A 56,497-nucleotide genomic window follows, 5' to 3' on the forward strand; every position below is an offset into this window, starting at 1 on the left:
GTCGCCGGCTGGCTCTGCACGCGCTCCAGCGGCGTCTATTTCGCCATGATCAGCCTGGCGCTCGCGCAGATGATCTACTTCCTCGCGCTGCAATTGCCGCAGACGGGTGGCGAGGACGGCATCCAGAGCGTGCCGCGCGGCGCGCTGTTCGGCTTCATCGACCTCAGCAACCCGACGACGCTCTACCTCTTCGTGCTCGCGGTCTTCCTCGGCGGCTTCCTGTTCCTGTCTTGCCTCATCCGTTCGCCCTTCGGTCAGATCCTCAAGGCCATCCGCGAACACGAGCCGCGGGCGCAGTCGCTCGGCTACTCGACGGACCGCTACAAGCTCGCGACCTTCGTCATCTCGGCGGCGCTCTCGGGCCTTGCTGGCTCGACCAAGGTGATCGTCACGCAGATCGCCAGCCTGACCGACGTGCACTGGAGCATGTCCGGCGAGGTCATCCTGATGACCTTCCTCGGCGGCGTGGGCACGCTCTATGGCCCGGTGCTCGGCTCCTTCGTCGTCGTGGCCATGCAGAACTATCTCTCCGCCCTCGGCGCCTGGGTCACAGTCATCCAGGGCGCGGTGTTCGTGATCTGCATCCTGACGTTCCGCCGCGGCATCGTCGGCGAGCTGATCACCTTTGTCTCGGCCCGCCAGCGCGAGAAGGACCGGCGAGGGATCGCGATGCCCGCCGGCAGCAAGGTCGTAACGGGGACATGACGCCCCGATATCCGCCAACCTCCAACAAAGAAGGTCGTAAGCATGACTAGCCATAAGAAACACAGGGGAATTCGTTTCATGCTCGCCGCGCTCGCTGCCGGTGCGGCAATGCTCGCGACGCCGGCGCTCGCGGACGGCGTCAGCGACGATGTCGTCAAGATCGGCGTGCTCACCGACATGTCGGGCGTCTTCTCCGACATGAACGGCAACGGCTCGGTTGTCGCCGCGCAGCTCGCGATCGAGGATTTTGGGAGCATCGTCCTCGACAAGCCGATCCAGCTCATCAGCGCCGACCACCAGCACAAGGCCGACGTCGGCACCAGCATCGCACATCGCTGGATCGACAACGAGCAGGTGGACGTGCTCGCCGACCTGACCAACAGCGCCATCGCGCTCGCCGTCCAGGACATCGCGCGCGACGCGAACCGGATCGCCCTCTTCACCTCTCCGGGCACGACCGACCTCACCGGCGCGAAGTGCTCCGAGACCGGCTTCCACTGGGTCTACGATAACTATTCCAACGGCATCGGGCCGATCAAGGCGCAGATCGACCAGGGCATGAAGAAGTGGTACTTCCTGGTGTCGGACTTCGCCTTCGGCCACTCGCTGGAGGCCATCGGCAAGAAGACGGTCGAGGAGAACGGCGCGGAGCTGGTCGGCACCGTCCGCTTCCCGCTGAACGCCCCGGACATGAGCGCCTTCCTCCTGCCCGCGCAGGCCTCGGGCGCGGAAGCCATCCTGCTCACGGCCACCGGCCGCGACCTCACGACCGCGATCAAGCAGGCCAACGAGTTCGGCCTCATCGCCGGCGGCCAGTCGATCGTCGCGCCGGTCATGTTCCTCTCCGACATCCACGCGATGGGTCTGGAGCAGGCGAAGGGCATCTCCTTCATCGACGGCTTCTACTGGGATCGCAACGACGAGACGCGCGCCTTCTCGACGCGCTTCGGCGAGCGCCACAACGGCGCGATGCCGACTAGCCTGCAGGCCGGCGTCTACTCGGCGGTCACGCATTACCTGAAGGCCGTCCAGGCCGCCGGCACCGACGAAGCCAAGGCCGTGGCCGCGAAGATGCGCGAGCTGCCGGTCGACGACTTCTTCGCCCGCGGCGGTAAGGTGCGCGAGGACGGCCGCATGGTGCACGACATGTATCTCGTGAAGGTCAAGTCGCCGGAGGAATCGAATGGCCCCTGGGACTATGAGGAGATCATCGCCACCATCCCCGGCGACGACATCTTCCTGCCGCTGGCCGAAAGCACCTGCCCGCTCGTGAAGAAATAAGACCATGCCGGAGCCGGGACGATATTCGTCCCGGCTCCGGCAGCAGATTTTGCTATCTGCCGAAGTCTCGTGCCAATATCCGGACGATATAGGGAAACGCCAGACGGACGCGGGAAAGTAAGCGCTTAGACGATGAAGAATGAAAGCAATCTGAGAGAGCAGGTTTCCCGGCATGTGCGGGCGGAGATCGTCGCCGGCTACGCGCAGCCCGGAGCCATGTATTCGGTGCCGTCGCTGGCCGAGAACTTCGGCATCTCCACGACGCCAGTGCGCGAGGCCTTGCTGGAGCTTGCCCGCGAGGGCTTCCTCGAGCCGCATCGCAACCGCGGCTTCCGCGTGACCATGCCCTCGGTCGCCGAGACCCGCAATCTCTTCGAGATGCGCGAGGTTCTCGAGGTCCATGCCGCACGCATGGTCGCGGCCATGCCCCGGCGCGATCTCTCCGCCCTGCTGCCACTTGCCGACGACGTGACGGCGGCGGCGCGCAATCACAGCTACCGGGCGTTTCTCGCCACGGACCGGGAATTCCACCGCGCGCTTCTGGACATGGCCGGCAATCCGATCCTGACGCAGACCGTCATGACGCTGCGCGGCCGGATCCGCTATTTCGGCGACGCCTCGGCGGAAGGCGTCGAACGCCAGCGCGCCTCCGCGCGCGAGCACTACCAGATCATCGACCTCGTCACCGCCGGCGACCTGGATGGCATATCGGACCTGATGCGCGACCATGTCCGCGCCTGGGAGCCGCTGTTCATGAAGGCCGTCGCGCAATTCGAACAGCCGCGCAGCCTGCAGCCGGCACCGGCCGCGACGAGCGCGACCGCCGCGTCGGACGCCTCCTGAAAGAAACGTTTTACCCCGTGTCAGATATCACGCCCCTCTCGATCTCCGAACTTCGCGACAAGGTCGAGGGCATCCTGCGTACCGTGCGCGCCGGCAAGCCACTGCCGGAGATCGAGGTGCTCGACCGTCTGCACGCGGAAGCCGGGCGATAAGCGGAGAGCTCTCTTGGACACGATATTGGACGGCACCGCAGCGATTTCCGGAACAGCGCAGGGCGAACTGCTCGTCAGCGCGGTTGCGCTGAGCTTCTGGGGCGGCGTCGATTCCTGGACCGGCCGCGTGATCGATTCCCATCACGATCTCAACGGGCACCTGATGGAAGGCAAGATCGTCGCCATCCCGTCGGGTCGCGGCTCCTGCGCCAGCAGCGGCGTGATGATGGAGCTGCTGCTGAACGGGCACGGCCCGCTGGCGCTGCTGTTGCGGGAGCCGGACGACATCTTGGCCTTCGGGGCCATCGTGTCGGAGGAGGTGTTCGGAAAGTCGGTGCCGATTGTCGTTCTGGGCGAAGAGGGATATGCGCGCCTCTCCGGCCATTCCCACGCGCTGGTGGAGGACGGCCGCGTCCATCTCGGCGACGCGCCTTTCCAGTTGCCTCGGGCCGAATCCCGGGCGGCCCGGCCGGACGGCCTGCTGCTCAGCGCGCACGACCGGGACTGTCTCGACGGCAAGCATGGCAGGGCGGCCGAGGTCGCCATGCGGATCATCGTGCGCATGGCGGCACTCCAGGGGGCAGGGCGGCTCTTCGACGTCACCCGCGTCCATATCGACGGCTGCGTCTATACCGGCCCCGCCTCGCTGAAATTTGCCGAGCAGTTCCGCGACTGGGGCGGAAAGGTCGCGATCCCGACAACCTTGAACGCGATCTCGGTCGACGCACGCCGCTGGCGCCAGCAGGGCGTGCCCGTGGCCTTCGGCGAGGCGGCGGAGCGCCTCGGCCAGGCCTATGTGGCGATGGGAGCCGCGCCGACCTTCACCTGCGCCCCCTACCTGCTTGAAGGATCGCCCGGATACGGCGAGCAGATCGCCTGGGCGGAATCCAATGCCGTCGTCTATGCCAACAGCGTGTTTGGCGCGCGGACGATGAAATATCCCGACTATCTCGACGCCTGCATCGCGCTGACGGGCCGGGCGCCGCTCTCCGGCTGCCATACCGACGCGGGCCGCCGGCCGGGGCTGCATGTCGTGGCCCCGGAACTCGCCGGCGTCGACGACAGCTATTTCCCGCTGCTCGGCTATCACATCGGCAGGATCGCCGGCGGGCGCATTCCCCTGGTCTCGGGGCTCGCGTATCTGGCGCCGACCGCCGACAACCTGAAGGCGTTCAGTGCGGCCTTCGCCACGACCTCCGGCGCGCCGATGTTCCACATGGCCGGCGTCACGCCGGAGGCGGCGGCCCATGCAGCCGCCGAACTGGAGACCTGCCGGATCGCGGCCGAGGACCTCGCGCACACTTGGGACGAGCTGAACGCGACGCGGGAAACGCAGGTCGGGCTGGTCTCGCTCGGCAATCCCCATTTCTCGCTCGGCGAGTTCACAGCCCTTGCGGCGCTTTGCCGGGGCCGAAAGAAGGACCCTGCCGTCGAGATGATCATCACCTCCGGCCGCGCCGTCCACGCGCAGGCCGCGAGCGCCGGCGCGATCCGGGTGCTCGAGGATTTTGGCGCACGGTTCTCGACCGATACCTGCTGGTGCCTGATCGAGGAGCCGGTCATCCCCGTCGCGGCGCGCGTGATCATGACCAACTCGGCGAAATACGCCCATTACGGCCCTGGCCTGACGGGCCGGACCTTCCGGTTCGGCAGTTTGCCGGATTGCGTCGCCGCCGCCTGCGGCGAGGGCGCACGCAGGACCGCGCCGAATTGGCTACGGCGCTGTGCTTGAGTTCGAAAGACCGTTCGCGTGTATCTTTGACGAAGCTCCATAGCAGGACGGTTATTGCGCGGGAAAAGCCGAGGAGAGCCCAAGGCATGGTCCCGACTACCCCCGCCGCTAGAGCATGCTGTTTTCATACGGAAGCATAGCCTGAAATTCTGAGATAGTCGGCGCATTCGGCCGGTGGGAAGGCGTCGAGCAATTCACCGGCCTTGCGCCACGTCGCCTCGACAGTGCGGCGCACGGCTTGTCCCTTGTGGTTGCCGAGAGTGTCGAGGATCACGATGTCCCCCTTTGCGAGCGTGGGCACGAGGCCTTTCTGGACATAGAGGGTGAAGAGCTCGCCGTTGATCGGCCCGTCGATAATAGGCGCACAACTTTTCAAGGTTGCTTGATGCGGCTCGCCGCTGCTCCCGAACGCCTTGGCTGGTGCGCAGGGAGTAATTGACAGAATAATATCGTTCCGCTAAAAGTATGACGTTCTGCATGAAGAACAAATAAAATCACCAAGGGGATCTCAAAAATGGGACAATACCAGCCAACTCGGCGAGACGTTCTACGCCGCGCCACATCACTTTCCGTTCTGGCCGCGGCTTCGGCCGTAATGCCAAGTCTTGGACAGGCCCAGGAACTCCCGGCAGAAATAACCTCCTTCGAAATCATCAGCGTCCGTGACCCGCAGCATTCCGCCCAGCTGGCTCTCGCACTTGAGAGCGGCTTCTTCAAAGAGGAGGGGCTCGATGTCACGGCCAATTACACTGTCAACGGGCCGGATCTTCCAAGCCTTGCGGCGAGCGGTCAGGTAAAAGTCCTATGCTCCGCTATGGAGCATGTAGCTTCCCTCCGCCTTCGCGGGCTGGATTTCAAATGGATCATGAAGCTGTCCGATATCTCCAACACCCAGGGTGTCGTCATTGGTGAGGGGGCAGGAATTAACAAGCCACAGGACCTGTCCGGCAAGCGAGTGGGCATGTTCCGCGGCGCTTCGGTCGAACTGGCGATTGAAAATATGTGCAAGGCTCACGGGATTGATTTCAAGTCCTTGCAATTCATCAATATGGAGCCACCGGAGCAGGCCATCGCTTTGATGCGTAACGATATTGATGTGATGGCCTGCTGGGAGCCCTACGTCAGCAACGCCGCCAAGGTGGGGGGTCGGCTCTACTTCACTGGTGCCAAATCTTACATCGACAGCTCTGATGCTCCGACTGATGTCAATTGGCTTTACCTTGCAACGGGTCTGTCCGCGTCAAGCGACATGCGCGCGCAGGCACCGAACACGCTATTTCGTGTGATGCGCGCGATGATGCGTGCCAGCAAGCTGATTATCGAAGACCCGGCTGCCGCGGCTCCAGTTGTCGCCAAAGGTCTCGGCATTCCGCCTGAAGGATTGGACACAATCCTGCGCGCAAACGACTACAGACCTGATTTTGACGAACGACTTGCAGCCGGCTACCCCGATTATATCCGCTGGGCAGTGGAGCGGAAGTTCATGGATAGTTCCGTACCACTCGACGATATTCTGGAAAGGTCGTTTTTGACCAAGATTGCACCTCAGGCCGTTCGGATCTGAGGCTCCCATGGTCGGTCAGATTGTTGTCGAAAAGGTCGGGAAGACCTTTGGCGGGCGGCCGGGTTCTCCGGCCTTCACCGCCATCACAGGATTGAGCTGCGAAATCGCCGAGAACGAGTTCGTATGTTTGCTCGGTCCAAGCGGCTGCGGAAAGTCCACGCTCCTCGGATTCATTGCGGGCCACGATCGTCCGAGTTCCGGCCGCGTCACGTTCAATGGGCGCGATATCCGAGGACCGGGTCCGGAGCGGGGAATGGTGTTCCAGCAGTATGCGTTGTTTCCTTGGTACACCGTAAAAAAGAACGTGTCGCTTGGCCTGGAGGCCAAGCGACTTTCCAAGTCCCGGATCGACGAAACTACCGAGCGCGTGCTGAAGGCCGTTAATCTTTGGGAGCACCGGGATAGATTTCCGCGCGAGCTTTCCGGTGGGATGAAGCAGCGCGCAGCAATCGCCAGGACACTTGCGATAGAGCCTGAAGTCATTCTCATGGATGAGCCGTTCGGCGCGTTGGACGAGCAGACTCGGGAGCGCCTGCAAGACGAGCTCCTATCAATTTGGCAGGGAAATCGCCGGACCGTAGTCTTCGTTACGCACAGTGTCGAAGAAAGCGTGGTTCTCGCCGACCGCATTCTCGTAATGGGGCGCGGCGGAAGGATCGTAAGCGACATGGCGAATCCTGTTCCCAGGCCACGCGACCGACTGAGCAACGGTTTCATCGACTTCGAACGGCAAGTCCAACTGAAATTGCGCGAGGCCGAGCAATCTGGCGCATCTGTGCATCGAGGCTAGTTGCATGACAGACATCTTGAGCAATCCGACGGCCGAGAAAAAAGCCTTTCCCGTGCTGGAGTTGATATCGCCGAAGATCTTCACACTTCTTGGCGTGATGATCGCATGGCAAATGCTGTCTGTCGCAAACGACAGATGGCATTTCTACAACGCGACCCTGGTGCCGTCGCCACTTGGTATCCTTAGTGCAGCAATCGACTTGTGGCGGCAGGGTACACTTTGGCCCCATGTTGCCGCGTCTTGCATCAGGGTTATAGAAGGTATGGCGATCGCCATACCAATTGGCATTCTTCTGGCCTACGTCGTTGCGACCTACCGTTGGGCCGCAGTGATGTTCGACCCGATCATCGAACTTATCAGACCCATTCCCAGCCTGGCGCTTTTGCCTTTGTTCATCGTCTGGTTCGGTATTGGTGAGCTTACCAAGGTCGCATTCATCTCATATAGCGCGTTCTTCATCATCTACATCGCGACGCTCGAGGCCATCCGCGACGTTGACCCCATCCTTCTGCGAGCAGCCGGGAGCTTGGGTTTTTCACGGCAGCAGACTGCCTACCACATTACGTTCAAGGCGGTTTTTCCCCACGTCATGGTCGCAGTCCGCATAGCGCTGGCAACCTCATGGTTTGTCATCGTTGGCGCGGAGTTTCTCGCGGCTAACGAGGGCCTTGGATATCTGATCAACGTTTCGCGTGTGTGGTTTCAGATCAACACCATGATGGCGGGTGCTGCCCTGATCGGTCTTCTCGGCTTGGGCAGCAACTACCTGCTTCTCTCACTTGAGCGCCGGCTGTTTGCCTGGCGCGACCGAAAGCATTCGTAATTTGGAGGAATAATTCATGCCCAATTCTTATGAAGACTACATGCCGCCGATCGATGTCGGACCCGGTCCACGCCGCAATTTTGTGGGATACGGCAAGCGTGGACTTAAGGTTCATTGGCCGGAGGGAAAACGCGTTGCGCTCGCTCTGGTGGTTAACTACGAGACCGGCGCTGAATCATCCTGGGCATCGGGCGATCGGCGAAACGACAGGATCTTCGAATTCCCCTATAATCTGGAGCCGCAGTTCCGTGACCTTGCGACAGAGGCTGTTTCGGAGTACGGCGGCCGCGCCGGTGTCTGGCGCATCCAGCGCATGCTCGACGAATTGGGTATTAAGTGCACATTTTCGGCCTGCGCGGTCGCGCTGAAGCGCAATCCGGAGGTGGGGGCTTATATCCGCGAGGCAGGTCACGAAGGATCTTCGCACGGCTTCCGCTGGGAGGAAGTCTGGAAGATGGCGCGTGCCCATGAGCGCGCGCATATCGATGCAGCTATCGAGATCATTCGAGAAACATGCGGCGAACGTCCGATCGGTTGGCAGACGAGGCATAGCGGCTCGCTCAACACGCGCGAACTCCTCGTGGAGGAGGGGGGCTTCCTCTACGACTGTGATTCCACAGCGGACGACGTGCCGTTCTATACCGAGGTTCTCGGAAAGCAGCATCTCGTTCTGCCTTACTCAAGCACCTACAACGACCATCGCTTTATCATCGGGCAGGGTTATTCCAAACCACAGGATTTCTTCGACTACTGTAAAGACGGCATCGACTATCTGCGCCGTGAAGGTGAGACCCGTCCCAAGATGATGACGATCGGGATCCATGCGCACTGGATGGGGCAGGCAGCACGGTGTGCCGCGCTTCATCGCTTCTTGGAGTACTGCCTGGCCGCGGGCGATGTGTGGATTGCGCGCCGCCGTGACATTGCCGAGTGGTTTGCGGCCAACCATCAGTCCTTCGTCGCCGCCACTGAGAAAGAGCCATCCTGATGGGGAAGCCACGGAGCGGCCGGCGTTGTCTCGTGACAGGGCATACCGGCTATATTGGGCGCGCGCTGGTGCGCGCCCTTGAGGAAGGTGGCCACAATGTGGAGGGCCTCGCCGAGGCGGATGGAACATTTGTCGATCTCCTTGACCATCAGGCTGTGGCTCGCGTTGTAGAGCGTGTTCGACCACACACTCTCTTTCATATGGGCGGCGTATCCGGACCTATGTGCCATGCGGACGACCCCGTGCAGGTGCTCATGGTAAATGTTGTCGGGTCTGAAGCTCTCTTGAATGCAGCCGCCAAGTATGGCGTTTCGCGCATTGTAACGGCTGGCTCGGTGGCGGGATATGCCCGTCCGGGACCTTTCGGCCCTGAGCCGGACAACGTCTATGGGCTGACAAAGCGCGTCTTGGAACTGCAAACCCGTCTTTGGGCAAGACGTACCGGGCGCGAAGCGACCTGTGTGCGCATCGGATCGGTTTACGGTGTTGGTCGACAGACCGAAAATCCGATCCATAAGATGGTGAGCGATGCTCTGCGGACGAATGAAATTCGCTATGAGTCGTATCGGATGGAGCCTTGTATCGAGATCGGGACATGCGTCTCCTTGATTGCCGCCCTCGCCGATGTCGAGCACCTGCGGCCCCGCTACGACGCGGTGACTGAACGACCATGCTCCAGCGAGGTCGCCGGGATTGTTGCCAAGCTTACGGGCGCCAAGCATTCACCGCATATGGCCGAGAACGGCGTGCACCCGGAGTTTCCGGAGGACTTTGACTCAAGTGCGTTGTCGACCGATGCGGGGCAGATCCCGCACGCCACCCTGGAGAATGCAATTTTCAGGATTATTCGGTCCTATGACGCATATCCGGTAAAATGAGGAAATCGACATGTTGCTTGAAGATCGAACTGCGCTCATCACGGGAGCGGCAGGTGGGATAGGCGCGGCTATCGCTCAGCTGTTCGTCGAAAACGGCGCACGGGTGATGCTTGCCGACGCCGATTTTGAACAGCTCCAGGTTGTTGAAAAACGGCTGCTGGAGGCCGGCGGTGACGTCCACGCCCGACAGGTGGACGTCACTAGCGAGCGGGACGTCGAGGACCTGATCACAGCGGTCGAGCGCGCACTTGGTAGAGTTGATATCCTTGTCAATTCGGCGGGCGCGATATCGGAAGCTGGCGTGGAGGCAATGACACTTGACGAATGGCGACGCATAATGATGTGCAATCTGGACGCCGTTTTTCTCACCTGCCGCGCTGTACTTCCCGGCATGCGGCGACATGGTTGGGGCCGTATAGTGAATATAGCAAGTCAGATCGGCCAACGAGGTGCGCCCCGCTTCGCGCATTATGCGGCCTCAAAGGCTGGCGTTATTGCCTTTACGAAATCGCTGAGCCGCGAGGTTGCCCGTGAAGGCATATTGGTCAATGCGATCGCACCAGGGCCGGTTTTGACGGATTTCAACAAGGGCCTGGCCCCTGAAACGCTTGCGCGTACGGCGTCCATGCTTCCGCTCGGGCGCTCTGCCATCCCCTCGGAAATTGCCGGTTCCGCCCTTCTGCTGGCTTCAAGCCCACATGGTGATGTTTTTGTTGGACAAACACTCGGACCGAATTGCGGAGACGTAATGCTCTGAGTGAACCATGGGCGTCGAGCGCGAAGCTATTCGCGTTCGACCTCTTGGAACGGTCGGGGAAAATCCGGAGGAACGATGCTCCCGAACAGGCGGTGGATCTCTTCCACCGCCACAACGAGATGATGGGCGGCCGTGTCCTCAAGAGCGTTGAAGCTTGTAGTCCGTCCCACGCAGTCGAAGATGTAGCGGACCCGCCCATCGCGGCCAAACACGGGGAGGGCGAGCGCCATGATGCCTGGCGTGAATTCTCCAACGCTCCGCGAGTAGCCCCGGGTCCGTGTTGTCCTAAGCTCCATCCGCGCCTCATTGGCGCCAACCACGGTGTCGGCGGTGTATCGCTTAAGGGTCGCCGCAGCAAACCAGGCGTCGATCTCAAATTCTTTCTGCCAAGCGAGATATGCACGCATATGTGCAGGCGCATCGCGCGGTAATCGATATCCTGAGGGGTAGGAGATTTCTATGTCCTGCGTCGCGCTCACCTGGTCGAGAATGAGGAAGCTATGATCGGCTAAAGGCTCTGACAGGACGCAGGACAATCCAGTGTGTGCTGTGAACTGCTCCATTATCGGGCGCAGAGTGGCGTGATTAACCTGGCGGTCGAGGATGGAAGAGAGATCGCGGCTAACACCGATGTGCAACTCATAATTGCGCGCGTTCGTATCGAACCTAAGCCAGTCGAAGTACACGAGTGTTTTGAGAAGGCCGTGACAATGGCTCTTGCTGATCTCCAGGCGATCTGCGACCTCCGCAAGCGCCATCGGCCTGCGTGCCTCGTTGAGGAGCTTGATAATACGAACCGCTTTCTGAAGCGCGGGCACCAGAGGCACCTTGTCTTCAGCGTCATCCAAAGGCGCAACACCTGTTAATTTGTGCCGGCCGCTATCGGTTTCTTCCAGGGATTCGTAAGTGCTCATGTCGCAACAAATAGCGTAGTTCTCCACCCGCCTCAATGTAGATAACGGGAACCATTCGTTTATCCAGAGTTGTATGATCGACGCGCATCACTGGCTATCGCGTAATGGTGATTGTAAACGCTTGTCCTTCTTGGCCGCTCGGTTCCTGCGTTCGGCAGTGACTCGCTGCAAGCCAGCCTTGGTCAGGTTCACGTGGAAGCGATGCCGTCGGCGCTGATAGTGGCAGGTCACTTCAGCCGGTGCGTAGCCGAGCAGATTAGTGGACCTTCAACAGGAGAGATCAGCGTTGCGATCCACATCCGCATGCTTTGCCGATCCTTGACCGACATCGTGCTGCGCGGACTGGGGAGGCCGGTTGAGTCCGCCGGCGCCCTAACGTGATGAGCCTTTCGTAAATCCATAGGCCTCGAGTTCAAATCCTTTCATGAGCTTTACTGGCCGCGTGTTCATGACCCTTCCGATATCGTCGTGATTATTCCGCGGCGGCGAGGGGGCCGAAGGAGACGTCGGTCGTATAATTCTCGCGCAGGAACGCGATGAAATTGTCCTGGAATTGCCGCGTATGGGCGTGGGCCAGTTCGTCGGCTAGCTCGACATTCTTGGCGCGAATCGCGTCCAGCATCAGCTCGTGCTCGTCGGTCAGCAGATAGCCGTCGCCGGTGCGCTCCAGATATTCGAAATGCAGGTGCAGCATGCGCTGGCCCTGGTTCAAGAGCCGCTCGTAGAAGGAGGCGAGATAGGCGTTCTTGCCGGCATAGGCGACGGCCATATGGAACTGCTTGTTGGCCTCCGACATCTTCAGGTGCTGGTCGGTCTTCACCGCCGCCTCGAATTCCTTCTGGCGCCGGGCGATGATCTTCAGGTCCGCCTCCGTGCGCAGCGCGGCGGCAAGGCGCGTGTTCATGCGCTGGGCGACGTCGAGCGCCTCAACGTATTTCGGGAAGCTCGCCACCTCGATCGGGGCGACGATGGTGCTGCGGTTGGAAAGCGTGACCACCAGCTCCTCGCCGGCCAGCCGGATCAGCGCCTCGCGGATCGGCGAGCGCGACATGGCGAAGCGTTCGGCCAGCGTCGTCTCGTCGAGCAACTGGCCGGGCGGCAGGGCGAGCGCCAGGATCTCGTTGCGCAGCGTGTCGTACACGCTTTTCGAGCCCGTTCCGCGCACCCGTTTCGATTCAATTTCCTCAGACACTTACGTCCCTTTCCGCATTTCGGGGCCATTGGGCCAGAAAAACCGGCGCGCAGCAATCGTAAAATTTCCGCTTGACTTTGTCGACAGGCTGGCGACATAAATTGATCAGTCGACACGGAGCCGACAAAAAGACCATAAGAACGGCCGAAGCCGACGGGTGGAACCGCGCTATCCAGCGCTTGAAAAAATGGGGAATGCACATGCTTTCGACTGTGATGACGTCCGCTCTGCGGACGACGGCCGCGCTCGCCCTCGTGGCGGGGCTTTCGACGACGGCCGCCATGGCTCAGACCGCGGAAGGCTACTGGCAGGGCGTCCAGAAGAGCGGCACGCTGCGCTGCGGTGCCGCCGTCGCCCCGCCCTATGTGATGCGCGATCCGGCGAGCGGCGAATATTCCGGCTTCTACGCCGACCTCTGCCGCGAATTCGCCGAGGTGCTGCAGGTCAAGCCGGAATTCGTCGATACGACCTGGGACAATATCGTGGCGGGCCTCCAGGCCGGCAAATGGGATGTGTCGCTGGCGCTGAACCGCACGCCGGCCCGCGCCATGGCGGTGCAGTTCTCCATTCCCGCCATGGAGTACCAGATCTCGCTCGCCTACAACAAGGACAACCCGAAGATCCCGGCCGGCGCCGCCTCCGTCGCCGATATCGACAAGGCCGACGTCACGCTCGCCGTCATGTCCGGCACGGCGCAGGACAAGGCGATCTCGGCTGCGGTCAGGACCGCGACGATCCTGCGCCTTCCGACCAATGACGAAACGCGCCTTGCCGTCGTCTCCCGCCGGGCGGATATCCTGGTCGACGCCTCCGACACCAACCAGCTCTTCACCCAGTCGAACCCGGACTGGGCGGTCGCGCTCAACCCGACGCCGGCGCTCGCCAAGCAGGGCGTCTCCTTCGGCCTGCCACACCAGCTTTCCGCCGCCGATGTCGAGGTGGTCGACATCTTCCTGGAGGAGCGGGTGGCGACCGGCCATGTCGAGGAGCTGATCCGCAAGGCGGTCGACCAGGTCCTCGAGGCCGGCGACTGAGGCCGGGAACCGAACCATGCCGGAGCCGCCCCGCGGCGGCTCCGCTTCCTGTCTCACGGAGGAGAGTTTGCACGATGCCGGATAGCGCCCCGCTGGTTAGGATTGAAGGACTGCACAAGAGCTACGGCGGCGTCGTCAAGGTGCTGCAGGGCCTCGATATCGAGATGAAGGCGGGCGACCGCGTCGTCGTCATCGGCCCGTCCGGCGGTGGCAAGTCCACGCTGCTGCGCGTGCTGATGGGGCTGGAGAAGATCGACAGCGGCTCCGTCTCCTTCGCCGGTAAGTCCTATATCTCCGCCGACGGCGGCAGGACCGCCATCGACGCGAAGGTCCGGCGCTCGATCGGTATGGTCTTCCAGCACTATACGCTGTTCCCGCATCTGAGCGTGTTGGGCAACCTCGTCCTCGCGCCGATGAAGGTGCGGGGCGAGAAGAGGGCCGCGGCCGAGGAGCGGGCCATGGCGCTCCTCACGCGCTTCGGCCTCGCCCAGAAGGCGCGTTCCTACCCGGCCCAGCTTTCCGGCGGGCAGAAGCAGCGTGTCGCCATCGCCCGCGCGCTGATGCTCGATCCGAAACTCATGCTGTTCGACGAGGTAACCTCCGCGCTCGATCCCGAGCTGGTGGCCGAGGTCGAGCAGGTTATCCTACAGCTCGCCCAGCAGCAGATGCCCATGGTCATCGTCACCCACGACATGTGGTTCGCCCGCAACATCGCCTCCCGCGTCATCTTCTGCGCCGGCGGCGTCGTCGTCGAGGACGGCCCGCCCGAACAGGTGCTGGGCTCGCCGAAGGGGGAGCGCACGCGCGAATTCATCGAGCGGGTGTTCCACATCCGGCATTGAGGGGCGGGCCATGACCTACAGTTTCGACTTCGCATCCGTCTTCCGTAATCTCGGGCCTCTCTGGGACGGCCTCCTCGTCACGATCCAGCTCACCGTCGCGGCCAATGCCATCGGGCTGACGCTCGGCTTTGCGCTGGCGCTGCTCGTCATGAGCCGCTGGGCGGCGATCCGCCTGCCGGTCATGCTGTTCATCGAGTTCTTCCGCTGCACGCCGGCCATCATCCAGATCGTCTGGTTCTTCTATTGCGTGCCCATGTTGTTCAACGTCTTCCTCGGCTCGGTGACGATGGGCATCCTGGCGCTCGGCCTCAATCTTGCGGCCTTCAACGCCGAGGCCTACCGCGCCTCGATCCAGGCGGTGCCGCGCGAACAGCTCGATGCCGGCGTCGCGCTCGGCCTCGGCCCGTTCCAGCGCATCCTCCACATCGTCCTGCCGTCGGCCGTGCGCAACTCGGTCCCGGTGCTGCTGACCAACGGCATCGGCACCTTCCAGCAGAGCGCGCTCGTCGCCATCGTCGCCGTGCAGGACCTCATGTACCAGGGCAAGACGCTGGCCACGCAGACCTATCGCCCGATCGAGACCTTCACCGTCGTCGCGCTCGTCTATTTCGCCGTGTCGTTCCCCGTCTCGCAGGTCGTCGGCTATCTCGAACGCCGCCGCGAAGCGCTGGCGAGCTGAGGAGAGACCGATGACCCTCGATTTCGCCATCGTTGTCAAATACCAGGATGCGCTCCTCCTCGGCCTCTGGATGACGCTCAAGCTGACCCTGATCTGCATCCTTTTCGGCTGCGTCCTCGGCTTCCTGCTGGCGCTCGCCCGCACGTCGAGCAACGTCGTCCTCAGGGGCGTTTCCAGCGTCTATGTGGAGTTCTTCCGCGGCACGCCCGTGCTGGTGCAGCTCTTCTGGATCTTCTTCTGCCTGCCGCTGGTGCTCGGCATCGAACTGTCGAACCTCGCCTCCGGCGTCATCGCGCTGACGCTCTATATGGGCGCGATCTCCAGCGAGACCTTCCGCGCCGCGCTGAAGGCGGTCGGCCGCGAGCAGATGGATGCCTGCGTGGCGCTGGGGCTCTCGCCCTTCGCGCGCACCACAAGCGTCGTCCTTCCGCAAGCCGTGCTGCGCGCCGCACCGACGCTGCTCTCCAACTGCGTCAGCCTGTTCAAGGAAAGCGCGCTCGTCTCTGCCGTCGGCATGGCCGACCTGATGTTCGTCGGCCAGAACATCTCCAACAACACGGCCCGCCCCATCGAGGTGCTGACCGTCGTCGCCCTCATCTACTTCGCCATCGCCTTCCCGCTGACGCGCGCCGTCACGGTCATGGAAGGCTGTATCCTCAAGAAACTCGCTATCTAGGAGATCCCCATGAAACTGTCCGGTGTCATGCCCGCCCTCATCACCCCCTTCGACGCCGAAGGCCGGGTCGATTTCAAGGCGTTCGAGAAACTGCTCGTCCACCTGCGCGAGGCCGGGGTTACCGGCTGGGTGCCAAACGGCTCGACCGGAGAATATTTCAGCCAGTCGACCGAGGAGCGCCGCGACGTGCTGCAGTTCGTCAAGGACTTCGCCAGGCCCGGCGAAATCCTGATCGCCGGCACCAACGCGCCCGCCACGCGCGAGGTCATCGAGCAGACCGCGCTGGCAAAGGAGATCGGCTACGACACGGTCCTGCTCGCGCCGCCCTTCTACACCCGCCCGACCCAGGCCGAACTCATCAGGCATTACGAGACCGTGCTTGCCGCCGTCGACGTCGATCTCGTGCTCTACAGCTATCCCGCCAAGGACGGTTCGGACATCAGCTTCGACCTCATGGACCATTTCGCCGACAATCCGCGCGTCATCGGCATCAAGGAAAGCTCGGGCGTGCTGCAGCGCGCGATCGACATCGCCAGCCGCTATGAGGGCCGGATCCAGCTCGTTTCCGGCTCCGACGACATCGCGCTCGATTTCATGCTTTGGGGCGCGGAAAGCTGGATCTGCGGTCCGGTGAACTGCATGGCCAAGGCCTGCTGCGATCTCGACCGGGCTTACAGGTCCGGCGACCTCGGCAAGGCGCGCGAGATGATGAAGACGCTCTACCGGGCGATGAACATCCTCGAATCCGGCAAGTTCGTGCAGAAGATCAAGTATGGCTGCGAATTGCAGGGCCTGCCGGTCGGCGAATGCCGCGCGCCGCTCGGCCCCCTGACGGACGGGGAGAAGGCGGAGTTCCGCGCCGCCATGCAGCCGATCCTCAACTGGTAGGCCGGTCTTCGGATCGAACGGGAGGAAACGGCATGACCACTGTGGTTGTCGGCGCGGGCATCATCGGCACGGCGATCGCCTACGAGCTGCAAAAGCGCGGCCGGCAGGTCGTGCTCATCGAGCGGGACGCGGTGGGCCGCGGCGCGTCCTACGGCAACATGGCCTCGATCGCCGTGACCGAGTTCATGCCCGCCTCGCGCCCGTCGGTCTGGCGGCAGATCCCCGGCTGGATGCTCGATCCGGAAGGGCCGGTACGGGTTCGCCCGGCCTATATGCCCAAGCTCCTGCCCTGGTTCGCCCGCTTCGTCGCCGCCTCGCGGCCGGGAAAAATGCGCCGGCTGGAGGCCGAGGGCGCGGCTCTCTGCAAGCGCGTCTATGACGATCTCCTGCCCTTGCTGCGGGAAACGGGCCTCGAAGGCGAGTTGACGCAGGAGGGCTGCCTCTCGCTCTACAGCGACGAGGCGGAGTTCCGCGCCGACCGCGAGCATATCGAGATCCTGGAGCGCTTCGGTTTCCCGCACCGCCGCCTGACGGGAGAGGAGGCGCGGGAACTGGAGCCGGAACTGTCGGATAGCATCGGCCTTGCCGTACTCTTCCCGCAGAACCGCAGCCTGCGCGACCCGTTCCGCCTGGTAACCGCTCTTGCCGACCGCTTCGCCGCGCTCGGCGGCGAGATCCGCCGCGGCGCCGTCACCGGCTTCGACCGGTCGGACCGCAACACCGCCGTCCGGCTCGCCGGAGGCGATCCCATCCCTGCCGACGACGTGGTGATCGCGGCCGGCGCCTATAGCGGGCTGCTGTCGAAGATGCTCGGCGAGCCGATGCCGCTCGAGACCGAGCGCGGCTATCACACGCAGATCATGGCGCCCGGCATCTCCATGCGCCATTCGATCATCTGGCCCGCCCGCGCCTTCATGGTCACGCCGACGGCGGGCGGCATCCGCGTCGGGGGCACGGTGGAAATGGCCGGCCTCGATGCCGCGCCCGACTACCGCCGCGCGAAGATCACCGTGCGGCGGGCGCAGACGGCGCTGCCGAACCTGCGCTGCGAGGATTTTTCCGAATGGATGGGCCATCGCCCGGCCTTGCCGGATACCGTCCCGGTCATGTCGGCCTCGGCGAAGGTGCCGGGCGTCTTCTACGCCACCGGCCACGGCCATCTCGGCGTCACCTATGCCGCGACGACCGCCCGCCTGATGGGCGACCTCATCACCGGCGCGGCGCCGCCCCTTGATATGCGCCCCTACCGTATCGACCGCTTCTAGACGCAATTCCTGTGAGGACACCATGCAGAACACGCTTTTCATTGATGGAAAATGGGTCGCCCCGGCCGATGGTGCCATGCTTCCGGTGATCGATCCGGCGACGGAAGAGGTTTTCCACCACATCGCCGCCGCCGGCGCGGCCGAGGCGGAACTGGCCGTGAAGGCGGCGCGCGAGGCCTTCGATAACGGCCCCTGGCCGCGCCTTTCCGGCAGGGAGCGGGCAAAATACCTGCACGCCATGGCTGAAGGCATCCGCGACCGCCTGCCGGAACTGGCGCGGCTGGAGACCCGCGACAACGGCAAGCCGCTGCCCGAATCCGAATGGGACCTGGCGGATGCCGCCGGCTGCTTTGATTTCTACGCCGGTCTCGCCGAGGAACTGGACGGCGAGGTGGAGGCGGTGGAGCTTGCCGATGCGCGCTTCGTTTCCAAGGCCGTGCGCGAGCCGCTCGGCGTCGCCGTGGCCATCGTGCCGTGGAACTATCCGCTGCTGATGGCCTCCTGGAAGGTCGCGCCCGCCTTGGCGGCCGGCTGCACGATGATCCTGAAGCCCGCCGAGACCACCTCGCTGACGGCGCTGGAGCTTGGGCTCATCGCCGAGGCTGCTGGCCTGCCGAGGGGCGTGTTGAACGTTCTTTCCGGCAAGGGCTCGGTCGTCGGGCAGGCGCTGGTCGAGCACCCCGCGGTCGACAAGGTCGCCTTCACCGGCTCCGGCCCGGTCGGTTCGCGGATCATGGCGGCGGGTGCGAAGGACATCAAGCGCATCAGCCTGGAACTGGGCGGCAAGTCGCCCTTCGTCGTCTTCGCCGACAGCGATATCGAGAAAGCCGTCGAATGGATCATGTTCGGCATCTTCTGGAACCAGGGCCAGGTCTGCTCGGCCACCTCACGGGTGCTGGTCGAAGCCCCGCTCTATCCGAAGCTGCTGGCGCGGCTGGTCGAGGAAGCCGGGAAGATCAGGATGGGCAACGGCCTCGACGAGGGCACGCTGCTCGGCCCGCTCGTCAACCGGGGCCAGTACGAGGACGTGCTGCGCCATATCGACCGCGCCGTCGAGCAGGGGGCGACCGTCGCCTGCGGCGGCCGCCACGACGGCTTCGACACGGGCTTCTGGGTCGCCCCGACCATCCTCACCGACATGGCGCTCGACAGCGAGGCCTGGAGGGAGGAGATCTTCGGCCCGGTCGTCTGCATCCGCCCCTTCGAGACGGAGGAGGAGGCGATCCGCCTCGCCAACGACAGCCGCTTCGGCCTCGCCGCCGCCGTCATGTCGGCTGACGACGACCGCTGCGAGCGGGTCGCGGCCGCCTTCCGCGCCGGAATCGTCTGGATCAACTGCTCGCAGCCGACCTTCACCGAGGCGCCGTGGGGCGGCTACAAGCAGTCCGGCATCGGCCGGGAACTTGGCCGCTGGGGCCTCGACAACTATCTGGAGACCAAGCAGATCACCCGTCTCGTCAGCGAGGAGCCGTGGGGATGGTATCTGAAATGACCTTCGACAAGGCGCTCGATATCCTGCTCGTTCATTGCCAGGGCGAGAGCGGCAATGTCCTCGTCGCCGGTGCGCCCGACATTCCGGGCGCGACCGTCCTCGACAAGATGAACCATCTCAACGAAGTCGACCCCTCGCTGCGGCTCTTCCTGACGCGCGAGCCGCGCGCGCAGGTCGTGCACACGACGAACCTGCTCCTGCCGCCGACCCGGCCGGATGCCGATGCGGCCTTCATCGTGCTGCAGCCGGATCGCGCCCATCCGATGTCGGGCTCCAACTGCATCTGCGTCGTGACCGCGCTCCTGGAGAGCGGCCGCGTGGCGATGCGAGAGCCGGAAACCGTCGTGCGGCTCGATACGGCCGCCGGGCTGATCGTCGCCCGGGCGCTCTGCGAAGGCGGGCGCTGCCTGTCGGTCAGCCTCGACAACGTCCCGGCCTTCGTCCAGGCGCTGGACGTTGCGATCGAGACGCCGGAATGGGGCCGGATCACCGGCGACATCGCCTTCGGCGGCGTGTTCTACGCGCAGATCGATGTCGGGCAGGTGGGATTGCGCATCGTGCCGGAGGACGCCCGGGCGCTTGCCGAGGCGGGCACCGCGATCAAGGCGCTGCTGGCCGAGCAGGTCGCGGTCGCGCATCCGGAAATCCCCGGCCTCGACGGGATCGCCTATGTCATGTTCCGCGATTACCAGCCGGACGGCTCGGTCCTTACCTGCACGACGCTGAAGCCCGGCCGGGTGGATCGCTCGCCCTGCGGCACGGGCTCCTCGGCCAACCTCGCCATTGTTCATGCGCGAGGGCAGGCGAAGACTGGTGACATCCGCGTCTCCCGCCGCATCATCGGCGGCGAATTCACCGCCGAAATCCTGGGGGAGACGACGGTCGGCGGCCGTCCCGCCGTTCTGCCGCGCATCACCGGCCGGGGCTATGTCTTTGGCCGCCAGCAATTGCGGCTCGATCCGCAGGACCCGTTTACGCAGGGCTTTGCTCTATCGGACACCTGGGGTCCGCAGGTGGGGGAACTATGAGACTGTCAGGGCAATCCATCCTCGTCACCGGCGCGACGGGCGCCATCGGGCAGGCGATCTGCCGGGCGCTCGTGGCGGAGGGGGCGAATGTCGTCGTCCATTACGGCCGCAATCGCGATGCCGCCGAGGCGCTGGTGAAGGCGCTGGACGGCAAAGGCCGGTGCGTGCCGGCCGACCTGTCGGACCCGGCGGGACCCGAAATCCTGTGGAAGGGGGCGCTTGCCGCCGCCGGCCGGCTGACCGGCCTCGTCAACAATGCCGGCATCCGCTCCGAGGTCGCCATCGACGCGCCGATGGCGGAATGGCAATGTGTGTGGGCGCGCGAAATGCGGGTCAACTTCCTCTCGGCGGTCGATCTTTCCAAGCTCGCCATCGGGCATTTCCGCGCGAATGGCGGCGGGCGGATCGTCAACATGGCAAGCCGTGCCGGCCAGCGCGGCTACACGTCCGGCGCCATGGCCTACGGCGCGTCGAAAGCCGCGCTGATCAACCTCACCAAATCCATCGCGCAGAGCCACGGGCACGAGGGCGTCACCGCCGTCGCGCTCGCGCCCGGCTGGGTGCGCACCGAAATGGCCGAAGCCTATATCGCAGAGCATGGCGAGGCGGCGGCCCTTGCCGGCATCCCCATCGCCCGGATGGCCGACCCGCAGGAAATCGGCGAGATCACCGCCTTCGCCTTCCGTCCCTCGCAGGCCTCGCTCAACGGCGCGGTGCTCGACGTGAACGGCGGCAGCTACATGAGGTAAACACATGCGTTTCAAGGACAAGGTCGTCATCGTCACCGGGGCTGCCGGCGGCATCGGGGGTGCGATCAGCGCCCGCTTCGCCGCCGAGGGCGCTGAGGTCGTCGTCACCGACATGAACGGTGAGGGTGCTGAGGCGACCGCCGCGCGGATCATCGCCGAAGGCGGCAGGGCGCGCGCCTTCGCCAGCGACATCTCGGCCGTGGAAGGCTGCCGGGCGATCGTCGAGAGCGTTATCGCCACCGAAGGGTGCATCGACGTCCTGTGCAACAATGCCGGCATCAACCGCCGCGGCAACCTGCTGGCGCTGACGCCGGAGGACTGGCGCCTCAGCTTCGCGGTCAATGTCGACGCGATGTTCCACCTCTGCCAGGTGGCGCTGCCGCATATGGTAGCGGCGGGCGGCGGCGCCATCGTCAACACCGCCTCGCAATGGGGCCTCCATCCCGCGCCGAACCATATCGCCTACAATGTCACGAAGGCGGCGGTGGCGAGCTTCACGCAGAACCTTGCGCGCGACTACGCGCCGGACGGAATCCGCGTCAACGCCGTCTGCCCGGGCGAGATTCACACGCCGATGCTGGAGGCGGGGGTGAAGCGCTCGGGGCGCACCATCGCCGACCTCGATAAACTCGTTCCCTTCGGTCGCATCGGCAAACCCGAAGAAGTCGCAGCCCTGGTTGCCTTCCTCGCTTCCGACGAAGCCGCATTCATGTGCGGTTCGCTGGTCGAGATTACAGGGGCTCAGGCGGTTTCCTGATAGGAATCCCTCACACCATTCCAAATGGAAAAAGTCAAAAGCACGCCCAAGAAACGGGTCTGCGGTTCCTTTCCGCCCAAGAGCTTGGCTCGCGTTTACCAGATCGCAGCTGGGTTTCATTATCCCTGCTTAAATCGAAAGATGAACTGGTCGAAGAGCGCGCTGGCGCCGAGAACACGGATGATCTTCAGCACCTCTGCGACGAGTTCCGGACCGTGGGCAGACGTTGTTCGTCGAAGATGATGGAATGGGCGGACATCGGTCTAGTCGGTCTCTGCATGACGGGATCGAACTCTGCGCTGAACATTGCCGAAAAAGGCAACATCGCGGCTGATCGTCGAGATCGCAGAACCAGTTGCGCGCGCCGCCAGTTCATCGAGGCGGCTCCGGTAACCGGAAAGGTCAGGTGCGCAAGCTTGAACGCGCGCCTGACCTCCTTGCGGATAGGGGCCGGGGGCCGCCGGCGGGGATTACGACATGATCAGTCCGCCATCGACGTTGATTGTCTGGCCGGTGATATAGGCTGCATCCTGCGATGCGAGGAAGGAGACGAGGGCGCCGACTTCGGCCGGGGTGCCGGCGCGGCCCATCGGAATGCCCTCGACCCATTCGGCCATCAGTTCGCCCGGACCGTATTCGCCCAGCATCTCGCCCCAGACGCGGTCGTTGTAGTCCCACATCTCGGTATGGATGATGCCGGGGCATATGGCGTTGACGGTGATGCCTTCGCGGGCGAGTTCCTTGGCGAGACTCTGGGTCAGGCCGACGACGCCGAATTTCGAGGCGGCGTAGTGCGGGGTGTAGATGAAGCCCTGCCGCGCCTGGCCGGAGGCGGTGTTGATCAGGCGGCCCCTGGTGCCGCTGGCGCGGAAGCGGCGGATCGCCTCCTGGCAGCACAGGAAGACGCCCTTGGTGTTGACGTCCAGGTTGAGATCCCATTCGCGCTCGGTCAGGTTCTCGACCTTGGCGATGGTGATGACGCCGGCGTTCTGGACGGAAACGGAAATTGCGCCCAGCGTCGCCTCGGCCTGACCGTAGGCTTCCTGCACAGCCTGGGCGTCGGTCACGTCGAGCGCGAGGCCGATTACCTCGGCCCCGGTCTCCTCGGCCAGCGCCTCGGCGGCGGCGGGCGTATCCTTCTCGATTGCGGCGATGGCGACCTTCGCGCCCTCGTCGGCGAAGCGCTTGGCTATGCCGCGTCCAATGCCCTTGTTGCCGCCGGTTACGAATACCGCCTGGCCTGCAAAACGTCTCATGGTCTTCTCTCCATAATGCGCGGCAAGCCGAATACCGATCCCGGATGGATCAGGCTGTAAGCCGTGCCGCAGTGAACTTGTCTGTGACAAGCACATCGATGACGTCGAGTTTCAGCGCGCCGGCGATGGCCTGGGTTTTTGATTCTCCGCCTGCAAGCGCCATGACGCGACGGGTTTTGCGGAGGTCTTCCAGCGAAAGCCCGATGACGCGCTCGTTGAGCGGTGTCTCGACCGGCTTGCCGTTCTTGTCGTAGAAGCGGTAGGAAATCTCACCGACCGCACCCGCCTCGTGCAGCATCGCCATTTCCTGAGGCGAGAACGTGTTGCCCGAGCGGGCAAGCATTTCGGATGGCTCGACCGCGCCAATGCCGACAATGGCAAGGCTGAGGCGGCCGAAAAGATCCATTGTCTCCCGTACCACGGGGTCGGCGAGCATGACGAGTTTCGCCTCGCGGGAGGATGTGATGCCCTGGACGAGCAGAAGCCGCGGCTCGCCGCCGGTGAGCTTGGCAAGGCGTGCAATAAGCTGTGTCGCATGGGTCTGAACCGAGGCGTCTCCCATGCCTCCAAGGATCTGGACGATATACTTTGCCTTGGCGCTTTTGAGCGGATGGATGTTATCCACCATGCGCAGGATGGTCTGGCTCCAGCTGGAGACGCCGACGATCTCGCCTTGCTGCAAGGTGATTTCGAGGAAATGCGCTGCTGCTTCCCCGATGCGCGCCATGATCGCCCCGTCACGATCCTCCGAACAGTCGATGACGATGGCTTCCGTCAGGCCGTAGCGTTCGCGAAGCGCAGTCTCGAGATCGGCGAAGGTGCCGGCGGGAGGGATGACTGTCGTGCGAACGATGTCTTCCTGCTCGGCACGCTTCAGCATGCGCGATACCGTCGCTTGCGACATGTGCATGATCTCGGCGATCTCTGCCTGCCGCTTGCCGTCGATATGGTACATCTGGGCAATGCGGGCGATCAGTCGCAACTCGTTGAGCCGTCCCATGAGTCCTCCAAGTGTGAATTTTTATTCACTCATAGAGGAACGCCCGGAAACGGTCGAGCGGTATATTGCCTCCCGCCAGACCCGTAGGCGGTCCTTTGTGTCCGAGTGGCGGGGGGTGATGGTATCGCCTGCGCGCGGTAGGGCGGCGATGGCGGAAAGGTCCGGCCAGACGCCCAGCCGAAGCCCGGCAAGATAGGCGGCACCCAGCGCCGAGGCCTCCGGTGCGTCGCACGGGATGATGGGGTGATCCAGCGTGTCGGCGACGCATTGCATCAGGAAGGCATTCCGGCTCGGGCCGCCGTCGGCGTAGAGCCGGCCGAGCGGCGTGGGCGATTGCGCGGACATCGCCTCGAAGACGTCGTGCACCTGGAAGGCGATGCTGTCGGTCACCGCGCGGGCCATCTGGGCGCGGGTGGTGTTGAAGGTGATGTCGGAGAACAATGCCCGCGCGTCCGAATGCCAGTAAGGCGCGCCGAGGCCGACGAAGGCGGGCACGAAGCCGGGGCCGCCGGGCTCGGCGGTGGCGGCAAGTTCTGTCAGGGCCTGCACGTCGGGCAGGCCGAGCATTTCGGCCATCCAGGGCAGAGAGGCGGCCGACACCAGGATATTACCCTCGAAAGCATAGGTCGGCTTGCCGCCGATCGACCAGGCGATGGTCGTGGTGATGCCGCGTTCCGGCGCGATGAAGCGGGGCAGCGTCGTCATGATGGAGGAGCCCGTGCCGAAGGTCACCTTGCCGTCGCCCGGTTCGAAGGCGCCGTGGCCGAAAAGCGCGGCATGGCTGTCGCCTATGGCCGAGGCGATCGGGATGCCGTCGGCAAGGCCCGGCACGTTCTTCGTCACACCGAAGTCGGCGGCGCTGTCGCGCACCTCGGGCAGGGTGGATTTCGGCACGCCGAAAAGGTCGCAGAGTTCGTCGCTCCAGACCTGCCGGTTGAGATCGTAAAGCTGGCTGCGCGCGGCGTTCGATGTGTCGCAGGCATGGACCGCGCCGCCGGTGAAGCAATGGATGAGCCAGGCGTCGATGGTGCCGAGCCGGACTGCGTGGCCGGCGGGCGCGCGGTCGAGCAGCCAGCGCATCTTCGGACTGGGGAACATCGGATCGATGGGCAGGCCGGTGAGCGCCAGCACGCGCGGCGCATGGCCGGCCGCCGACAGCTCGGCGCAGGCCGGCGCGCTGCGGCGGCATTGCCAGCTCACCACCGGGCCGAGCGGCTCGCCGGTGGCGGCGTCCCAGATGGTGACGGATTCGCGTTGGTTGGAGATGGCGATGCCGAGGACATCGACTTTGGGGCCGGCGGCGAGGCAGGCGGCGATCGCCTCCTGCACGGATTGCCACAGGCGTATCGGGTTCTGTTCCACCCAGCCCGGCTGTGGATGCTCGATGCCGACCGGGGATGCGCCGCGAGACAGGATTTCGCCGTCCGTGGAGACGAGCACGGCTTTCGAATTCGTGGTGCCCTGGTCGATGGCGAGAATGGCGGTCGTCATGGCGGCTCCGGCGAAAGGAAGGGAAGGGGCGCGGCGAGAGGAGGCCTTGCCGCGCCCGGTGTAAAGTCCGGCTGCGAGATTACTTGCGTGCGATGAGCGCGATGGCGGCCTCCGCGATTGCCGAGGGCGACATGCCGAACTCGTCGAGCAGGAATTCGGCCGAGCCTGTGGGGGCGAAGATACCCGGAACGCCGAGGATCTTCATCGGCACGGGGGTTTCGGCTACCACCACCTCGGCGATGGCCGAGCCGAGACCGCCATAGACCGAATGCTCCTCGGCTGTGACGATGGCGCCGGTGTCGTGCGCGGCGGCCACCACGGCATCGACGTCGATCGGCCGGACGGTCGCCATGTTGAGGACGCGCGCCTCGATGCCCTTTTCGGCGAGGAGGGCAGCGGCTTTCACCATGCGATGGGTCAGCGTGCCGTTGGCGATGAGGGTGACGGCGTCGCCGTCGCGCAGCAGGTTGGCCTTGCCGAGCTGGAACTTGTGGCCTTCCGGCAGAAGATCCGGAACGCCGACGCGCGACAGGCGCAGGAAAACCGGGCCGTCATAGGATGCCGCCCATTCCACCGCCGCCGCCGTTTCGATGGAATCGCAAGGGGCGACCACCGGAAGGTTCGGCAGTACGCGGGTCCAGGCAAAATCCTCGATGGAATGATGCGTCGGCCCGAGTTCGCCATAGGCCATGCCGGAAGAGATGCCGATCAGCTTCACATTGGCATTGGAATAGGCGATGTCGGCCTTGATCTGCTCCAGCGAGCGGCCGGTAAGGAAGCAGGCCGCGCCGCAGACGAAGGGCAGCAGACCGCCATTGGCAAGACCGGCGCCGACGCCGACGAGGTTCTGTTCGGCGATGCCGACGTTGACGAGGCGCTCCGGCCATTTGGATTTGAAGCCGCCGAGCTTGGAGGAGCCGACGGAATCGTTGCAGACGGCAACGATCCTGGAATTTTCAGCACCGAGGCGCTCCAGCACGGAGACGAAGGCGTCGCGGCAATCGTGCAGTTTGGCGGTAGGGGTAACGGCGTTCATCACAGGGCCTCCGAAAGCTCAGCCACGGCAATCTTGTACTGTTCGGCATTCGGCACCTTGTGGTGCCAGTCGACCGTGTCCTGCATGAAGGAAATGCCATGGCCCTTGTTGGTATGGGCGACGATGCAGTGCGGGCGGGCGCCGCGCTTCTCAAGGGCGGGGACGATCTCGTCCATGACATTGCCGTTGATCTCGGTGACGTCCCAGCCGAACGCTTCGAGCTTGGCGGGGAAGGGGGCGAGATTGTTGGTGTCCTTCAGCGAAGCACCCTGCTGGAAGCGATTGTGATCGATAATGAGCGTCAGGTTGTCGAGGCCGAATTGTGCCGCCGAAGCGATGGCTTCCCAGTTGGAGCCTTCCTGCATCTCGCCGTCGCCGGTCAGCACATAGGTATGGTAGCCGGCCCCGGTCAGCTTGGCCGCCTTGGCCATGCCGACGGCAACGGGCAGGCCATGGCCGAGCGGTCCGGTATTGGTTTCCACGCCCGGTACCTTATTGCAGTTCGGATGGCCGTTGAGGCGCGAATGCGGCTTGAGGAAGGTGCTGATCTCCTCTTCCGGAATGAAGCCTCGCTTTGCAAGCGTCACATAGAGCGCCAGCGCTACGTGCCCCTTGGAAAGGATGAAACGGTCGCGATCCGGCCGCTTTGGTGCGTCGGGCGAAACACGCAGAACACGGAAATAGAGCGCAGTCAGGATGTCGATAGCCGACATTTCCCCACCGATATGGCCTGCGCCAGCTTCAAAGACCGCTTGCAGATCGCGAAGGCGGATCTGGCGAGCGATACGGTCGAGATCGTTCGGCTGCATGAAATCCTCGCTATGAATAAATATACACTAGTACATATATTTGCACGGATGGCCGACAAGTCAAGTGGAAATGCCGCCAGGCCATCGCCAAAGATTTTGAAACGGTGCCTTGACAGGCTTTTGCAGGATACGTTATGAATTTACAGACAGCAATGAATAAATATGCTGCAACAATATGCGGCCGCGGACAGCCGGGAGGAGTGCTCATGGTGGCGGATGTGAAAGAACGGCAGGGATTTGCATTCGGAATGCTTCCGTCGCTGCGCGGCGCCACCGGGCCGCTGATCGGCCTGATCGTGCTGTGTCTCTTTCTTACGTTCGCGACAGACAAGTTCCTGTCAGTTCGAAACTTCCTCAACGTGCTCGATCAGATCACGGTGCTTGGCGTTATGGCTGTCGGCATGACGCTTGTCATATTGATTGGCGGCATCGACCTTGCCGTCGGTTCGGTGATGGCGCTGGCAATGATGGTGCTCGGCTATCTCCACGTCGTTGTCGGCATGCCGATGGAGCTTGCCATTCCGCTCGCCCTGCTTGCCGCCGCCCTGAACGGGCTTGTCGCCGGCATCCTGATCACGCGCTTTAACGTGCCCGCCTTTATTGCGACGCTCGCGATGATGTCGATTGCCCGTGGTCTTGCGAACATGATCACGGATGGCCAGCAGATCATCGGTTTTCCGGCCTGGTTCAATATGATGGCCATCGTGCGCTTTGGCGGCTTCCTGACGCTCACCGTTGCGGTGATGATCGTGGTCTTCATCGTCGGCCTTCTCTACCAGCGCTATCGCCATGGCGGACGCGTGCTCTACGCGATCGGCGGCAATGCCGAGGTGGCGCGCCTCGCAGGTATCAACGTTCAGCGCGCGACCGTGCTCGTCTATGTCGTGTGCAGCTTCCTTGCAGGCCTTTCGGGAATGGTGCTTGCAGCCCGCCTCGACTCGGTCCAGCCGTCCTCGGGTGTCTCCTATGAACTTGATGCCATCGCGGCAGTGGTCATCGGCGGCACCTCGCTGTCGGGCGGTACGGGCGGTATCGGCGGCACGATCATCGGCGTGCTGATCATCGGCGTGCTGCGCAATGGTCTCAATCTGCTCAGCGTTTCGCCCTTCATGCAGCAGGTCATCATCGGCGCGGTCATCGTGCTGGCCGTTACGGCCGAAACCTATCGCAAGCGCAAGTAACGATTTTCACGCTGTCGCCAGTGCGACGGGGTGCTGAAAACGGCCAGCAATGGTGCGGGCCGGCAAAAGGAAGGTGGTTTCCTGCAGGGGCGGGGGCTGCCGGGTAACTCGGAGGAGACGAACCATGAAACTGTCCAAACTGTTGATGGCGGCAACCGCTGTTTCCGTGCTTGCGCTTCCGGCGACGGCCGCCGAGGTCAAGAAGATCGGCCTCGCCGTTCCAAACCTGCAGGCCGACTTCTTCAACCAGATCAAGCTCGGCGTAGAAAAGCATGCCAAGGAAAAGGGCATCGAGGTGGTTGTGGTCGACGCCAAGAACGACACCAACACCCAGGTCAGCCAGGTCCAGGACCTGATGACGCAGGAGATCGACGCATTCATCTATATCCCGGCCGGCGCTGCCGCCGCCGCGGTGCCGACGCGTCTTGCCCGCGAAGCCGGCATCCCCGTCATTAATGTCGACCGTGTTCCCGAGGGCGCGCCCGGTGACACCTTCATCGCCGGCGAAAGCGTGAACTCCGCCTACGAAGTCTGCAATTACATCATCGGCAAGGCCGGCGGCGCGGGCAAGATGGCGATCATCCACGGCCAGAAGGGCACGACGCCGGAAGTCGACCGTTTCGCAGGCTGCAAGCGCGCCATCGACGAGCACGAGGGCGTCGAATTGGTTGACCAGCAGTGGAGCAACATGTGGTCGGCCGACGAAGGCTTCACCATTGCGCAGAACATGTTGCAGGCCAATCCGGACATCACGATTATCTTTGGCCAGGCCGACGGTCTCGCGATGGGTGCGGCCAAGGCCGTCGACGTAGCCAATCTCTCGGACAAGGTGATCATCGGTGGCTATGACGGCGACGTCTCGGCCCTCGAATACCTCGCCAAGTGCGATGGGCCGTATATCGCAACGGCCACGCAGAGCACGCAGAAGATGGGTGTTCTGGCCGTTGAATCGGCGCTCGCCGTCGCTGCTGGTCAGGAAATCGAGGAACGCCAGACGCCGAACGCCGTTCTGACGACCTGCGAAAACGCGCCGGAATTCGTGAAGAACCATCCGTAATCTGGATTCGTAACGAAAGGCAGCGCGCCATGATGAACCGCTCTCCCATCCTGTCGCTCCGTGGAATCCAGAAATCCTACGGACCGATCAAGGTTCTCCACGGTGTCGATCTCGACATCTACCCGGGAGAGGTCGTGGCGCTGCTCGGCGAAAACGGTGCCGGAAAATCGACCCTGTCGAATATCATTTCCGGCACCGTCCAGCCTTCTGCGGGAGGCATGACCTGGCTTGGCAAACCCTATGCGCCCGCCGATCCGCGTGCGGCGATGGACGAGGGCGTCGGCATGATCCATCAGGAGCTGAAACTCCTGCCCAAGCTCTCTATCGCGGAAAATATCTTCGTCGGCCGCTATCCCATGAAGTCTGGTCGGGTCGACCGCAAGACGATGGAGGAACGCGCCCGCGCCGGCCTCCAGCGGCTCGGCCTCGACGTGCCGCCCGAGCGCCTCGTCGAGGGGCTCTCGACCGGCCGGCAGCAGCTTATCGAGATTGCCAAGGCCCTGACGCTGAATGCCCGCCTGCTCATTCTCGACGAGCCGACCGCCGCGCTCGGTGGCGAGGAAACCCGGGCGCTCTTCCGCCAGATCGAGCGGCTGAAGGCCGAAGGCGTGGGCATCATCTACATTTCTCACCGGCTGGAGGAAATTCGCCAGATCACCGACCGCATCGTCGTCATGCGCGATGGGGCCAAGGTGCAGGAGTTCGACAGCGGCGACGTGCCGATCCGGACGATCGTCGAGGCGATGGTCGGGCGCTCGCTGGAGCGCATGTTCCCGGCGCTGCCCGCGCCCAACGACGAGGTAACGCTGGAGGTGCGGGGCCTCTCCTCGCCCGGCAAGGCCTTCCGGGACATCAATTTCTCCGTCCGCAAGGGCGAGGTCTTCGGCATCGCAGGCCTGATGGGCGCCGGCCGCACGGAGCTTGTGCGTGCCATCACCGGCGCGGACCCGATTTCCGCGGGCGAGGTGTTGTTGCACGGTAAGCCCGTCACTCTGCGCTCGCCGATTGATGCGATCCGCAACGGCATCGTGCTGGTGCCGGAGGACCGCAAGTTGCAGGGCGTGGTCCTCGAACACTCCATCGCTGAAAACATCGGCTATGCCAATCTCAAGGAGATCGCCAGGAAGGGCTGGGTCTCCTCCCGCCGCATCCGCGATTTTGCCGAAGACTATATCAAGCGCTTCGGCGTGAAGGGCCGCAGCGGGCAGAATGCCGGCGAGCTTTCCGGCGGCAACCAGCAGAAGGTGGTGATCGCCAAATGGCTGGCGCGCAAGCCCCAGGTGGTGGTGCTCGACGAGCCTACGCGCGGCATCGACGTCGGTGCGCGCTCCTCGATCTATGATCTCATCATGGACCTTGCCCGCGAGGGTGTCGCCGTCATCGTCGTAAGTTCCGACCTCGAGGAAGTCCTCGGCGTTTCCAGCCGCATCATGGTCATGGCGCAGGGCAAGCAGGCCGGTATCCTGAACCGCGAAGACGCCAATGATGTCTCCGTCATGGAACTGGCAACGATTTGAACAGGAAAGAAACCATGTCCGACATCACGCTCAACGCTCCCCGGCTCTTCGATCTATCCGGCAATGTCGCCTTCGTCACCGGTGCGGGCAGCGGCATCGGTCAGCGTATCGCGATCGGCCTTGCCCAGTGCGGCGCGGATGTCGCGTTACTCGACCGGCGTAGTGACGACGGGCTTGACCGGACGGCTGATTTCATCGCGCAGGCCGGGCGCCGCAGCATTCGGATCGCCGCCGACGTCACCAGCGCCGACGCGCTGAACGAGGCGGTCGCCCGTACCGAGATGGACCTGGGCGCCCTGACGCTCGCCGTCAACGCGGCAGGTATCGCCAACGCCAATCCGGCCGAGGAGATGGAGGAAAGCCAGTTCCAGACGATGATGGACGTCAACCTGAAGGGTGTTTTCCTCTCCTGCCAGGCGGAAGCGCGGGCCATGCTGAAGTCGCGTCGCGGCTCGATCGTCAACATTGCCTCCATGTCCGGCGTCATCGTCAATCGCGGCCTTGAGCAATGCCACTACAATGCCTCCAAGGCCGGCGTCATCCACATGACGAAATCCATGGCGATGGAATGGGTCGGGCGCGGTATCCGCGTCAACACGATCAGCCCCGGCTATACGGCGACGCCAATGAACACCCGGCCGGAGATGGTGCACCAGACGAAGCTCTTCGAGGAGCAGACGCCGATGCAGCGCATGGCCGATGTCGATGAGATGGTCGGACCCGCTGTGTTCCTGCTGTCGAATGCGGCAAGCTTCGTGACCGGTGTCGACCTCCTCGTCGACGGCGGTTTCTGCTGCTGGTAATATTGCGCGGTCTGGCGCAGGCCGGCTCTTGCATTCCTGTTCGCAAGTTCCTTATTTAGGTCTGTTCTCAGGGCGGGGTGAAATTCCCCACCGGCGGTATCCGGAGCGATCCGGGAGCCCGCGAGCGCCCTCCCGTCACACGGGAGGGGTCAGCAGATCCGGTGCGATGCCGGAGCCGACGGTTAAAGTCCGGATGGAAGAGGACAGGTTAGCAAAACCGCCCCGATCCGGGGCCGCAGGCCTGTTCGCCCAAGGGATTGAAAACGCCGACCGTGGCAACCCTTGAAAGGCAGATGAAATGGCATTCTCGAAAATTGAAGACGCAATCGCGGCACTGGCGCATGGGGGCATGATCGTCGTCGTGGACGATGAAAACCGTGAGAACGAAGGCGATATTATCGTCGCCTCGGACGCGGTGACGCCGGAGACGATCGCCTTCATGATGAAGCACGCCCGTGGCCTCATCTGCGTGGCGATGGAAGGCGAGCGGCTCGATGCGCTGGACATCCCGCTGATGGTTCCGCAGAACACCGAATATCATAAAACGGCCTTCACCGTTTCCGTCGACTACCTGCCGGGAACGACGACCGGCATTTCCGCCGCCGACCGCGCGGAAACCGTGAAGGCGCTGATGGATCCGGCCTCGGCGCCCGGAGATTTCGCCCGTCCCGGCCATATCTTCCCACTGCGCGCCCATCCGCGCGGCGTTCGCGGACGCCCCGGCCATACGGAAGCCGCCGTCGATCTTGCGCGCCTTGCGGGCAGGGCTCCCTCCGGCGTGATCTGCGAGGTCGCTAACGACGACGGCTCCATGGCCCGGCTTCCCGAACTGATCGCCTTCGCCGGGCAGCACCGGTTGCCGCTGGTCAGCATCGAGGACCTCATCGCCCATATCGAGGCGCGCACGGCACAGGCAGCATAAGCCGTCGCGGATTTCCGCGTATTTCCGGCTGTCGCACGGGCGTGTTTCGCGTGGCCTTTCGACTTTCGAATGCCATGCTGCTTTCGCATGATGCACGCGTGCCTTCAGCTGCGTCGCCACATGAAGAAATTGATCGGCACCTTGCCTGCGACGCGAGGGGTGAGGCCGCCGTCGATGGGCGGGGGCAACGGCGCACAGTATCGCGACATGCCAGGATCTCCAAAATGAAGTCATTGAAATCATTGGCATGTCGCACTTTAAAATAGAATGTGCCTATCCGCTCGGCCGCCGACGGGATATTCGTTTAGTCTGGAACAGCGTCCGGAGATCATATGAAGACCACCAAGCGAAAGCCTACGATCTACGACATCGCCATGGTGAGTGCGGCGTCTCCCACGACGGTCAGCATGGTGCTGAACGGACAGTGGAAGAAGCACCGGATCAAGCCCGAGACCGCGTCACATGTCCTGAAATGCGCCGGAGAGCTGGGCTATGCGGTCAATCAGAAGGCGCGGGCGCTGCGCCTTTCGCGCTCCGGCCTCGCCGGAATGGTTCTTCCGCATTATCGCAACCGCTTCTTCGCGGGTCTGGCCGAATCCTTTGAGGCTGAAGCGCGGGAACGCAACCTCTGTCCGATCGTCGTCAGCACGCAGCGTGACCCCTCGATCGAGGCACGGGTGACGGAGACGCTTCTGGCGCAGCAGGTCGAGTTCCTCTTCATTGCCGGGGTCAACGATCCGTCCCCTCTCAACGACATGTGCACGGCCGCCGGAATCCGCTGCGTCAATGTCGACCTTCCCGGCCCAAAGGCTCCCTCCGTCATCTCGGATAACCGCGGCAGCGCCATGGAACTGACCGAGCTTCTGGTCGGCAAGCTCCAGGCGGCCGGGCTGCCGATAGATGACTGGTTCTTCTTCGGCGGCGTGCGCGAGGACAATTCGACCCGCGAGCGGATCGAGGGGTTCAACGCGACGCTCGCACGACATGGTGTGAGCCTTCCGCCGAGTGCCTTTCGTTGTGAAGGTTATGCGCCCCGCATCGCCGAGCAACTGCTGGCCGAGCGCTATGGGCAACTCGGCCGTCTGCCGGCGGGTCTCTTCGTCAACGGCATCCCCGGGCTCGAAGGCGCGGCGGGCTTCCTTGCAACCCTTTCGAAGGAGGCCTGGAACTCTACCCGGATCGCCGCCTTCGACTGGGACCCCTTCGCCGCCCAGATGCCCTATGACGTCACCATGGTGCGGCAGGACGTCGAGGCGCTGATCGCGACGAGCTTCGCCCTCGTTGACGATTATCCCGAAGGCGAAACCCCCCTCATCGTCGTCCCGGCCAAGCTTCGCTGAGTGCTGCCAATTTCTGGAGCGCGCAAAGAAGTTTTGCTAAACCCTTTGCTAAATCCATTTAGCAATTGACTATGTGCCCGTTTGGCCGTAATTCAGAAGCCGCCTGAAAGAAGGCGTTACCGGCTTAAATCGGGTCACAGGATGTCCGCGCTTGACTGCGCCGGCAGAGGGATATCTGCGCCAGTCGACGGGGCGGTTCTTTAGAGGAGGATTGCAATGAGCATAAACGACTTCGTGCAAAAGGCGCTGATCGACCGCCGCCGGTTTCTGATCGGCTCGGCGTTGGGGGTCGGCGTCATCGGCGCCCCGGGTTTGGTTCGCCCGGCGTTCTCGTCAACCGGCTATAGCCTCGCAAGTTCGATCCGCTCCCTGTCGAACGCCTTCCATGCGGCCTGGAACAAAGGTGCGGATTCCTTCGCTCAGAGCATCGGGGATCCCCACAGCGCTCTGGTGACGGAGGGCAATAGCGAAAAGGGCATCGCGGACATCAAGGCGTTCCTCGCCAAGGCTGGCGATAAGGCCATCATCGGGGCCGATCCCAACGACTCGCCGGACGCCCGGCCGATCGTCGAGGCGGTCGCGGCCGCAAAAGGGCATGTGGTGACGGTCTGGAACAAGCCCGACGACCTGCACCCCTGGGATTTCGGCGACAACTACGTTGCGCATATGTCCTTCAACGGCGTGCCGGCCGGGGAGCAGACGGCGAAGGCGCTGTTCGACAGCTTCGGCGGCGAGGGCGCCATCGTCGCCCTTGGCGGCATTCCTTCGAACGTTTCGGCCATCGAGCGCAAGGCCGGTCTGATGAAGATGATCGAGGCCTCCGGCGGCAAGGTCAAGCTCCTGGATTTCCAGGACGCCGACTGGGATTCGGCGAAGGCCAATAACATTGTCGCCGCATGGCTCACCCGCTTCGGTGATGAGATCAAGGGCATCTGGGCGGCCAATGACGGTATGGCGATCGGCGCGCTGGAAGCGCTTCGCGCCGAAGGGCTGGCCGGCCAGATCCAGGTCACCGGCGTCGACGGCACAAGGGATGCCATCCAGGCGGTGAAGAACAAGGAAATGGCGGCAACGGTCGACTGGGATCCGTTCTGGATCGGCGGCATTGCTTTGTCCCTCGGCCATCACGCCGCGACCGGCGCGTTCATTCCGTCGAAGGAGCCGCAGGAGCATCGCGAGTTCTACGGCACGGGCGCCTTGATCACGCAAGCGGATGTCGAGGACTACTGGGCGAAGAACATCGAGGCGACGCCGGAGATCGACTGGAACGATCTCTGGGGCCGGGTCAGCGGCCAGATCACCTACTGATCGACCGGGAGGGGCCGCCTGCCTTGTGGCGGCCCCTTCCGATACCGCTGCGGGAGGAAAGCATGAAAAGCATGAAGTCGCGCTGGGCAAGCGCCATCCCTTTGTTCGTCCTGATAGGGCTTTGCGTCGCCATTGCGGTCCTCGATCCGAAGTTTCTGTCGCTCGGAAATATCGGACGCATCGCGGCAGCGGCTTCCGCTCCACTCGTTCTGGCTCTCGGAGCCACCTTCATCATCCTGATGGGATCGATCGATCTTTCCGTCGAGGGCGCGATGGCGTTTGCCGGAGCGGTGCTGGCGGCCTTCGTCGCCAACGCCTCCGGAACGGGATTCGACATCGGCCTTGCGGCGATACCGATCGCCCTTCTGGCGGCCGCCGCCTTCGGCTGCTTCATCGGCATGGTCCATGTCTATCTCAAGGTGCCCTCGTTCATGGCGAGCCTCGGCATGGGCTTCGTCGGCATCGGTATCGCGACGGTGCTGCTTGGCGGTGAGCGTGTCGGCATTCTCGACCAGAACGTCCGCGCGCTCGCATTGACCCGCGTCCTCGGGCTTCCGCTTTCCGTCTATGTCAGCCTGTTTATGCTGGCGGTCGCCTGGTTCATCCAGGACCACACACGCATCGGCCGCCATATCATGGCGCTCGGCGGTGGCGAGGACCTCGCAGCCGCGTCCGGCATTAACGTCCGCCGGGTTCGGCTCCTGGCCTTCACCATTGCCGGCATGTTCTTCGGGGTCGGCGCCGTTCTGACCTCGGCGCGGCTCGGTGCGTCGAGCGCACTGCTTGGAAGCGGACAGCTGTTCACGGCGATCAGTGCGGTGGTCGTCGGCGGAACGGCGCTGACCGGTGGCAAGGGCGGCGTGCTCCAGACCGTGATCGGCGTGCTCATCGTCATCGTCCTCAACAACGGCATGATCATCCTGGGCCTGCCATCCTTCGTGCAGCAGGGTGTCCTCGGATTGGCGATTATTCTTGCCGTGCTGCTGAATTCGTCCGGCCGCAGCCTGGCGATCGTCAAGTAGGAGCACGCGATCATGCTCGATCTCAAGGAAATCACCAAGACGTTCGGCCGGGTGCGTGCGCTGAAAGGCGTGTCGATCACCGTCGACGTGGGCGAAGTGGTCGGCCTCGTCGGTGAGAATGGCGCCGGCAAGTCCACCCTCATGAAGGTCCTGAACGGGATTCACCAGCCCGACAGCGGAACCGTCGAAATCAACGGCAAGACCGAGACGCTGCGTGGTCCGCGCGATGCGGCCGCCAAGGGGATCGGAATGGTGTTCCAGGAGCAGTCGCTCATCGCGAACATCTCGGTCGCCGAGAACATCTTTATCGGCAATGAGGCGCAGTTCGTGCGCTTCGGGCGGATCGACTGGAAGGCGATGGGCGAGGCTGCAAAACGCCAGCTCGACAAGGTCGGTCTCGACGTCGACCCGCGGACGATCACGTCGGAACTCAGCTTCATGCAGCGCCAGATGGTGGAACTGGCGAAGGTTCTGACATTGGAAGAAGCCGTCGACGGTAACCTCTGCATCCTTCTGGACGAGCCGACCTCGGTGCTGGAACAGGCCGAGATCGATATCCTGTTCGGCGTGATCCGCAAGCTGCGTGAGCGCGCCGGAATAATCTTCATCTCGCATCGCCTGGACGAGGTCATCGAGATTTCGGACACGATCTACGTGATGAAGGACGGCGCGGTCGTCGAGCGCATGATGAAGGCCGACGCGACGCCGGAGCGCATTCATCATCTTATGGTCGGACGCGAGGCGACAGGCTCCTACTACAAGCAGGACGAGCGTCGCCCGCCCGCCGAAGCCATCGCGCTTTCCGTGCAGAACGTCTCCCGGGCACTCCAGTTCTCCGAGATCAGTTTCGACGTACATGACGGCGAGGTCCTCGCGCTGGTCGGCACGGAGGGCGCTGGTTCGGAACCGCTGATCCGCAGCTTCTTCGGTCTCGAACGCACCCACCTCGGCAAGATCGTCTATCGGGGCGAGGATATCACAAACACCTCTCCGGGACGAGCCGTGGCGGCGGGCATAGGATACGTCCCGCGTGAACGGAAGATCGAGGGGATCGTCGAGGAAATGTCCGTTCAGGAAAATATCTGCCTGCCTCTGGGCGGCCGCCTGACGCGCTTCGGCCTCTTCGATTTCCCGGCGATTGCCCGGAAGACCGCCGGACTTATCGCCAAGCTGCGCATCAAGACCCCTGATGGGTCGACGCTTTGCGCCAATCTTTCCGGCGGCAACCAGCAGAAGGTCGTCCTGTCCAAATGGTATCGCACGGATGCGCGGCTGTTCCTCCTCGATCATCCGACGCGTGGCCTCGATGTCGGCGCGAAGGAGGACGTCTATGCGCTGATCCGCGAAATGTGCGCTGCCGGCGCCGCCGTGGTGCTGATCGCCGACACACTCGAAGAGGCGCTCGGCCTCGCGCATACGGTCATCGTTCTGAAGGACGGCAGGCAGACGGCGCGGTTCGACAATACCGGGCCGACGCCCGTCACCCCTCTCGACCTCATTGCCCATATGGTGTGAATATGAAGCAGTTCGGCAAGCTTGGCGGCCTTATCCCGTGGATTGCGCTGGTCGTCCTCATCCTGATCGTCGGTTCTTTCGACACGACCTTTCTCAAGCCGGCGACGCTGATCGGCCTGTTCGCGGACTCTGCGACGCTGTTCCTGATGGCGATCGGCATGACCGCCGTCATCTACATCGGCAGCATCGACCTTTCGCTCCAGTCGATTGCGGCGATCAGTTCGATCGTGCTCGCATTGCTCATTCCCGACTACGGCATGCTGGCGATCCCGGCGGCGCTGCTGGCCGGGGTGCTGTTCGGTGGCCTTTCGGGGGTCGTTCACGCGGTTCTGCGCCTGCCGAGCTTCATCGCGACGCTGGCCGTCGGCGGCGTGGTGACGACGGCGGCTCTCTACCTGTCGGACCAGCGCTCGATCCAGATCGACGCACAGCCGCGCCTCGACACGCTCTCCTGGGCGATCGGAACGATGTTCGGAGTGCCGAACGAGGTCTGGGTATCGCTCGTCGTTCTTGCGGTGGCCCTTGTCATCGAACAGGCGACGCCCTTCGGCAAGGCGATGAAAGCGGTGGGCTGCGGAGAGGCGGCGGCGCGCGTCGCCGGCATCGATGTCCGGAAGATCAAGATCGTCGTCTTCATGATCGCGGGTCTCTTTGCCGCTCTCAGCGGCGTGGTGCTCGCCGGACGCCTTTCAAGCGGCTCGCCGATCATCGCCAACGAATTCCTGCTTCCGGCCATCGCCGCCGTCGTGCTCGGCGGCACGTCGCTCACGGGCGGAACCGGCGGCGTGCTGCGGACATTGGTGGGGACGCTCCTGATCGCGGTCGTCCGCACCGGCATGACCTTTGTCGGCGTCAACGTTCTCGCCCAACAGATCGTCTTCGGCGTCATCCTGGTCGCGGCTGTCGCGCTGAGTACCGGGCGCGCACCCAAGGGTGTCATGAAATAGACGCCGGCCCATCAAATTCACATTAAAGGAGACTATCCATGATACTCGATAAGTTCAGGCTCGATGGAAAGGTTGCGGTTGTCACCGGCGGCACGCGTGGCATCGGCCTCGCCATCGCCAGAGCTCTCGGCGAAGCCGGCGCCCGCGTTGTGATCAGCGCCCGCGCGCCCCTTCAGGAGGCGACCGACACTTTGGCGGCCGCTGGCGTCGACGTCGTCTTCATCCCTTCCGACATGCGGGAAGAAGCGGCGGCCGATGCGTTGACGCAGCAGGTGGTCGAGCGCTTCGGAAGGCTTGACATCCTCGTCAACAATGCCGGTGTCGCCATCCATGGCGACAGCGGCGACTTCGATGACGAGACCTGGCGCAAGGTCATGAGCCTCAATGTCGATGCGGTCTTCCGCGCCTGCCGCGCCGCGCTGGCGCCGATGCGTGCGCAGGGCGCGGGCGTGATCCTCAATATCGGCTCGATGTCGGGGATCGTCTCGAACATCCCCCAGAACCAGGTCGCCTACAACAGTTCCAAGGCTGCCGTTCACATGATGACGAAGAGCCTCGCAAGCGAGCTTGCCGCCGAGAACATCCGCGTCAATGCCATCGCTCCCGGCTATATCGATACGGACATGTCGCGAGGCGGTATCGAGAATCCGGACTGGTTCCCCATCTGGCGCGATATGACGCCCATGGCGCGTGTCGGCCAGCCAGACGAAGTGGCTGCGGCGGCATTGTTCCTCTGCGCTCCGGCGTCGAGCTACGTGACCGGCGAAGTCCTCGTCATCGATGGTGGCTATACGACACGCTGACACCGCCCGGGAGCCCGGTATCTCGCATCGGGCCTCCCCATCCGATGGCCCGCTCCCACAGGGTCGAGCTTGCCGGCATATGGAGAAATGGAAATGAGATTGAAAGATAAGGTCGCCCTGATCACCGGCGGCGCGCGCGGCATCGGGCTTGGCTTTGCCGAAGCCTTTGTCGCCGAAGGCGCCAGGGTCGTCATCGCGGATATCAATCTGGAGCGGGCCACCGCGGCGGCCAGTTCCATCGGTCCGGCGGTCACCGCCGTCAAGCTGGACGTGACGCGTGCGCCGGATATCGAAGCCGTCGTCAAAAAGATCGACGAGGAGATGGGCGGCATCGACATTCTCGTCAATAATGCCGCGATCTTCGACATGGCGCCGATCCAGGCGATTACCGAGGATAGCTATCAGCGGGTTCTCGACGTCAACCTCAAGGGACCGCTCTTCACAATGAAGGCCGTCGCCAACGTCATGATCGCCCGCGGCCGCGGCGGCAAGATCATCAATATGGCAAGCCAGGCCGGCCGGCGTGGCGAGGCACTGGTGACGCTCTACTGCGCCTCCAAGGCGGCGATCATCTCGGCCACCCAGTCGGCGGCGCTGGCGCTCGTCAAATACGGCATCAACGTCAACGCCATCGCGCCCGGCGTGGTCGACGGTGAGCATTGGGATGTCGTCGACGCCAAGTTCGCCGAATGGGAAGGCCTGAAGCCCGGCGAGAAGAAGGCTGCCGTGGCCCGGGAAGTTCCGATCGGCCGTTTCGCGACGCCGGACGACATCAAGGGTCTTGCCGTCTTCCTCGCCTCCAGGGATAGCGATTACATCCTCGCCCAGACGTACAACGTCGACGGCGGCAACTGGATGAGCTGAATCACCCCGTTTGCCGGAAATGCGGCTGAAACAAAGAGAGTGAGCGGTTCTGCCGGTCCTTGTGAAAACCGGAACCGCTCCAGGGGCAGGAGGCGCGGCTTTCCACTCGTTGCCCCGTCATGAATATGACGGGGCGGCGCAGACGGATGCCGGGACCTGCCCGCCTTTGCGCTGGTGAAAACGCGCCATATCGAGTTCAATCAGATCGCATCCGCCAATGCGGATGGGTATCGACGGAGGCTAACGTGGAAAGAGACAATCCCTTGGCGCCCGAGGCATTGGGTCCGACCGTGACGGTCGGCGAAATCCTCGTGGAGATCATGGCGACGACGATCGGCAACGGATTTCTGGCGCCGCAAGCGCTTGTCGGACCGTTCCCGAGCGGCGCGCCTGCGATCTTCATCGATCAGGTCGCGCAAATGGGGGGGAGTTGCGGGATCGTTGCGGCGGTCGGGGATGACGACTTCGGCAGGCTGAACCTCGACCGTCTCAAGGCCGATGGCGTCGACGTTACGGCCGTCACGGTCAGCGCAGACAAGCCGACCGGCAGCGCCTTTGTTCGCTACCGACCCGATGGCTCGCGCGATTTCGTTTACAACATCAAGCATTCGGCCGCTGGCGAAGTGACCATGACCGAAGCTGCGAAGGCGCTTTTTTCCCGCGCAGGAAATGTGCACGTCATGGGGTCCGCCTTCGCAATCTCCGGCCTCTGGTCGATCCTCAGCGAGGCTGTCTCGATCGTGAAGGCGCGGGGCGGTTCGGTTTCCTTCGATCCCAATTTGCGAAAGGAGATCATGCAAGGGGCGGAGGCCCGCAAGCGGCTGGACGCGATGCTTTCCATTACCGACCTGCTGCTGCCCTCCGGCGAAGAGTTGCTTGTCGCCGCCGATGCGGTGGACGAGGGCGAGGCCGTCGAGAGGCTGCTCGCCAAAGGTGTTCGCGAGATTGTCCTGAAACGCGGAGATGAAGGTTCCACGCATTACAGCAAGGTCTTCGGGCGCGTTGACTGCCCGGCGTTCACGGTTGAGGAGGTCGATCCGACCGGAGCCGGGGATTGCTTCGGCGCCGCATATCTCACCAGCCGGCGCGCCGGTCTGTCGCCCGCCCGTTCGCTGCTTTATGCCAATGCCGCCGGCGCGCGCACGGTGACGAAACAAGGCCCCATGGAGGGTGTCTCCAGCAAAGTCGAACTCGATCGGTTCATTGCGGCCGCAGGCCGGGAGACAGAGGCATGAACACCGTCTTGACCGGACTTGCCGCCGCGCGCCGCGCTGGACGCCCTTACGGCATCGCCTCCGTCTGCTCCGCCCATCCGGTCGTCCTTCGCGCTGCGTTGCGACGGGCGGCCAGGAGCGGCGGTCCCGTCCTCATCGAGGCGACCTGCAATCAGGTCAACCAGTTCGGCGGCTATACGGGCATGACCCCGGCCGATTTCGTCGCCTTCGTCGAGAAAATCGCTTCCGAGGAGGGCGCGCGCCGCGAGCAGATCATTTTCGGCGGCGATCATCTCGGCCCCAATCCCTGGCGCAAGGAGCCGGCGGAAACCGCGCTGAAGAAGGCGGCCGACATGGTCGAGGCCTATGTGGCGGCCGGCTTCGGCAAGATCCACCTCGATGCCTCGATGGGCTGCGCCGGCGAACCTGTCGCGCTTGACGACCATACCGTGGCTCAACGCGCCGCCGCGCTCTGCGCTGTCGCCGAGCGCACGGCGTCGCGCGCTGGCTTTGCCCCGCCGGTCTATATCCTCGGGACGGAGGTGCCGATCCCCGGCGGCGCGGATCATGCGCTCGATGTGGTCGAGCCGACCGCGCCGGAAGCGGCGCGCGAAACCATCGCCGTCCATCGCGAAGCCTTCGCCAAAGCGGGACTGGCCGATGTTTTCGCCCGCGTCATCGCCTTCGTCGTTCAGCCTGGCGTCGAGTTTGGCAGCGACAATGTGATCGCCTACGATCCGCAGCGCGCCGCGACCCTCAGCGCGCTCCTCGACGAGGAGCAGGATCTGGTCTTCGAGGCCCATTCCACGGACTACCAGACGGAGGAGGCGCTTGCGGCGCTGGTGGGCGACGGCTACCCGATCCTGAAGGTCGGCCCCGGCCTGACCTTCGCCTATCGCGAAGCGCTCTACGGTCTCGATCTCGTCGCGGGCGAACTGGTGCCGGGTTACGGTGACCGCCCGCTCGCCAAGGCGATGGAAGCGCTGATGACGGCCTCGCCCGGCTACTGGAGCGGCTACTATCACGGCGACGAGACCGCCCTTCGCCTTCAGCGCCATTTCAGCTACAGCGACCGCATTCGCTACTATTGGGCCCAGCCGGAAGCGGCGGCGGCGGTCGCAAGGCTTCTGGCCGCGCTCGACGAGGTGAAAATTCCCGAAACAGTGCTGCACCAGTATCTGCCGTTCATCGCACCGGAGGAAGCCGATAGCGCGGAGAGCGTCCTCATCGCTGCGGTTGATCTGGTCCTGGCGACCTATGAGGACGCCGCCGGCGTGAAACTATAGATCGGCCATACGAACGCAACGCTCCGGCATTGCCGGATCTCGGGCGCGGGACTATATCGACGACCGTCAGGAAATCAGAGCCCTGGCGGCGTGGAGGATGTCCTCGCCGACGTGGATTTCATGCCGGGGTTCGGGATAGCCGCCGGAGCGGGTGTCCTCGGCGAAGGCGCGGAAGGCCTCTATGCGCATCCGCTGAAGGCGGGCCTCCTCTGCGGCGAGATCCGCATATTGCTTGCCGTGGCGCGGCATGCGGCTGGCGCCGGTGCCGAGTATGTCGCAGGAGAAGAGATATTGCGCGTCGCAGACGGCGCCGCATCCCATGCCGAGCGTGATCAGGAAGGTGGAGCGGGTGATCCAGTCGGCGATCGCGACCGGGACGACTTCCATCTCGACGGCGAAAGCGCCGGCCTGTTCGTAGTCCTTGACCTTGCGATAGACGGCGGCGGCTTCTTCCGGCGTCTTGCCGACGGCGCGATAGTTGGTCCAGGTGGCAAGGCGGGGGACGAGGCCGACATGGCCGCTGACGGGAATGCCCTCGCGCGCCATGGCCTCGACAAGCCGCAACGAGCCGGCGAAATAGATGCAGCTTGCGCCAAGTTCCAGCGCCCGGAAGCCCTCGCGGACGGCGCTGGACTCGTCATGGATGACGCCCTGCGCATGGGCGGCCTGAATGAACGTCCGCGGCGCGGCGGCGCGGATTGCCGCAAGTCCGGCATCCGCCTCGCCGGTGAACATCTCGATGCCGGCCGCTTCCGCGGCCGCAGCTTCCGCGGGGGTGTCGACATGCAGCGTGAGGATCTGGCGCTTGCCTTTCAGGGCGCGCAGGTCGGCGACGCTCAACGGGCCGGTCATACGTTTTCTCCTTCGCGGGAAGCCTTGCGGGCGTTCATGCGTTGCATCTTTTTCTGCCAGCGTTCGTTCATGGCGGTGTCGCCGGCCCTGGTGCCGTCGTGCCAGGTGCCGAACCACCGATCGAGCGGGATCAGGCCGTCGGCGTAATTGACCTCGAAATATTTGTGATGGAGGTAATGCGCGAAGGAATGCGTATCGACGGCGCTTTCCGCGCCGGCCTCGATCTTGTCGAAGCCGACGTGGCCGACGACCGCGCCGAATCCGGCGAGATGCAGATGATAGAGCGCAAGGACCGGATGCGAATGGATGAACAGATGCACCAGCACGCCGGAGAAATAGAGCAGATGCTCGACCGGGTGCATGGAGAGCGACGACCACGGGCTGGGATTGACCGAGTTGTGGTGGACGGAATGGACATATTTGTAGAGCACCGGCGCATGGATCGCGCGATGCACGAGGTAGAAATGGAACTCGTGGAAAGCCGGCGTCAGCAGCATGATCGCAGCCAGCCAGAGGGGATTTGTCATGACGTCCGCCATGGGCGCATAGCCGTTGGCGAAGGCCCAGAGCATGCCGACCTCGAACGCGGTCCAGATCGGCACGCCCGAACCGAGGCTGCGGAGCATGTTGTCGATGTTCTGCGACTTGAACCAGAACACGTCGCTCTTCGTATCGCCGGGAAAGACGGGATTGTATTTGAAGCGGTTGGCCTGGCGGCGTTTGATGTAGAGCAGCAACTCGAAGGCGCCGTAGAACAGGAAAACGGCGACGGCATTCCGTGCGAATATCGCAAGAATCCAGCCCGGGGCCAGGGTCTTCAGCGTTTCGGTGTCCGGCGTCAGATAATACCAGAATGCCAGGGCCGAGGCCATGAAGATGACGTTCCAGGGCAGGAAGTAGCTTGGAAGCCATTTCAGGAAGGCCAGCGGCTTCGGGGGGAAAACGAAAACCGGCGGATTGGTCAGCGGTTCGTTCGGCTTCCAGTGTCCGCGCTTGTCGCGTGTGCCGTATTGCTGATCGTCCATGATCGACTCTCCCTGAGGCATTGATGTTTCGGGATCGACGAACCGGCGGCGCGATCCAGCCTTCCGCAAGGTGACTTGCAGAGGGCGTATGCGGCGAAGTTCGTGCGTCTCCCGTTCGGCCGGCTGGCGGACCTTGACACTATTCAAGACCACAGTGAGACGGCTTTCGCAACAGGAATGTATCTTTACACGTCAAAACGGAATTATATCGCTTTAATTATGCATCATATCGCGTCAATATTGCAAATCATAATAGGGATGGGCTTGCAGGATCCTGAAATAGATGCATTGTGACGTATCTGCGGAAGGAGAGCGGGATGCGGCGAGTCAGCATAGCGGAAATCATGCGCGAATCCGGCCTGTCGCGGGCGACGGTGGATCGGGTTCTAAATGGCCGCGGCCGCGTTCATCCGCGAACGCGCGCGGTCGTCGAGGAAACGCTTCGGCGGCTTGCGGCAAGCGCGACGCGGCAGGACGAGGTGCGCGCCGGGGTCGATATCGTCATGAGGCTGGGCAAGGGGATGACGGCCCAGCTTGCCCAGGGATGGGAGCTGGCGGGCGCGCCGGGCGATTTTCATGACATGTATCAGGCGCGGGAGGACGACATGCTTCCCGTGCTCGAAGAGGTGTGTGCGAGGGTTGACCGGCCGATCATCGTCGCCTCGAAGAACACCGAGCGCATCGCTGCGCTGCTCCGGGACGCGCGGGCGAAGGGAAAGCGTGTCGTTTCCTTCGTTTCCGACCTCGATATCGAGGCCCGCGATGTATTCGTCGGGATCGACAACCGGGCGGCGGGGCAGACCGCCGCCTTCCTGATCGGCCGCGCCCTCGGTGATCGTCCCACGCTTGTCGGTGTGGCGCTTGGCGATGTGGCCTTCCGTTGCCATGAGGATCGGGAAATCGGCTTCCGGACCGCCCTTCGCGCGCATTTTCCGAAGCTCGTCATCGCCGGCGAGGCTCTTGGAGAAGACAGCCCCGCGATGACGCATGAGGCCGTGCGCCGGTTGATCCAGGATCAGCCGGCTCTGGGGGCGATCTACAATGTCGGGGCGGGCAATCAGGGGCTGGTGGAGGCCTTGAAGGAGGCCGGCCGCGCCGCGGATCTCTTCCTCGTCGGACATGAGGTCAATTCGACGATCGCGCCGCTGTTGCGCGAGGGCAGCCTCGATTTCGCCATCACCCAGAACCCCTTCGCGTTGCTTTCCGAGGCGTTGCGGCAGGCGGTCGCCGAGCCGGAAGCGCCGGCGCGCGACAGCATCCTGCTGGATTTCGCGGTCTATACCCGCTTCAACATCCCGAACTTCGGCCAGCCGGGTGCTGCGGGCTGAGCCGGAGGCTGCCGGCATTATTATAATATATCATTTTACATCATTTTCTTGACTGATCTGGATATTCTTCAGATTTAGCAAGGAAATGATGTATTATGATGTATTTTTTAGCTGATTTGAAACTTTTTTTGACTTTTGTGAAGCAAAAAGTTGCCAATGATGTATTCTCTGTGTCATCGATGACGTCGGGAGGATCGAAGGGAGGCGGTCAGCGTCAGTCAAATCGATCCGGAGGAGGGCCCTGACGATCCCGCAGGGCGTGTTCATTCAGCGTTTTCGCTGAGAGGGAGGAAAAATTGCTGAAATCCTGTCTGAAGATGTTTCTTGCGACATCCGCATTGACGCTGGGGCTTGCCGCCGGCTCGGCGCAGGCGCAGGAAGAACAGAAGAAATATACGTTCTACCACCTGCTCTGGAGCATGACGGACTCGATCGTCCAGTTGCATGTGAAGGCCGGCGAGGCCTACATGAAGTCGCACCCGAACGTCGAGATCAAGTATCTCGGCCCGGAGGCCTATGATCCCGCCGAACACGCCCGCTTTCTCGATACGATCATCAACGCCAAGCCCGATGGCATCGCGCTTCATATCTCCAATCCCGACGCCCTGCTGCCGGGCCTGAAGACCGCCAGGGAGGCCGGCATTCCAGTCGTCTCCGTCACCTCGCATCCGCCGACGGAAGCCGACAACAAGAAGCTCGAAGGCAGCTATCTGACGTGGGTGGGGGCCGACGAGCGGCTCATCGGCGTGCGCATGGGCGAGCGCCTGCTTCAGGAGGAGACGCCGAAGCGCGTGGCCTATCTCATGGCGCATCTCGGCCATGCCGGCCATGAAATGCGCGCCGAGGGCTTCTTCGCCTCGATGCCGGACGGCGTTCCCACGGACAAGGTCGCCGTCGGCGACGAACCGACGGCGGCGATGGACGTCATCCGTTCCTACCTCGCGGCCAATCCGGATGTCGGCGCGGTCTTCGGCTCCTCGCCGCAGAATAAGTGGATCACCGATGTACTGGCCGAGCTGGGGCGCACCGACGTGAAGGTGCTCACCTCGGACGAATCGCCCTCGTCGCTGGAATGCGTATTGGCCGGGCTCTGTTTCGCCACCTTCAGCCAGGAGTTCCCGATCCAGGGCCCGCTCGCCTATGAGATCATGTATCAATACAAGGAAACCGGCATGGCGCCGGTGCAGCCGATCGTGACCGGCCCGCTCGTGATCGACGCCGCGAACGCGCAGATGTTCAAGGACCTGGCGCTCACCGCCTTCGGTGAAGACGGCTATGCGGAACTCTCTCCGTTCTGAGCCGTCTGGAGCATTTCCAGCAAAAGTGCGAAGCGGTTTTGCGTCCGGAAATGCGGCTGAAACAAAGAGATGGAGCGGTTTCGCGTTTCAGGGAAAACCGAAGCCGCTCCAGGCTTCCTCCCGCAGGCGCAGCCGTGACGGCTGCGCCTCGACCGCCATCGACGATATCAGGACGGAAAGATGACCAGTCTGTTCAAAGACCGGATCGAGGCGAGCGTCATCCTGGGCGCTGTCGCCGTCGCTCTGCTCTTCACGATCGCGACCAAGGGGCTCTGGCTGCAAAACCTGCCGAGCCTCCTCATTCTCACCGCCGGCGTCGGCATCGTCGCCATCGGCCAGGCGGTCCTCATGACCTCCGGCGAGGTCGACCTCTCCGTCGGCTCGGTCTATGCCTTTTCCGGCGTCGGCTTCATCTGGTTCATGGGCCAGACCGGCGATGTCGCGCTTGCGGCGATCCTCGCCGTTGCGGTTGCGTCTCTCATCGGTGCGCTCAATGGCGCTCTCACCACATGGTTTCACGTCCCCTCGATGATCGTCACCATGGGCGGGATGTTCGTCTATCGCGGCTGCGTCTACCTGATGACCGCCGGCCATAGCCTTTCCACCCCGCGCCCGCTGCGCGACAGCGCGGTGATCGAAATGCTCGGCGGACGTACGGCGGGTGTCAGCCATTCCATCCTCATCCTGCTGGTCGTCATGGTTGCGGCCGTCTTCATGCTGGCGCGCACCCGCCTCGGCAATCACATCTTCTCCGTGGGAGGCGAGCCGCAAAGTGCGGCGGCCAACGGCATCAGCCCCGCGCGGGTCAAGATCATCGCCTTTTCCCTGTGTTCGTCGCTGGCCGCTCTGGCAGCGGTCGTCGCCGTCTGTCGCGAGGGAACGATCTATGCGACGTCCGGCAAGCTGATGGAACTGGAGACGATCGCCGCGGCCGTGATCGGAGGGTGCACACTGCGGGGCGGCATCGGCTCGGCCTGGGGTGCGGTGCTTGGAGTCTTCGTTCTCTCGTCGCTGAAGGGCGGGCTGATGATGATGGGCGCGCCCACCTCCTGGTATGTGGCCTTCGTCGGCCTGATCCTCATCGGCTTCCTCGTGTCCTCGCGCCTCGTGAACGGTCGCCTGAACTGACGGCGCCTTCCGGAAGGGAAATCCCATGCACCGTTCCTTGACACCACCGGCGGAATCCATCGCCATCCTCGGCTGCCTCGGCCTGTTCGTCACTTTTGCCGCGATCCTGCCGACCGTCTGGCTCGACAATGTGCCGACCCTGCTGCGCGATATTTCCTGGCTCGGCCTGATCGCCATCGGCCAGGCGATGCTCATCACCTCCGGGGAATTCGACCTGTCGGTCGGTTCGGTCTTCGGCTTCACGGCCCTCGTCTTCGTTCTCATGCTGCAACTGGGGCTTGGCGCACCCGCATCCTTCCTCGTGGCCATGGCCGTCGCGCTTGGCATCGGCGCGCTGAACGGCGTGTTGAGCTGGGTGTTCGGCCTGCCGTCATTGCTCGTGACGCTGGGCTTCCTCTTCGTCTATCGTGGCCTCATCCAGTTCTTCACGGGCGGTTTCCCGATCTCCATTCCGGAAACCGTGCGAGAGTCCGGATTGATCCTGTTTTTGAGCGGGACCTCCTTCGGCCTGCACAATTCGATCCTGATCTGCGCCGCCGTTCTGGCCGTCGCGACCTTCACGCTCGGCCGCACTCGCTTCGGCGCGCATCTGCTCAGCGTCGGCGGTGATCTGAATGCCGCGAAAGCCTGCGGCGTGCCCGTCGCCGCCACCAAGATCAGGACTTTCATGATCTGTTCGGGGCTTGCCGGCCTTGCGGGCATCGTGGCGGTCAGCAAGCTTTCGGCGGTCACCGCGACATCCGGCGAGGGCCTGGAGTTCGAGGCGATCGCCGCCGCCGTCATCGGCGGCTGTTCGCTGCGCGGCGGGGTCGGAAGCGCCTGGGGCGCGCTGCTCGGCGTCGCGACGTTGATGTCCCTCAAGGCCGGGCTGATCCTGATGGGGGTGAACATGTTCATCTACCAGCTGCTTCTCGGAGCGGTGCTTGTCGGCCTCATCGCCATCAAGGGTGTATTCCCCATGCTTCGGGAGGCAAAATGACCATGAACCTGCAATCCATTCCAGTGGCCGAAAAAGCCGGCGCGGCAGCGTCCCGGCCCATCATTCGGGTCGAGGCCGTCGAGAAGGCGTTTGGAGCCTTTCGGGCGTTGAAAGGCGTCAGCCTCGATGTCTATCCCGGCGAGGTCCATGCGCTGCTGGGCGACAATGGCGCCGGCAAATCGACGTTGATCCGCATCCTTTCGGGGTTTTTCCGCCAGACGGCGGGGCGTCTCCTGGTGGACGGCCGTGAAGCGCATTTCAGGAGCCCGCGCGATGCCACGGAGGCCGGTGTGGGCACGGTCTATCAGGATCTGGCCCTCAACCCGCTGCTCACCGTATCGCGCAATTTCTTCATGGGGCGGGAACTGACGGTCGGGCCGGAATTCCTCGGCATTCTCGACATGGAGCAGATGGACCGTATCGCGCTTGCCGAAATGCGCAAGATCGGCGCGAACCTGACCGACCCCCGCCAGAAGGTCGGCACCATGTCCGGCGGCCAGCGCCAGACCCTGGCGATCGCCCGCGCCATCTATTTCGGTGCGAAGGTGCTGATCCTCGACGAACCCACCTCCGCGCTCGGCCAGAAGCAGCAGCTTGAAGTGCTGAAGACCATCATGCGTGTTCGTGCGCGTGGCGATATCGCGATCATCTTCATCACCCACAACGAGATCCATTCCAAGCTCGTGGCGGATCGCTTCACCTTCCTGTCGCTGGGCGAGGTTATCGGCAGCGGAACGCGCGAGGATCTGGAGGGTGAGGATATCCGCCGCCTGATGGCGGGCGGCGCGGAAATCAACGATCTGGCCCGTGAACTTCAGGCTGCTGCCCTTGGCGCATGAGGAAATGACCGCCCGCCCTCAGCCGTTCGGATGAGGGCGGCCGGTTGCGTCCGGAAGGCCGTTTCCCGCTTTCCCCGTCCTGCTCTAGAAATAGGTCTTATAGGCCGTCGTCACGTTGAAGTCGGCGTCGACGCCATAGAGAATGTCCCATTTGTCGAACGTCGTGCAGGGGTGCGAGATGTCGAGAAAGACCATGTCGCCGACTGCAAGCGGCGTGTCTTCCGGAACGCGCATGAAGGCGTGCTGGTCCGCCAGGGCGAAGATTTCATGGCCGGGGGCAAGCGGCACCGGCGCCCGGTGGCTCTCCTGACGGAACCACTGGCCGGGCGCGGGCAGGTGGATATCGAAGGAGAGGTCGCGTTTTCCGCCCGTCAGGAGCGCCAGTCCCGGCTCGGGCATCGACTGCACGCGGGTGGCGACCTGCAACGCGGGAACGAGGACGCCGGCAACGGCCCTGACCTCTTCGGAGCGGGCCTGAAGCGAGGCGAAATATTCGCGATACATCAGGGCGTCGTGGGTGATGTAGCAACCGGATCGGGTCACGACCCGCGTCGGCCGTGACAGCGCGAGCGCGCCGAGGTGTTCGACGACGATGTCGTAATAGGACGACCCGCCCGCCGACAGGACGATTTCCGGCCCCTTGAACAGGCCGCGCGCATCGAGCGCCCGCGCCGCCGCCGTCGTGCGTTCCATCAGGGCGCGAACCTTGCCGAGATTGTCGTCCGGCTTTCCGCCGAATATCCCCTCGAAGGATTCGATGCCGCGCAATTCCAGTTCGTGTTCATGATCGAGGATGGCGTCGGCGATCGCATTGGCCTGTTCCAGGCTGCGCGCGCCCGTTCGCCCGCCCTCGGCGCCGATCTCGATCAGCACGCCCAGACGTCTGCGATATCCCGCCGCGCGGATGGCCTCTCCGGCAAAACGGGCGCCCTCGACCGAATCGACGAGGCAGAGGAAGTCAAAGTCGGGATCGCGCTCCAGTTCTCCCATGACGAAATCGAGGAAGCGCGGATCGACGATCTGGTTGGCGACGAGAATGCGCTTCACACCGAAATCGCGGGCGACCTGCACCTGATGGGCCGTCGAGAGCGTGATCGCCCAGGCGCCGTTGTCGAGCTGTCGTTGGAAAAGCTGCGGGCACATGGTCGTCTTGCCATGCGGGGCGAGGGAGACCTGCGCCTTGTCGCAGAACTCCTTCATCCACCGCGCATTGTTGGCGACGGCCGGCTCGTGCAGGATGGCAAGCGGCAGCGGCAGGTCGCCGCGCAGCACGTTCCAGTTCTTTTCGGCGATGGTTTCCAGCGGGAAGGCTGGCGTTCCCCCGGGGATGCCCTTGGTGCGATGATCGAGGGGAGGGTGAGCGGCTTTGCGGGTCATGATGGATGCCTCCTGTGTTCCGGGGTCAGTCGATGAGGTGGAAGATCGCCTCGATCTCGACCGTCATGTTATGCGGCAGGGAGCCCATGCCGACTGCCGAGCGCGCATGTTCGCCGCGCTGGCCGAGCCGTTCGACCAGATAGTCCGAAAAGCCGTTGATGACGGCGGGATGATCGCCGAACAGGGGGGCGGCATTCACCATTCCGAGGACCTTCACCGCCTCGATCCGGGCAAGGTCGAAACCGGCGTTCTCAAGCGTCGCCAGCATTTGCCGGCCGACCAGCCGCGCATGCTGATACGCCTCAAGGGTATCGACATCCGCCCCGACCTTGCCGGTGTGGTAGGCGTCGCCTCCTCTCATCGGCCCCTGGCCCGAAAGATAGATCATGTTTCCCACCTTGCGCACCGTCCGATAGGTCCCTCCGGGACTGACCGGAGCCAGAACCGTCGTATCGGCAAGCGAGGCGCCTTGTGCATTCTGTGAGGGCATCGTTCTTCCTTCCGGTCAGGCCGGTTGCGCGCCGGAGACCGGCGTCGGATCTGACCGTTCATGATTGCCGATACGACGAAGGAACTGGATCAGCCTTTCGTCCTCGGGATTGTCGAGAAGGCGGCCGGGAGGACCGTCCGCCACGATCCGGCCGCCGTCCATGAACAGGACGCGGTCGGCCACGTTGCGGGCAAAGCCCATCTCGTGGGTCACGACGAGCATCGTCATCCCTTCGGATGCCAGCGAGCGCATCACGTCGAGCACCTCGCCCACCAGTTCCGGGTCGAGGGCGGAGGTCGCTTCGTCGAAGAGCATGACTTTCGGTTCCATGGCGAGCGCCCGGGCGATCGCCACGCGCTGCTGCTGGCCGCCGGAAAGCTGGCTCGGATAGGACCCCCACTTCTCGGAAAGCTCCACGCGATCGAGCAGGCGCCGGGCCCGCTTTTCCGCCGCGGCCTTGCTTTCCTTGAGGACCAGCCGCTGGGCGATGGTCACGTTGCGGCCGACGGTGAGATGCGGGAAGAGATTGAACTGCTGGAACACCATGCCGACCTGCCGTCGCACCTGCTGCAACTCGCGCGGCACGGACAGGTCATGGCCGTCGATCCGGATCGAGCCGCCGTTGAAGCCCTCGAGGCCGTTCAGCATGCGCAGGAACGTGCTCTTTCCCGACCCGCTCGGGCCGATGATGGCGACGACCTGTCCCGGTTCGACCTCAAGCGAGACCTGCCGCAGCACCTCATGCGCGCCATAGGACTTGGACACACCCTTTACTTCGATCATCTGGAGGATCCTTTCCTGCGGCTCATCTGGCGGTCGGCGTGAGCTTGCGTTCGAGCGCTTCGCTGAGTTTCGAGATCGGGTAGCAGATTGCGAAATAAAGCAGCGCCACCGTAATGAAGAATTCGAGTGGATGGCCGAAGCGCAGCATCAATTCCATCGCCCGGCGCGTCAGCTCGTTGTAGCCCACCACCGTTGCAAGCGACGTGTCCTTGATGACCGAGACATAGACCCCGATCAGCGGCGGCAGCGACACGCGCATCGCCTGCGGCGCGATGATCCAGAAGAAGCGGTGGAAGAAACCCATCCCGAGCGCGGTCGCCGCCTCGGATTGCCCGCGCGGGATCGCCTCGATGCCGGAGCGGAACACCTCCGCGACATAGGCGCTGGTGAAGCAGGTCAGCGCGATGAACGCCGCCCAGAAACGATCGACCGGAATGCTGACGAGCGGCAGGCCGAAATAGATGAAGAAGAGCTGCATCAGCAGCGGCGTGCCCCGGAAAAGCTCGACATAGGCGCGCAGCGCCAGGTTGAGCGACCGGATTCCGGCCTGCCGCAACAGGGCGACGATCATCCCCACGACGGTTCCGCCGACGATGGCGCAGGCGGAAAGATAGAGCGTGACAAGGAAGCTGTCGAAAATAAGCCAGCGGGCTTCCCAGACCAGTGCGAAATTCATGTCTTCACCTCGACTGCGGCGGGAACAACAGCCTGCCGGTCAGCGCCAGCAGCAACGAAACGGCGATATTCAACGCGACGTAGAACAGCGCCGCGATGCTGTAGACCTCGAAGGTCAGGAAGGTCTTCGTGCTGATGTCGTTGGTGATGCCGGTCAGCTCGTAGACCGAGATGGCCGAAAGCAGCGACGAGGCAAGCAGGATCGAAATGACGAGATTGCAAAACGCCGGCCAGGCCGCGCGCATGGCCAGCGGCGTGGTGACATAGGCCAGCATGTGCAGCCGGCTGAACGACAGCGCTATGGCGGCCTCGCGGCTGCCGGCCGGAACGCCGTTGAGGCCGGCCCGGAAGATTTCGGCCAGATAGGCGCTTGCGTTGAGGCCGAGCGCGATGCTGCCGGCGGTCACGGCGGACATCCGCAGGCCGAGGCTCGGCATGCCGAAGAAGAGAATGAATATCTGGAGAAGCGCCGGGGTATTGCGGATGAATTCCACATAGAGACCGGCCAGTAGGCGCAGGACACGAAAGCGGCTGACGCGGCCGGCCGCCATGGCCGCACCGATCGCGATGCCAAGGGCCATGGCCGCCAGGGTTATGAGCAGGGTAAGCTGCGCGCCTGCCAGAAGCTGGGGGATGAAACGGGGGATGGCTGTCCAGTGGAATGCCATGGCGACCTCTCGATTGACCGCCGCCGCCCGCGATCCTGGCGGGCGGCGGCCGCTTTCACTCAGTAGTTCGGGATGAGCGGCGCGGGCATGCCGGCGTTGAACCACTTCTCATAGAGATCGTAGCTCGTGCCTGTGGCATTGAGGTCGAAGACGAACATATTGACCCAGTTCAGCCACTCCTGGTCGCCGCGCGGTACGCCGAGGCGCTGGTATTCGACGAGCTTGCTGAACTTCTCGTCGACGATGACCTTGATCTCCGGGTTGATGGTGGCCTGGTAGTTCAGCACGTTGCCGTCGCAGATGAAGGCGTCGACCTGCCCTTGCGCCAGTGCGAAGAGCGCGGCGGCTTCCGTGTCGAAGCGCAGGATTTCCGCTTCGGGGAATTCCGGCGCGACCATCAGGTCCTGCGTCGTGCCCTTGGTCACCGCGATCCGCTTGGTGGTGAGATCCCCTGCCGATTCGATGCCGCTGTCCGTCTTCACGGCGAAGGCGGCAAGCAGCGCCGTCACATAGGGCTCGCTGAAGGAGACGACCTTCGCCCGCTCGGGCGTGCCCGTGAAGGTGCCGACGATGATGTCGACCTTGCCCGAGCGCAGGTTCGGAATCCGGTCGACCGAGGTCGTGTCGACGATTTCCAGCTCGACGCCCAGCTTCTCGGCAATGAGATTGGCGACGTCGACGTCGAAGCCTTCCGGCTCGCCGCTGATCGACTTCATGCCGAAGGGCGGAACGTTCAGCATGACGCCGACCTTGATCTTGTTGTCGGCGACGACGCGGTCAAGGATCGACTCCGCGCTCGCCGGTGCGGCGACCCCTGCCACAACCCCCAAGGAAAGAACGGCGCAGCCGGCCAAGCGGCGAAACCGAGAAAAAATGCCCATCACTACCTCCCTTTGTGATAAAGTGTCCGGTATTTCGGACACTTGTTGCATATACCGTTCTTATTAATGTAAACACGGACAGCTGACAAGAGCTTTACCCTCTGTCGGAACCATGTTTAAAGAAGGCGGAAAATCGCCGGCGGCAGAAGGCCGGCAGCAGAAGGAAGGGTGTCTTGGCAAAGACCGCGCAAAGTTCCGGTTCGCGGATGCGTGGAATCGACCGCGTGGTCGAAATCCTGGAAGTCCTGCGAGAAATCGGAGTTCCGACCCAGGTCGGGCAGCTGGCGGCGCGGCTCAACGCGCCGCGTTCGTCGATCTACGAGGTGATCGGCTCCCTGGCCGCCGCCGGGATCCTGGAGGTCAATCCGAACACCGGCGAGGTCTTCTTCGGTCTCGCCTCCTATTTCCACGGCGCCGCCTATGCGCGCCAGAATCCGATCATCGGTCTCGGTGCGGAGGAAGTGAACCGGCTCGGTCGCGCCACCGGCGAGACGGCGGAGCTTTGCACGCTCATCAAGAGCCGCTACGCCATCGTGCACTCCATGCCCGGCAACAGCCTCCTGCGGATGGAGACGAAACCCGGCTTCACGCTGCCCGTGCCGTGGACCGCCTCAGGCAGGCTTCTGGTCGCGCATATGTCGCGCGAGGAGGTCGAGGCGTTGATCGCGCCCGAGGATTTCAATCTGCCCAACGGTGTCACTTTGTCACCCGACGCGTTTCACGACGAGGTGAGGGCGGCGGACGCCCAGGGTCTTTGCGTCACATCGGGCATTC

At 63.5% G+C, this 56,497-nt stretch carries 57 protein-coding genes and 1 riboswitch (2 of these 58 running past the window's edge); of the genes, 41 read left to right on the forward strand and 16 right to left on the reverse strand.

Annotated features, from left to right (window positions below):
- The 5 genes from KYK29_RS22580 to lhpI form a co-directional block, all read left to right on the forward strand.
- A protein-coding gene (locus KYK29_RS22580; RefSeq protein ID WP_367881004.1) for a branched-chain amino acid ABC transporter permease crosses the window boundary here: on the forward strand, positions 1-705 show its 3' portion. Its footprint begins 195 nt before the window's first position; 705 of the gene's 900 nt are visible here — the last part of the coding sequence; its start codon lies beyond the left edge, outside the window; its stop codon occupies positions 703-705.
- Positions 706-783: 78 nt separating this feature from the next.
- The gene (locus KYK29_RS16460; RefSeq protein WP_254691983.1) at positions 784-1,986 is read left to right on the forward strand and encodes an ABC transporter substrate-binding protein; all 1,203 of its coding nucleotides are present in this window, start codon (positions 784-786) and stop codon (positions 1,984-1,986) included.
- A 132-nt stretch (positions 1,987-2,118) separates the two neighbouring features.
- On the forward strand, positions 2,119-2,829 hold the full coding sequence (locus tag KYK29_RS16465; protein WP_254691984.1) for a GntR family transcriptional regulator: 711 nt from the start codon (positions 2,119-2,121) through the stop codon (positions 2,827-2,829).
- A gap of 17 nt (positions 2,830-2,846) precedes the next feature.
- Complete coding sequence (locus tag KYK29_RS22500; RefSeq protein ID WP_302795591.1) at positions 2,847-2,981, forward strand: hypothetical protein; 135 nt, start codon at positions 2,847-2,849, stop codon at positions 2,979-2,981.
- Positions 2,982-2,994: 13 nt separating this feature from the next.
- Entirely contained in the window at positions 2,995-4,713 is a 1,719-nt protein-coding gene (gene lhpI / locus KYK29_RS16470; RefSeq protein WP_254691985.1) for a cis-3-hydroxy-L-proline dehydratase, read from the forward strand.
- A gap of 124 nt (positions 4,714-4,837) precedes the next feature.
- Here lhpI and KYK29_RS16475 read toward each other — a convergent pair whose 3' ends face one another.
- Positions 4,838-5,014: a hypothetical protein gene (locus tag KYK29_RS16475; RefSeq protein ID WP_437437268.1), complete on the reverse strand. Its 177-nt coding sequence runs from the start codon at positions 5,012-5,014 to the stop codon at positions 4,838-4,840.
- A gap of 213 nt (positions 5,015-5,227) precedes the next feature.
- Between KYK29_RS16475 and KYK29_RS16480 the strand changes: the two genes are divergently transcribed.
- The 6 genes from KYK29_RS16480 to KYK29_RS16505 are packed head-to-tail and all read left to right on the forward strand — an operon-like array spanning position 5,228 to position 10,513.
- A complete protein-coding gene (locus KYK29_RS16480) occupies positions 5,228-6,277 on the forward strand; it encodes an ABC transporter substrate-binding protein (protein ID WP_254691986.1) in 1,050 nt (349 codons plus the stop codon).
- Between the two features lie 7 nt (positions 6,278-6,284).
- Positions 6,285-7,067: an ABC transporter ATP-binding protein gene (locus KYK29_RS16485; RefSeq protein ID WP_254691987.1), complete on the forward strand. Its 783-nt coding sequence runs from the start codon at positions 6,285-6,287 to the stop codon at positions 7,065-7,067.
- A gap of 4 nt (positions 7,068-7,071) precedes the next feature.
- Complete coding sequence (locus tag KYK29_RS16490) at positions 7,072-7,890, forward strand: ABC transporter permease (protein WP_254691988.1); 819 nt, start codon at positions 7,072-7,074, stop codon at positions 7,888-7,890.
- A gap of 16 nt (positions 7,891-7,906) precedes the next feature.
- Positions 7,907-8,878, forward strand: coding sequence for a polysaccharide deacetylase family protein (locus tag KYK29_RS16495; protein WP_254691989.1), 972 nt, complete (start codon positions 7,907-7,909; stop codon positions 8,876-8,878).
- Positions 8,878-9,756, forward strand: coding sequence for an NAD-dependent epimerase/dehydratase family protein (locus tag KYK29_RS16500; RefSeq protein WP_254691990.1), 879 nt, complete (start codon positions 8,878-8,880; stop codon positions 9,754-9,756). Before KYK29_RS16495 ends, KYK29_RS16500 begins: the two co-directional genes overlap by 1 nt.
- Positions 9,757-9,766: 10 nt before the next feature.
- On the forward strand, positions 9,767-10,513 hold the full coding sequence (locus KYK29_RS16505; protein ID WP_254691991.1) for an SDR family NAD(P)-dependent oxidoreductase: 747 nt from the start codon (positions 9,767-9,769) through the stop codon (positions 10,511-10,513).
- Positions 10,514-10,539: 26 nt separating this feature from the next.
- Here the strand turns inward: KYK29_RS16505 and KYK29_RS16510 are convergent, their stop codons facing one another.
- Positions 10,540-11,427, reverse strand: coding sequence for an IclR family transcriptional regulator (locus tag KYK29_RS16510; RefSeq protein WP_254691992.1), 888 nt, complete (start codon positions 11,425-11,427; stop codon positions 10,540-10,542).
- A gap of 472 nt (positions 11,428-11,899) precedes the next feature.
- Positions 11,900-12,619: a GntR family transcriptional regulator gene (locus KYK29_RS16515; RefSeq protein WP_254691993.1), complete on the reverse strand. Its 720-nt coding sequence runs from the start codon at positions 12,617-12,619 to the stop codon at positions 11,900-11,902.
- A 200-nt stretch (positions 12,620-12,819) separates the two neighbouring features.
- On the opposite strand from KYK29_RS16515, the gene KYK29_RS16520 reads away from it, so the two are divergent.
- From KYK29_RS16520 to KYK29_RS16565, 10 genes are all read left to right on the forward strand, one after another.
- Positions 12,820-13,653 carry a substrate-binding periplasmic protein gene (locus KYK29_RS16520; RefSeq protein ID WP_254691994.1) on the forward strand — a complete coding sequence of 278 codons (834 nt, stop codon included), beginning with the start codon at positions 12,820-12,822 and terminating at the stop codon, positions 13,651-13,653.
- A gap of 74 nt (positions 13,654-13,727) precedes the next feature.
- The gene (locus KYK29_RS16525; RefSeq protein WP_254691995.1) at positions 13,728-14,495 is read left to right on the forward strand and encodes an amino acid ABC transporter ATP-binding protein; all 768 of its coding nucleotides are present in this window, start codon (positions 13,728-13,730) and stop codon (positions 14,493-14,495) included.
- A gap of 10 nt (positions 14,496-14,505) precedes the next feature.
- Positions 14,506-15,174 (forward strand): amino acid ABC transporter permease, encoded by a 669-nt coding sequence (locus tag KYK29_RS16530; RefSeq protein ID WP_254691996.1) that lies wholly within the window; start codon positions 14,506-14,508, stop codon positions 15,172-15,174.
- A gap of 10 nt (positions 15,175-15,184) precedes the next feature.
- Positions 15,185-15,850 carry an amino acid ABC transporter permease gene (locus KYK29_RS16535; protein WP_254691997.1) on the forward strand — a complete coding sequence of 222 codons (666 nt, stop codon included), beginning with the start codon at positions 15,185-15,187 and terminating at the stop codon, positions 15,848-15,850.
- Between the two features lie 9 nt (positions 15,851-15,859).
- On the forward strand, positions 15,860-16,738 hold the full coding sequence (locus KYK29_RS16540; protein WP_254691998.1) for a dihydrodipicolinate synthase family protein: 879 nt from the start codon (positions 15,860-15,862) through the stop codon (positions 16,736-16,738).
- 32 nt (positions 16,739-16,770) lie between these two features.
- Complete coding sequence (locus KYK29_RS16545) at positions 16,771-18,003, forward strand: NAD(P)/FAD-dependent oxidoreductase (RefSeq protein ID WP_254691999.1); 1,233 nt, start codon at positions 16,771-16,773, stop codon at positions 18,001-18,003.
- 22 nt (positions 18,004-18,025) lie between these two features.
- The gene (locus KYK29_RS16550) at positions 18,026-19,495 is read left to right on the forward strand and encodes an aldehyde dehydrogenase family protein (RefSeq protein WP_254692000.1); all 1,470 of its coding nucleotides are present in this window, start codon (positions 18,026-18,028) and stop codon (positions 19,493-19,495) included.
- Positions 19,492-20,523 (forward strand): proline racemase family protein, encoded by a 1,032-nt coding sequence (locus KYK29_RS16555; protein WP_254692047.1) that lies wholly within the window; start codon positions 19,492-19,494, stop codon positions 20,521-20,523. Before KYK29_RS16550 ends, KYK29_RS16555 begins: the two co-directional genes overlap by 4 nt.
- Positions 20,520-21,272: an SDR family NAD(P)-dependent oxidoreductase gene (locus KYK29_RS16560; RefSeq protein ID WP_254692001.1), complete on the forward strand. Its 753-nt coding sequence runs from the start codon at positions 20,520-20,522 to the stop codon at positions 21,270-21,272. The genes KYK29_RS16555 and KYK29_RS16560 overlap by 4 nt, the downstream gene beginning before the upstream one ends.
- A gap of 4 nt (positions 21,273-21,276) precedes the next feature.
- The gene (locus tag KYK29_RS16565; protein WP_254692002.1) at positions 21,277-22,029 is read left to right on the forward strand and encodes an SDR family NAD(P)-dependent oxidoreductase; all 753 of its coding nucleotides are present in this window, start codon (positions 21,277-21,279) and stop codon (positions 22,027-22,029) included.
- Between the two features lie 470 nt (positions 22,030-22,499).
- Here KYK29_RS16565 and KYK29_RS16570 read toward each other — a convergent pair whose 3' ends face one another.
- The 5 genes from KYK29_RS16570 to KYK29_RS16590 form a co-directional block, all read right to left on the reverse strand.
- Complete coding sequence (locus KYK29_RS16570) at positions 22,500-23,285, reverse strand: SDR family oxidoreductase (protein ID WP_254692003.1); 786 nt, start codon at positions 23,283-23,285, stop codon at positions 22,500-22,502.
- Positions 23,286-23,334: 49 nt separating this feature from the next.
- A complete protein-coding gene (locus KYK29_RS16575) occupies positions 23,335-24,285 on the reverse strand; it encodes a sugar-binding transcriptional regulator (RefSeq protein WP_254692004.1) in 951 nt (316 codons plus the stop codon).
- A gap of 21 nt (positions 24,286-24,306) precedes the next feature.
- A complete protein-coding gene (locus KYK29_RS16580) occupies positions 24,307-25,776 on the reverse strand; it encodes an FGGY family carbohydrate kinase (RefSeq protein ID WP_254692005.1) in 1,470 nt (489 codons plus the stop codon).
- A 79-nt stretch (positions 25,777-25,855) separates the two neighbouring features.
- Positions 25,856-26,812: a transketolase family protein gene (locus KYK29_RS16585; protein ID WP_254692006.1), complete on the reverse strand. Its 957-nt coding sequence runs from the start codon at positions 26,810-26,812 to the stop codon at positions 25,856-25,858.
- A complete protein-coding gene (locus KYK29_RS16590) occupies positions 26,812-27,621 on the reverse strand; it encodes a transketolase (protein ID WP_254692007.1) in 810 nt (269 codons plus the stop codon). The genes KYK29_RS16585 and KYK29_RS16590 overlap by 1 nt, the downstream gene beginning before the upstream one ends.
- A gap of 206 nt (positions 27,622-27,827) precedes the next feature.
- Between KYK29_RS16590 and KYK29_RS16595 the strand changes: the two genes are divergently transcribed.
- From KYK29_RS16595 to KYK29_RS16660, 14 genes are all read left to right on the forward strand, one after another.
- A complete protein-coding gene (locus KYK29_RS16595; RefSeq protein WP_254692008.1) occupies positions 27,828-28,802 on the forward strand; it encodes an ABC transporter permease in 975 nt (324 codons plus the stop codon).
- Positions 28,803-28,926: 124 nt separating this feature from the next.
- Positions 28,927-29,859 (forward strand): substrate-binding domain-containing protein, encoded by a 933-nt coding sequence (locus KYK29_RS16600; RefSeq protein WP_254692009.1) that lies wholly within the window; start codon positions 28,927-28,929, stop codon positions 29,857-29,859.
- 29 nt (positions 29,860-29,888) lie between these two features.
- Positions 29,889-31,376, forward strand: a complete 1,488-nt coding sequence (locus KYK29_RS16605) for a sugar ABC transporter ATP-binding protein (protein ID WP_254692010.1) — start codon at positions 29,889-29,891, stop codon at positions 31,374-31,376.
- Between the two features lie 14 nt (positions 31,377-31,390).
- Positions 31,391-32,179: an SDR family oxidoreductase gene (locus tag KYK29_RS16610; protein ID WP_254692011.1), complete on the forward strand. Its 789-nt coding sequence runs from the start codon at positions 31,391-31,393 to the stop codon at positions 32,177-32,179.
- A 59-nt stretch (positions 32,180-32,238) separates the two neighbouring features.
- Positions 32,239-32,388, forward strand: a riboswitch (FMN riboswitch).
- An 89-nt stretch (positions 32,389-32,477) separates the two neighbouring features.
- On the forward strand, positions 32,478-33,101 hold the full coding sequence (gene ribB / locus KYK29_RS16615) for a 3,4-dihydroxy-2-butanone-4-phosphate synthase (RefSeq protein ID WP_254692012.1): 624 nt from the start codon (positions 32,478-32,480) through the stop codon (positions 33,099-33,101).
- A 332-nt stretch (positions 33,102-33,433) separates the two neighbouring features.
- Positions 33,434-34,441: a LacI family DNA-binding transcriptional regulator gene (locus KYK29_RS16620; protein WP_254692013.1), complete on the forward strand. Its 1,008-nt coding sequence runs from the start codon at positions 33,434-33,436 to the stop codon at positions 34,439-34,441.
- Between the two features lie 216 nt (positions 34,442-34,657).
- Positions 34,658-35,749: a sugar ABC transporter substrate-binding protein gene (locus KYK29_RS16625; protein ID WP_254692014.1), complete on the forward strand. Its 1,092-nt coding sequence runs from the start codon at positions 34,658-34,660 to the stop codon at positions 35,747-35,749.
- Positions 35,750-35,811: 62 nt separating this feature from the next.
- On the forward strand, positions 35,812-36,771 hold the full coding sequence (locus KYK29_RS16630) for an ABC transporter permease (protein WP_254692015.1): 960 nt from the start codon (positions 35,812-35,814) through the stop codon (positions 36,769-36,771).
- A gap of 12 nt (positions 36,772-36,783) precedes the next feature.
- Positions 36,784-38,286 carry a sugar ABC transporter ATP-binding protein gene (locus KYK29_RS16635; protein ID WP_254692016.1) on the forward strand — a complete coding sequence of 501 codons (1,503 nt, stop codon included), beginning with the start codon at positions 36,784-36,786 and terminating at the stop codon, positions 38,284-38,286.
- Positions 38,287-38,288: 2 nt separating this feature from the next.
- Positions 38,289-39,233: an ABC transporter permease gene (locus tag KYK29_RS16640; RefSeq protein WP_254692017.1), complete on the forward strand. Its 945-nt coding sequence runs from the start codon at positions 38,289-38,291 to the stop codon at positions 39,231-39,233.
- A gap of 38 nt (positions 39,234-39,271) precedes the next feature.
- Positions 39,272-40,036, forward strand: a complete 765-nt coding sequence (locus KYK29_RS16645; RefSeq protein ID WP_254692018.1) for an SDR family NAD(P)-dependent oxidoreductase — start codon at positions 39,272-39,274, stop codon at positions 40,034-40,036.
- Positions 40,037-40,129: 93 nt separating this feature from the next.
- Positions 40,130-40,900, forward strand: coding sequence for an L-iditol 2-dehydrogenase (locus tag KYK29_RS16650; protein ID WP_254692019.1), 771 nt, complete (start codon positions 40,130-40,132; stop codon positions 40,898-40,900).
- 245 nt (positions 40,901-41,145) lie between these two features.
- The gene (locus KYK29_RS16655) at positions 41,146-42,135 is read left to right on the forward strand and encodes a tagatose kinase (RefSeq protein WP_254692020.1); all 990 of its coding nucleotides are present in this window, start codon (positions 41,146-41,148) and stop codon (positions 42,133-42,135) included.
- The gene (locus KYK29_RS16660; RefSeq protein WP_254692021.1) at positions 42,132-43,400 is read left to right on the forward strand and encodes a D-tagatose-bisphosphate aldolase, class II, non-catalytic subunit; all 1,269 of its coding nucleotides are present in this window, start codon (positions 42,132-42,134) and stop codon (positions 43,398-43,400) included. The genes KYK29_RS16655 and KYK29_RS16660 overlap by 4 nt, the downstream gene beginning before the upstream one ends.
- A 66-nt stretch (positions 43,401-43,466) precedes the next feature.
- Here KYK29_RS16660 and KYK29_RS16665 read toward each other — a convergent pair whose 3' ends face one another.
- Both KYK29_RS16665 and KYK29_RS16670 read right to left on the reverse strand, forming a co-directional pair.
- On the reverse strand, positions 43,467-44,252 hold the full coding sequence (locus KYK29_RS16665) for a 3-methyl-2-oxobutanoate hydroxymethyltransferase (RefSeq protein WP_254692022.1): 786 nt from the start codon (positions 44,250-44,252) through the stop codon (positions 43,467-43,469).
- Entirely contained in the window at positions 44,249-45,277 is a 1,029-nt protein-coding gene (locus KYK29_RS16670; RefSeq protein WP_254692023.1) for a sterol desaturase family protein, read from the reverse strand. Before KYK29_RS16670 ends, KYK29_RS16665 begins: the two co-directional genes overlap by 4 nt.
- A 317-nt stretch (positions 45,278-45,594) precedes the next feature.
- On the opposite strand from KYK29_RS16670, the gene KYK29_RS16675 reads away from it, so the two are divergent.
- The 5 genes from KYK29_RS16675 (at position 45,595) to KYK29_RS16695 (ending at position 50,849) form a co-directional block, all read left to right on the forward strand.
- The gene (locus tag KYK29_RS16675) at positions 45,595-46,605 is read left to right on the forward strand and encodes a LacI family DNA-binding transcriptional regulator (protein ID WP_254692024.1); all 1,011 of its coding nucleotides are present in this window, start codon (positions 45,595-45,597) and stop codon (positions 46,603-46,605) included.
- 296 nt (positions 46,606-46,901) lie between these two features.
- Positions 46,902-47,903 (forward strand): substrate-binding domain-containing protein, encoded by a 1,002-nt coding sequence (locus KYK29_RS16680; RefSeq protein ID WP_254692025.1) that lies wholly within the window; start codon positions 46,902-46,904, stop codon positions 47,901-47,903.
- Between the two features lie 180 nt (positions 47,904-48,083).
- Positions 48,084-49,031 (forward strand): ABC transporter permease, encoded by a 948-nt coding sequence (locus KYK29_RS16685; RefSeq protein ID WP_254692026.1) that lies wholly within the window; start codon positions 48,084-48,086, stop codon positions 49,029-49,031.
- Positions 49,032-49,056: 25 nt separating this feature from the next.
- Entirely contained in the window at positions 49,057-50,010 is a 954-nt protein-coding gene (locus KYK29_RS16690) for an ABC transporter permease (RefSeq protein ID WP_254692027.1), read from the forward strand.
- A gap of 2 nt (positions 50,011-50,012) precedes the next feature.
- Entirely contained in the window at positions 50,013-50,849 is an 837-nt protein-coding gene (locus tag KYK29_RS16695) for an ATP-binding cassette domain-containing protein (RefSeq protein WP_254692048.1), read from the forward strand.
- Between the two features lie 84 nt (positions 50,850-50,933).
- Here KYK29_RS16695 and KYK29_RS16700 read toward each other — a convergent pair whose 3' ends face one another.
- From KYK29_RS16700 to KYK29_RS16725, 6 genes are read right to left on the reverse strand one after another with little or no spacing between them, the layout of a single operon-like run.
- A complete protein-coding gene (locus KYK29_RS16700; protein WP_254692028.1) occupies positions 50,934-52,226 on the reverse strand; it encodes an amino acid deaminase in 1,293 nt (430 codons plus the stop codon).
- Between the two features lie 25 nt (positions 52,227-52,251).
- On the reverse strand, positions 52,252-52,716 hold the full coding sequence (locus KYK29_RS16705; RefSeq protein WP_254692029.1) for a RidA family protein: 465 nt from the start codon (positions 52,714-52,716) through the stop codon (positions 52,252-52,254).
- Between the two features lie 15 nt (positions 52,717-52,731).
- The gene (locus tag KYK29_RS16710; protein ID WP_367881005.1) at positions 52,732-53,508 is read right to left on the reverse strand and encodes an amino acid ABC transporter ATP-binding protein; all 777 of its coding nucleotides are present in this window, start codon (positions 53,506-53,508) and stop codon (positions 52,732-52,734) included.
- 13 nt (positions 53,509-53,521) lie between these two features.
- Entirely contained in the window at positions 53,522-54,175 is a 654-nt protein-coding gene (locus KYK29_RS16715) for an amino acid ABC transporter permease (RefSeq protein WP_254692031.1), read from the reverse strand.
- Positions 54,176-54,179: 4 nt separating this feature from the next.
- On the reverse strand, positions 54,180-54,842 hold the full coding sequence (locus KYK29_RS16720; RefSeq protein WP_254692032.1) for an amino acid ABC transporter permease: 663 nt from the start codon (positions 54,840-54,842) through the stop codon (positions 54,180-54,182).
- 59 nt (positions 54,843-54,901) lie between these two features.
- Positions 54,902-55,723, reverse strand: coding sequence for a transporter substrate-binding domain-containing protein (locus KYK29_RS16725; protein ID WP_254692033.1), 822 nt, complete (start codon positions 55,721-55,723; stop codon positions 54,902-54,904).
- Between the two features lie 173 nt (positions 55,724-55,896).
- Between KYK29_RS16725 and KYK29_RS16730 the strand changes: the two genes are divergently transcribed.
- A protein-coding gene (locus KYK29_RS16730; protein ID WP_254692034.1) for an IclR family transcriptional regulator crosses the window boundary here: on the forward strand, positions 55,897-56,497 show its 5' portion. Its footprint extends 188 nt past the window's final position; the window shows 601 of its 789 coding nt (coding positions 1-601); it begins with the start codon at positions 55,897-55,899; its stop codon lies beyond the right edge, outside the window.

The sequence above is a fragment of the Shinella daejeonensis genome (assembly GCF_024281235.1).
GTDB classification, from domain to species: Bacteria; Pseudomonadota; Alphaproteobacteria; order Rhizobiales; family Rhizobiaceae; genus Shinella; species Shinella daejeonensis.

Bases quoted from the DNA above. Each gene is read 5' to 3' on its own strand.
- KYK29_RS16460 (WP_254691983.1), top strand. From the start codon at position 784: ATGCTCGCCGCGCTCGCTGCCGGTGCGGCAATGCTCGCGACGCCGGCG.
- KYK29_RS16465 (WP_254691984.1), top strand. From the start codon at position 2,119: ATGAAGAATGAAAGCAATCTGAGAGAGCAGGTTTCCCGGCATGTGCGG.
- KYK29_RS16480 (WP_254691986.1), top strand. From the start codon at position 5,228: ATGGGACAATACCAGCCAACTCGGCGAGACGTTCTACGCCGCGCCACA.
- KYK29_RS16485 (WP_254691987.1), top strand. From the start codon at position 6,285: ATGGTCGGTCAGATTGTTGTCGAAAAGGTCGGGAAGACCTTTGGCGGG.
- KYK29_RS16490 (WP_254691988.1), top strand. From the start codon at position 7,072: ATGACAGACATCTTGAGCAATCCGACGGCCGAGAAAAAAGCCTTTCCC.
- KYK29_RS16495 (WP_254691989.1), top strand. From the start codon at position 7,907: ATGCCCAATTCTTATGAAGACTACATGCCGCCGATCGATGTCGGACCC.
- KYK29_RS16500 (WP_254691990.1), top strand. From the start codon at position 8,878: ATGGGGAAGCCACGGAGCGGCCGGCGTTGTCTCGTGACAGGGCATACC.
- KYK29_RS16505 (WP_254691991.1), top strand. From the start codon at position 9,767: ATGTTGCTTGAAGATCGAACTGCGCTCATCACGGGAGCGGCAGGTGGG.
- KYK29_RS16510 (WP_254691992.1), bottom strand. From the start codon at position 11,427: ATGAGCACTTACGAATCCCTGGAAGAAACCGATAGCGGCCGGCACAAA.
- KYK29_RS16520 (WP_254691994.1), top strand. From the start codon at position 12,820: ATGCTTTCGACTGTGATGACGTCCGCTCTGCGGACGACGGCCGCGCTC.
- KYK29_RS16525 (WP_254691995.1), top strand. From the start codon at position 13,728: ATGCCGGATAGCGCCCCGCTGGTTAGGATTGAAGGACTGCACAAGAGC.
- KYK29_RS16530 (WP_254691996.1), top strand. From the start codon at position 14,506: ATGACCTACAGTTTCGACTTCGCATCCGTCTTCCGTAATCTCGGGCCT.
- KYK29_RS16535 (WP_254691997.1), top strand. From the start codon at position 15,185: ATGACCCTCGATTTCGCCATCGTTGTCAAATACCAGGATGCGCTCCTC.
- KYK29_RS16540 (WP_254691998.1), top strand. From the start codon at position 15,860: ATGAAACTGTCCGGTGTCATGCCCGCCCTCATCACCCCCTTCGACGCC.
- KYK29_RS16545 (WP_254691999.1), top strand. From the start codon at position 16,771: ATGACCACTGTGGTTGTCGGCGCGGGCATCATCGGCACGGCGATCGCC.
- KYK29_RS16550 (WP_254692000.1), top strand. From the start codon at position 18,026: ATGCAGAACACGCTTTTCATTGATGGAAAATGGGTCGCCCCGGCCGAT.
- KYK29_RS16555 (WP_254692047.1), top strand. From the start codon at position 19,492: ATGACCTTCGACAAGGCGCTCGATATCCTGCTCGTTCATTGCCAGGGC.
- KYK29_RS16560 (WP_254692001.1), top strand. From the start codon at position 20,520: ATGAGACTGTCAGGGCAATCCATCCTCGTCACCGGCGCGACGGGCGCC.
- KYK29_RS16565 (WP_254692002.1), top strand. From the start codon at position 21,277: ATGCGTTTCAAGGACAAGGTCGTCATCGTCACCGGGGCTGCCGGCGGC.
- KYK29_RS16570 (WP_254692003.1), bottom strand. From the start codon at position 23,285: ATGAGACGTTTTGCAGGCCAGGCGGTATTCGTAACCGGCGGCAACAAG.
- KYK29_RS16575 (WP_254692004.1), bottom strand. From the start codon at position 24,285: ATGGGACGGCTCAACGAGTTGCGACTGATCGCCCGCATTGCCCAGATG.
- KYK29_RS16580 (WP_254692005.1), bottom strand. From the start codon at position 25,776: ATGACGACCGCCATTCTCGCCATCGACCAGGGCACCACGAATTCGAAA.
- KYK29_RS16585 (WP_254692006.1), bottom strand. From the start codon at position 26,812: ATGAACGCCGTTACCCCTACCGCCAAACTGCACGATTGCCGCGACGCC.
- KYK29_RS16590 (WP_254692007.1), bottom strand. From the start codon at position 27,621: ATGCAGCCGAACGATCTCGACCGTATCGCTCGCCAGATCCGCCTTCGC.
- KYK29_RS16595 (WP_254692008.1), top strand. From the start codon at position 27,828: ATGGTGGCGGATGTGAAAGAACGGCAGGGATTTGCATTCGGAATGCTT.
- KYK29_RS16600 (WP_254692009.1), top strand. From the start codon at position 28,927: ATGAAACTGTCCAAACTGTTGATGGCGGCAACCGCTGTTTCCGTGCTT.
- KYK29_RS16605 (WP_254692010.1), top strand. From the start codon at position 29,889: ATGATGAACCGCTCTCCCATCCTGTCGCTCCGTGGAATCCAGAAATCC.
- KYK29_RS16610 (WP_254692011.1), top strand. From the start codon at position 31,391: ATGTCCGACATCACGCTCAACGCTCCCCGGCTCTTCGATCTATCCGGC.
- ribB (WP_254692012.1), top strand. From the start codon at position 32,478: ATGGCATTCTCGAAAATTGAAGACGCAATCGCGGCACTGGCGCATGGG.
- KYK29_RS16620 (WP_254692013.1), top strand. From the start codon at position 33,434: ATGAAGACCACCAAGCGAAAGCCTACGATCTACGACATCGCCATGGTG.
- KYK29_RS16625 (WP_254692014.1), top strand. From the start codon at position 34,658: ATGAGCATAAACGACTTCGTGCAAAAGGCGCTGATCGACCGCCGCCGG.
- KYK29_RS16630 (WP_254692015.1), top strand. From the start codon at position 35,812: ATGAAAAGCATGAAGTCGCGCTGGGCAAGCGCCATCCCTTTGTTCGTC.
- KYK29_RS16635 (WP_254692016.1), top strand. From the start codon at position 36,784: ATGCTCGATCTCAAGGAAATCACCAAGACGTTCGGCCGGGTGCGTGCG.
- KYK29_RS16640 (WP_254692017.1), top strand. From the start codon at position 38,289: ATGAAGCAGTTCGGCAAGCTTGGCGGCCTTATCCCGTGGATTGCGCTG.
- KYK29_RS16645 (WP_254692018.1), top strand. From the start codon at position 39,272: ATGATACTCGATAAGTTCAGGCTCGATGGAAAGGTTGCGGTTGTCACC.
- KYK29_RS16650 (WP_254692019.1), top strand. From the start codon at position 40,130: ATGAGATTGAAAGATAAGGTCGCCCTGATCACCGGCGGCGCGCGCGGC.
- KYK29_RS16660 (WP_254692021.1), top strand. From the start codon at position 42,132: ATGAACACCGTCTTGACCGGACTTGCCGCCGCGCGCCGCGCTGGACGC.
- KYK29_RS16665 (WP_254692022.1), bottom strand. From the start codon at position 44,252: ATGACCGGCCCGTTGAGCGTCGCCGACCTGCGCGCCCTGAAAGGCAAG.
- KYK29_RS16670 (WP_254692023.1), bottom strand. From the start codon at position 45,277: ATGGACGATCAGCAATACGGCACACGCGACAAGCGCGGACACTGGAAG.
- KYK29_RS16675 (WP_254692024.1), top strand. From the start codon at position 45,595: ATGCGGCGAGTCAGCATAGCGGAAATCATGCGCGAATCCGGCCTGTCG.
- KYK29_RS16685 (WP_254692026.1), top strand. From the start codon at position 48,084: ATGACCAGTCTGTTCAAAGACCGGATCGAGGCGAGCGTCATCCTGGGC.
- KYK29_RS16690 (WP_254692027.1), top strand. From the start codon at position 49,057: ATGCACCGTTCCTTGACACCACCGGCGGAATCCATCGCCATCCTCGGC.
- KYK29_RS16695 (WP_254692048.1), top strand. From the start codon at position 50,013: ATGAACCTGCAATCCATTCCAGTGGCCGAAAAAGCCGGCGCGGCAGCG.
- KYK29_RS16700 (WP_254692028.1), bottom strand. From the start codon at position 52,226: ATGACCCGCAAAGCCGCTCACCCTCCCCTCGATCATCGCACCAAGGGC.
- KYK29_RS16705 (WP_254692029.1), bottom strand. From the start codon at position 52,716: ATGCCCTCACAGAATGCACAAGGCGCCTCGCTTGCCGATACGACGGTT.
- KYK29_RS16715 (WP_254692031.1), bottom strand. From the start codon at position 54,175: ATGAATTTCGCACTGGTCTGGGAAGCCCGCTGGCTTATTTTCGACAGC.
- KYK29_RS16720 (WP_254692032.1), bottom strand. From the start codon at position 54,842: ATGGCATTCCACTGGACAGCCATCCCCCGTTTCATCCCCCAGCTTCTG.
- KYK29_RS16725 (WP_254692033.1), bottom strand. From the start codon at position 55,723: ATGGGCATTTTTTCTCGGTTTCGCCGCTTGGCCGGCTGCGCCGTTCTT.